Origin of the sequence: Alloyangia mangrovi, assembly GCF_002300555.2 — a bacterium.
Lineage (GTDB): Bacteria > Pseudomonadota > Alphaproteobacteria > Rhodobacterales > Rhodobacteraceae > Salipiger > Salipiger mangrovi.
The window spans coordinates 1-45,450 of sequence record NZ_NTHN02000046.1; the positions used below are offsets into that span (position 1 = coordinate 1).

A 45,450-nucleotide genomic window follows, 5' to 3' on the forward strand; every position below is an offset into this window, starting at 1 on the left:
CGCCGGCCCCCCGCGGCAACACCCGCAGCCGCCAAGCCCGCGGCGCCCGCGAAACCCGCGCCGACGCAGGCTTCCTCGCTGTCGCGCCCCTACGTGCAGATCGGCATCTTCAGCGTCGAGAAGAACGCCGAGAACACCGCCACCGCGATGCGACAGGCCGGCATGGTGCCGACCGTCAAGAAGCAAAGCAGCTCGGGCAAGACCTTCTGGCGGGTGCTGGTCGGCCCCGCCGCCGACAAGGCCGAGCTCGACGCGCTGCTGACCAAGATCAAGGGCACCGGTTTTTCGGATGCCTACGCCGTGAAGAACTGACCGGAGCCATAGAGAGGATCCGCCCATGCGCCGCCTGAAGAGCCCCCTTTCGAGCCTGTCCCTGCGCCGCCTTCTGGCCGGCGCAGCCACCGCGGCGCTGCTTGCCAGCGGTGCACAGGCCTTCGACACCAGCGCCCGCGCCGCCTTCGTGCTGGACTACACCACCGGTACCGTGCTCCTGGCCAAGGACGCCGACAAGTCGGTGCCGCCCGCCTCCATGTCCAAGCTGATGACGCTCTACATGGCCTTCGAGGCAATCCGCGACGGCCGCCTCAAGCTCGACGAGGAACTGCCCGTCTCCGAGCACGCCATGTCCTACGGCGGCTCGACCATGTTCCTCGACACCACCGACCGGGTGAAGGTCGAGGACCTGCTGCGCGGCATCATCGTGCTTTCGGGCAATGACGCCTGCGCGGTCATCGCCGAGGCGCTGTCGCCGAACGGCACCGAGGCCGGCTTCGCCGACCTGATGACCCGCCGCGCGCAGCAGCTCGGGATGACTGGCTCGAGCTTCGCAAACGCCTCCGGCTGGCCGGCGCAGGGCCACGTGATGTCGATGCGCGATCTCGTGCTGCTGGCGCGCCATATCATCGAGGACTTTCCCGAGTTCTACCCGATCTTCTCGGAGAAACAGTTCGCCTTTGACGGTCGCGCACCGCAGAACGTGCGCAACCGCAACCCGCTGCTGCGCCTCGATATCGGCGCAGACGGCCTGAAGACCGGCCACACCGCGGAAGCGGGCTACGGCCTCGTCGGCTCGGCCAAGCAGGGCGACCGACGGGTGATCTTTGCCATCTCCGGGCTTGAAAGCGAGCGCGCCCGCGCCGAGGAGAGCGAGTCCATCGTCAACTGGGCCTTCCGCCAGTTCGCCGAGCGCAAGCTCGTGGAGAAGGGCAAGGAAGTGGCCCGCGCGCAGGTCTTCCTCGGCAACGAGGAAACCGTGGGCCTCGTGGCGCGCGATGACATCGAGATGCTGATCCCGGTGACCCCGGGCACCGAGCTTGGTGCCGAGGTTGTCTACACCGGCCCGCTGCAGGCCCCGATCACCGCCGGGCAGCAGCTTGCCGAGCTGATCATCACCCCCGAAGGCCTGCCCGAGCACCGCGTGCCGCTCTTCGCCGCCGAGGACGTGCCCTCGGGCGGCTTCGTCAAGCGCATGATGGTGGTCAGCACCAACCTGATCGGGCGCCTGCAGACCCCCGCCGCCTCGCCGGAGGCCATGTGACCAAGCCAGGAGGCCAGGCGCAGCCGAAGGGCCTTTTCATCAGCTTCGAAGGCATCGATGGCTCCGGCAAGTCCACCCAGGCGCGGCGGCTCCACGCCGAGCTGCTCGCCGAGGGACGGCAGGCGGTGCTCACCCGTGAGCCCGGCGGCTCGCCGGGCGCCGAGGAAATTCGCGCGCTGGTCCTGCAGGGCGAGCCCGACCGCTGGTCCGCCGAGACCGAGCTGCTGCTCTTCACCGCCGCCCGCCGCGACCACCTCGAGCGGCTGATCCGCCCCGCGCTCGCTCAGGGCAAGATGGTGATCTGCGACCGCTTCGCCGACAGCAGCCGTATGTACCAGGGCCTGTCGCGCGGTGACCTGAGGGGCAAGGTCGACGCGCTGCACAAGCTGATGATCGGCACCGAGCCCGACCTCACCTTCCTCATCGACATGGACCCGGCGGCGGGCCTCGCCCGCGCCAAGGCCCGCGCCACCGAAGAAGAGCGGTTCGAGGATTTCGGCGTGGCGCTGCAAGAGCGCATGCGCGCCGGCTACCTTGCACTGGCCAAGGAATTCCCCGAGCGTTTCATCGTGATCGACGGCAACCGCCCGCAGGACGAGGTGGCCGCCGACATCCGCGCCCGGCTGAACGCGCGGTGCCCCGCATGAGCTCCGAGGAGGAGATCCCCGAGGCCGACCGGATCGAGGGCGCCCCGCACCCGCGCGAGACTTTCACACTCTATGGCCAGGACCGCGCGCAGGAGGATTTCCTCTCGGCCTTCAATTCCGGCCGCCTGCACCATGGCTGGCTGATCACCGGCCCGCGCGGCTCGGCAAGGCCACGCTGGCCTGGACCATCGCGCGCTTCCTGCTCGCCACCCCCGAGGACGACGGCGGGCTCTTCGGCGCGCCGCCCCCGCCCACCGACCTGCGCATCGATCCCGAGCATCCGGTGGCGCACCGCGTGCACGCGCTCTCCGAGCCGCGCCTGCACCTGCTGCGCCGGGGCTGGGACCCGAAGACCAAGAAACTGCGCTCCGTCATCACCGTGGAAGAGGTGCGCGCGCTGAAACGCTTCTTCTCGCTGTCCTCGGCTGACGGCGGGCGCCGCGTCGTGATCATCGACAGCGCCGACGAGATGAACCCCAACGCCGCAAACGCCATTCTCAAGCTGCTCGAGGAGCCACCGGCGAACACCGTGCTGTTGATGGTCAGCCACCAGCCCTCGCGCCTCTTGCCGACGATCCGCTCGCGCTGCCGCGAGCTGCGGCTCTCGCCGCTGGAGCCCGAGGCCATGGCCCGCGCGCTCGACCAAGCCGGGGCACAGGTGGCGCCGCAGGAAGCGGCGGCGCTGGCCGAGCTCTCCACCGGGTCGGTGGGCGAGGCGCTGCGGCTGCTCAATCTCGACGGGCTGAAGCTCTACGCCGATCTCGTGTCGCTGGCGGGTACCCTGCCCCGGCTCGACCGGCCGCGCGCCATCGCGCTTGGCGAAAGCACCGCCGGACGCGGCCAGGAAGCGCGGCTTGACCTGATGCTGACGCTGGCCGACCGGCTGATGGCGCGCCTCGCGCGGGCCGGAGTCACCGGCATGGCGCCGCGCGCCGAGGCTGCTCCGAAGGAGGCCGAGGTGCTGAAGCGCCTCGCCCCTCATCCCGTCGCCGGGCGGGCCTGGGCGCAACTGGCGCTGGACGCCGGGGAACGCGCCCGCCACGCCCGTGCGGTGAATGTCGATCCGGCAGCGCTGGTGCTCGACCTGCTCCTGCAGTTTCGCAAGGCAGGCTGAGGTCTTCGGAGTGGGGGGCTCTGCCCCCGCCGCGGCTGCGCCGCGCCTCCCCCGGGATATTTTTACCCAGAAGAAAACGCGGGCTGCGGGTCAGATGGTGCCCTTTCCAATGAGGTCCTGCGCGAGTTTCTGGTAGGCCTGCGCCATCACGCCGTCACCCAGCGCCACCGGCGCCCCGCTGTCGCCGGCGAGGCGGGTGTCGAGGTCGATCGGCAGCTGCGCCAGAACCGGCAGGTTCAGCCGCTCGGCCTCGGCCGCGACGCCGCCATGGCCGAAGATGTGGCTCTCGAGGCCGCAGCCCGGGCAGACGAAGACCGACATGTTCTCGATCATCCCCAGCACCGGCACGTTCAGAGTGGCAAAGGCGTCAAGCGCCTTCTTGGCGTCGATCAGCGCCACGTCCTGCGGCGTCGAGACCACGATGGCGCCATCGAGCTCGGACTTCTGGCCGAGCGAGAGCTGCACGTCGCCGGTACCCGGCGGCAGGTCGATGAGAAGCACGTCAAGCTCGCCCCACTCGACCTGCATCAGCATCTGCTGCAGCGCCCCCATCAACATCGGGCCGCGCCAGACCACGGCCTTGTCCTCGGGCAGCATGAAGCCGATCGACATCAGCGTGACCCCATGCGCCTCGAGCGGGATGATGGTCTTGCCATCCGGGCTGGCGGGACGCTTGGAGATGCCGAACATGCGCGGCTGCGACGGGCCGTGGATGTCGGCATCGAGCAGGCCGACCGTCTTGCCCGCGCGCGCCAGTGCCACCGCGAGGTTCGAGGAGACCGTGGATTTTCCCACCCCGCCCTTGCCCGAGCCGATGGCGATGAGCTTCTTCACCCCCGGCGGGATCATCCGCCCCTGCTGCGGCTTGGCGTGTCCGCCGAGCTTCAGCGAGGGGGCCTTCGGTGCCTGGGTCGGCGCCGAGAGCACGACCGAGACGCTCTCGACACCGGGCAGCTCGGCGATGCGCGCCTCGATCACGGCGCGGAAGCCCTCCATCTGCCGGGCGATCTCGGGGCTCGGCGCCTCGATCACGAAGGCCACCTTCCCCCCCCTGCACACGCATCGCTCGAATCATGTCGCGCGAGATCAGGGTGCCTCCGCCGGGCAAATCGAAGCTTTCCAGCAGCTCGGTGATAGCGTCGGACAATTGGGTCATGGTCACTTCCTTTCCCTGGGCGCATGGCGCCCTTGCGTCATCTTGCGCCAGGCGCAAACCGCAGACATAGCCCGCCCAATTCTTGTGCGCGAGCCCGCATGGTTGCGCAATCCAAAGCGCTTTGCCCCATGCGTTCCGCGCATAGCGGCATTGAAGCCTCCCGGGATTGTGCAACTGCAGCAACTGGCCCATCTATGGGTCAACGAAAGACAGACGCAACCATCCAGCCACACGGGCACAGACGCATATGGCATACGCAACCGACACCACCCGCATCGCAGGCCGCTCCGAAGGTATCGTCGAGCGCCTCCGCAACGCCCTCGCTCGCCGCCGCCTGTACAAGCAGACCTTCAGCGAGCTGGCATCGCTGAGCAACCGTGAACTGAGCGATCTCGGGCTGCACCGCTCGATGATCCGCCGGGTCGCCTATCAGGCTGCCTACGAGGCATAAGAATTAGAACACGTCCCGGCTCTCTCCTCCTCCCTGAGCCGGTTCGTCACGGCGGTGACCTCTCTCCTCCTCCCTGAGGTCACCGCCACAAGAATACGGGCCGAAAGGTCCAGATATCGACAGCCCCTCTCCTCCTCCCTGGGGCATCGATACAGCGGCGATCTCTCTCCTCCTCCCTGAGATCGCCGCACCAGATACCGGGGCTGGCTCCAAGAGCTCGCCCCACAGTTTCGGAGCCCCTCTCCTCCTCCCTGGGGCAACGATGCAGCGGCGATCTCTCTCCTCCTCCCTGAGACCGCCGCACCAGATAACGGGGCGCCTCATAAAGGCCGCTCCAGAAGCTTCGGAGCCCCTCTCCTCCTCCCTGGGGCGTCGATGCAGCGGCGATCTCTCTCCTCCTCCCTGAGATCGCCGCATCCTACATAGGGCCTCCCTCGGGCCCGACAGGATCGGAAGCCCCTCTTCTCCTCCTCCTCGGGCTTTCGTGACACGGAACGGCGGTGCCTCTCCTCCTCCCTGGCGCCGCCGTTTTCCGTTTCCAGCCTCCCGCAACGCTACCCCGTCCCGCAAAGCCCGCGCCGCAAGGCCTTCGCGGCGCAAGCGGCGCTTTCCCTTTGCCGAGCCTTTCGGTAGGAGGGTCCGGACAACAGCACAAAGCAGGCATGGGAACGCAGCCATGGCGATGGAAAAGACCTTCAACGCGGCCGAGGCCGAGGCGCGCATCTACAAGGCGTGGGAAGACAGCGGAGCCTTCAAGGCCGGGGCCAATGCCTCGCGCGACGAGAGCTTCTGCATCATGATCCCGCCGCCGAACGTGACCGGCTCGCTGCACATGGGCCACGCGTTCAACAACACGCTGCAGGACATCCTCGTGCGCTGGCACCGGATGCGCGGCTTCGACACGCTCTGGCAGCCGGGACAGGACCACGCCGGTATCGCCACGCAGATGGTCGTCGAGCGCGAACTGGCCAAGGACAAGAACAACGCCACCCGCCGCGAGATGGGCCGCGAGGCCTTCCTCGAGAAGGTCTGGGAGTGGAAGCAGCAGTCCGGCGGCACGATCATCAACCAATTGAAGCGCCTCGGCGCCTCCTGCGACTGGTCGCGCAACGCCTTCACCATGTCCGGCGCCGAAGGCGCCCCGGCAGGCGAGGAAGGCAACTTCCACGACGCGGTGATCAAGGTCTTCGTCGACATGTACGAAAAAGGCCTGATCTACCGCGGCAAGCGGCTGGTGAACTGGGACCCGCATTTCGAAACCGCGATCTCCGACCTCGAGGTCGAGAACATCGAGGTGCCGGGCCACATGTGGCACTTCAAGTACCCGCTGGCCGGCGGCGAGACCTACACCTACGTCGAGAAGGACGAGGACGGGAACGTGCTCTTCTCCGAGGAGCGGGACTACATCTCCATCGCCACCACCCGCCCCGAGACCATGCTCGGCGACGGGGCAGTCGCGGTGCACCCCTCGGATGAGCGCTACGCGGCCATCGTCGGCAAGCTCTGCGAGATCCCCGTGGGTCCGAAAGAGCACCGCCGCCTGATCCCGATCATCACCGACGAATACCCCGATCCCACCTTCGGCTCGGGCGCGGTGAAGATCACCGGTGCGCATGACTTCAACGATTACGGCGTCGCCAAGCGCGGCGGCATCCCCTGCTACCGCCTGATGGACACGCGGGCGCAGATGCGCGCCGACGGCCACCCCTACGCGGAAGCCGCCGAGATCGCCCAGAAGGTCGCCCGCGGCGAGCTTGAGCTCGACGAGCACGAGGCCGACAAGCTCAACCTCGTGCCCGACCACCTGCGCGGCCTCGACCGTTTCGCGGCGCGTGAAGCGGTGATCGCCGAGATCACCGCCGAGGGTCTCGCGGTGATGACCGAACCGACCGATCCCCGCCTTGGCAAGGCCGCGGGCAAGGCGCCGCTCGCCCCCGAGGAAGGCGGCGAGGCGCTGGACGAGCCCGCACAATGGGTGCCGCTGGTCGAGGCCAAGCCGATCATGCAGCCCTTCGGCGACCGCTCGAAAGTGGTGATCGAGCCGATGCTCACCGACCAGTGGTTCGTCGACACCGCCCAGATCGTCGGCCCGGCGCTGGATGCCGTGCGCTCGGGCCGCGTGCGGATCATGCCCGAGAGCGGCGAGAAGACCTATTACCACTGGCTCGAGAACATCGAGCCCTGGTGCATCTCGCGCCAGCTCTGGTGGGGCCACCAGATCCCGGTCTGGCACACCCCTGGCATGGGCGACGAGTGGCGCTCCTTCTGCGCCGCCTCGGAAGATGAGGCGATCGAGCAGATGAAGGCGGTCTTCGGCGAGGACGCCGAGTTCCTGATCGTCGAGGATGCCGCCGCCGCCGAGGACCATCTCGCCGACCTGCTGTCGCAGGGCACTGATTTCAGCGGCGTCGACCAGCGCCGCCGGCCGCAGGCGATCCCGGTCTTCCGCGACCCCGACGTGCTCGACACCTGGTTCTCCTCCGGCCTCTGGCCGATCGGCACGCTGGGCTGGCCCGAAGAGACGCCGGAGCTGAAGAAATACTTCCCGACCGACGTGCTGGTCACCGGGCAGGACATCCTCTTCTTCTGGGTCGCCCGGATGATGATGATGCAGCTCGCCGTGGTGAACGAGATCCCCTTCAAGGACGTCTACCTGCATGGCCTCGTGCGCGACGCCAAGGGCAAGAAGATGTCGAAGTCGCTCGGCAACGTCGTCGACCCGCTGGAAATCATCGACGAGTACGGCGCCGACGCGCTGCGCTTCACCAATGCCGCCATGGCCTCGCTCGGCGGCGTGCTGAAGCTCGACATGCAACGCATCGCCGGCTACCGCAACTTCGGCACCAAGCTGTGGAACGCCGCCTCCTACGCGCAGATGAACGGCGTGTTCGAGCTGGCCCATAGCGATGCCGTGCCCGAGACCACCCTGCCCCTCAACCGCTGGATCAAGGGCGAGGTCGCCAAGACCCGCGAGGCGGTGGACGCGGCGCTGGCCGACTACCGCTTCAACGACGCGGCGCAGGCGCTTTATGCCTTCGTCTGGGGCACCTTCTGCGACTGGTACCTCGAGTTCACCAAGCCGGTGTTCCACGGCGAGGACGAGGCCGCCAAGGCCGAGACCCGCGCCACCTACGCCTGGGCCTTCGACCAGTGCCTCATCCTGCTGCACCCGATCATGCCCTTCGTCACCGAAGAGCTCTGGGCGCAGCGCGAACGGCCGAAGATGCTGATCCACGCCGACTGGCCGGAGTATACCGCAGCCGAGATGGTCGACGCGCAGGCCGACGCCGAGCTGAACTGGGTGATCCGGATGATCGAGGCGATCCGTTCGGCCCGTGCGCAGATGCACGTGCCCGCCGGCGCCTACGTGCCCTGCGTGGTCCGAGACCTGACCCCCGAGGCACGCGCCGCCTATGCCACCAACGAGGCCTTCGTGAAGCGCTACGCGCGGATCGAGGACCTGACCGAGGTCACCGAGATGCCCAAGGGCACCGCGACACTGGCGCTGAGCGGCGGCACCTTCGGCCTGCCGCTCGCGGGGATCATCGACGTCGAGGAGGAGAAATCCCGCCTCGAGAAAGCGCTGCAGAAGCTGGCCAAGGAACTCGGTGGCCTGCGCGGTCGCCTGAAGAACCCCAAGTTCGCCGAAAGCGCGCCGGAAGAGGTGGTGCAGGAAACCCGCGACAACCTCGCCGCCCGCGAGGAGGAAGAGGCGAAGCTGAAGGAAGCGCTCGCGCGGCTCGCAGAGCTGGGCTGACCTTCGGGATACGAGCAATGAAAGGCCCGCCCGGGACGCTCCGGGCGGGCCTTTTTCATGGCCGACCCGCCACCCCGGTGCAGCGCAGCTGGCACGGACACGGCCATGCGTATTTGAAAAGAGAAGAAGCACGCAGACGCGCGAGAGGGGGAAAAGCGCGCCGCGCCTCCCCTTCTTCTCTTTAAAAATACGCAAAATTCGGCGTCGCCGCCGGCGCCTCAGCCGACCAGAAGCGCCCGCGCTGCCGCCCGCGCCTCAGGCGTGACCGTGTCACCCGCCAGCATCCGCGCGATCTCGTCCTCGCGCTCGCCCGCGCCGAGCGGGGTGACCGACGACAGGGTGACATCATTCTCGACCCGCTTCGCCACACGCCAGTGATGCGCGCCGAGCGCGGCCACCTGCGGCGAGTGGGTGACGACCAGCACCTGCCCGCCCTCGGCCAGCGCCGCGAGGCGGCGGCCCACGGCGGCGGCGGTCGCACCACCGACGCCCCGGTCGATCTCGTCGAAGATCATCGTGACCTCGCCACCCTGCTCTTCCGACAGGCACACCTTGAGCGCCAGCAAGAAGCGCGAAAGCTCGCCACCCGAGGCGATCTTGTTGAGCGGGCCGGAGGGCGCACCGGGGTTGGTGGCAACGGTGAAGGCCACGGCGTCGCGCCCGTCGGGGCCTTCGGGTGCCCCGGCGATCTCGGTTTGAAAGACCGCGCGCTCCATCTTCAGTGGCGCGAGTTCCCCGGCCACCGCGGTATCGAGACGCGCAGCGGCCTCGCTGCGCGCCACGGTGAGCGCGGCGGCGGCGGCGTCATAGGCCTTTTCGGTGCGGCGCACTTCGGCGCTCAGTGCCTCAAGTTCCTCGGCGGAATGGTCAAGCGCGGAAAGCCGCGCCGAGAGCGTTTCGCGCAGCCCGGCCAACTCGTCAGGCAGCACGCCATGCTTGCGGGCGAGGCCGCGGATGGCGAAGAGCCGCTCCTCGGTGTCCTCGAGCGCGCGGGGGTCGAAGTCGAGCGCCTCGAGCGTGTCCTCGACCTCGCGCGCCGCTTCGTCGAGCTCGGCCATGGCGCGGGTGAGCGCCGAGATCGCCGTGTCGAGCCGTCCTTCGGCGCCGTCCGAGGCACCCTCCAGCCAGCGCAGCGCGTCGGACATGGCGCCTTCGGCGCCAGCGTTGCCGAGCGCCTGGCCGGCGCGGGCAATGTCCTCGCGGATGCGCTCGGCGGCCTGCATCATCCGGCGGCGCGCGTCGAGCTCGGCCTCTTCCCCGGCCTCGGGGGCAAGCTTGTCAAGCTCAGCGACGGCGTGGCGCAGGAAGTCTTCCTCAGCGCGCACCGCCTCCAGCGCCGTCTCGGCCTCGGCAAGGCGCTTGCGGGCGGCGCGCTGCTCGGCCCAGGCGGCGCGGGAGGTCGAAAGCTCGGTGGTGAGTGCGGCGTAGGTATCGAGGATGTCGCGGTGACCCGAGGGGTTCAGCAAGCCCCGGTCGTCGTGCTGTCCGTGCAGTTCGACAAGCGTTTCCGACAGGCGCCGCAGCACCTCGCCGCTGGCGCGGCGGTCATTGATCCAGGCTGTCTTGCGGCCGTCGGCGCTGTTCACCCGCCGCAGGATCAGCTCGTCCGAGACCGGCAACCCGACTTCGGCGAGAACTGCGCGCGCGGCATGGCCGGGCGACAGTTCGAAGACGGCGGTCACCTCGCCCTGGTCGGCACCGGCGCGCACCAGCTCGGCGCGACCGCGCCAGCCGAGCACGAAGCCGAGGCTGTCGAGAAGGATAGACTTGCCCGCCCCGGTCTCGCCGGTGAGGACGTTGAGGCCCGGCTGGAAGTTCAGGTCCAGCCGGTCGATGATCAGCAGATCTCGGATTTCAAGCGCTCGGAGCATCCATTCAGGCGGGCGAGCCGCTCTCCCTCAGATCCACTGGCCCTTGATCATCTGGCGGTACACCTGGGCCAGCCAGCTGTCGCCCGCGGCCTCAAGTTCCAGCCCGCGACCGGTGAGCAGCTTGTAGCTGTCCTCGTACCACTGGGTGCCCCGGTAATTGTACCCAAGGATCGCCCCGGCGCTTTGCGCCTCTTCGACCAGCCCCAGCGAGAGATAGGCCTCGACCAGCCGGTGCAGCGCCTCGGCGGTATGGGTGGTGGTCTGGAAATCCTCGACCACGACGCGGAAGCGGCTGATCGCGGCGCCGTAGTTCTCGCGCTTGAGGTAATAGCGCCCGATCTCCATTTCCTTCGCCGCGAGGTGGTCGAAGGCGAGGTCGAACTTCAGGATCGAGCTGCGCGCGTATTCGCTGTCCGGGTAGCGCTCAATCACCGTGCGCAGCGCCTGCAGCGCCTGGAAGGTCAGCCCCTGGTCGCGACCGACTTCCTCGATCTGGTCATAGTAGGAGAGCGCCAGAAGATACTGCGCGTAGGCGGCATCCTCGTCGCTGGGGTAGAAATCGATGTAGCGCTGTGCCGCCGAGCGGGAATTCTCGTAATCCTTGGCCCGGTGGTAGCTGTAGGCCTGCATGATCAGCGCCCGCTTTGCCCAGTCCGAATAGGGATAGAGCCGCTCGACCTCGCCGAAGTAATAGGCAGCGCGCTCGGCGTCGCTGCGCTCCATCTCGAACTCACCACGCTCGAAGATCTGCTCGGCGGTGTAGTTCTCGATCGGAACTCCGCCGGGGCCGGTTCCGGGCTGCTCCTGCGCAGAGCAGCCCACCAGGAGAATCGCGGAGAAAGCCGCCCCGATCACCGCATTTCGCGACCTGCCGCCTGCCATGCCCGACTTACCTCACATTCCTTGCCAAGCCCCCTACGGGGCCTTGGCTCGGTCCTAGCACAGAAATTTCCGGGGCAAAACGCCTTAACGGCGATTTGAGCGCGCCGCCGCTGTCACGCAACCGCGGGGATCTCGTCACGCTCTACACCGGCGCCCGGCAGGCGCGCGGACATCTGCGCGTCGCACACCGTCAGGCGGAAGGCGCCTTCGGTCGAGAAGAGCGCGTGCAGCAGCTTGTTGGTGATCGCGTGCCCAGCCTTGAAGCCGGTGTAATGGCCGATGATCGGCGCACCGGCGGTGTAGAGATCGCCAAGCGCGTCGAGCATCTTGTGGCGCACGGCCTCGTCCGCGTGGCGCAGGCCACCCGGCGAGAGGACCTTGTCACCATCGACCACCACGGCGTTCTCGTAGGTGCCGCCGAGCGCCAGGCCATTGGCCTGCATCGCGTCGACATCGGCCTGACGGCAGAAGGTGCGGCTGTCGCAGAGCTCGCGCACGAAGCTGCCGTTGGCGAGGTTGATCGCCTTGTCCTGTGTGCCGATGGCGGCGTCGGCGAAATCGATGTGGAAGTCCATCGTGGTGCCCTGCCCCGGCGAGAGGCGCGCCCAGCCACCGGGGGTCTGCACCTCGACGGTCTTGAGGATCTCGATGGCGCGGACGGGCGCGCGCAGCTCGCGCACTCCGCGGGCGAGGATCGCACGGACGAAGGGCGCGGCCGAGCCGTCGACGATCGGAACCTCGGGGCCGTCGATCTCGATCAGCGCATTGTGAATGCCGCAGCCGGCGAGCGCGGCCATCACGTGTTCGATGGTCGAGACAGAGACACCTGCGCGGTTCTTGATGAGGGTGCAGAGCGGCGAGATCTCGACCGCGTCGAAGCGGGCGGGAACGAGGGCATCGCCGATTTCGATGTCCGTGCGCTTGAACCAGATACCGTGCTCGGCGGCGGCCGGGCGAATGGTCATCCGGACAGGCGCGCCGGAATGGAGGCCCACGCCCTGGAAGCTCACTGCACTGCGGATCGTCGTTTGCACTTTGGTCACCTTTGTCTGGAGCGCCCCCTCCCCAGCGGCGCGCACCTTTGCTGTGAGGGAGATACTCACAGGGCGACAAGTTCTCAAATCAAGTATTGCAACGAAGTGAAACATGCGGGTTTCCTAATGGGCGGATGCGTGCCGGGCCTTCGCGGAGCTTTGCCAAATACATGGTTTACAACGAAAAACACCCTCTCTTGCGAGAGGGTGTTCCGGCGCGATCCGCGCAGATCGTGCACCCGCGCGTGGCCGCGCGGGTGAAATATGTCAGTTTGCCTGGCGGCGCAGGAAGGCCGGGATTTCAATCCGATCCTGCTCGGGAGCCTCTTCCGGAGCCGGTGCGGGGGCCGGACGCTGGGCCTGCATCGGCGGCTGGCGGCGGGCCTGCGGCTGCGGCGCCGCAGGGGCTGCCGGTTGGGCCTGCTGCTCGTGGGCGTGGTGGCCGGTCATGCGGTTGATCAGCGAATTGATCCCGAAGCGGGGCTTCTCGGCCTCCGGCGCGCGCTGCGGCTCGGACTGCTGCGGACGCGCCGCGGCAGGCTGGCCAGGGCGGTTGTTGCGGGCCGCCGCGGCATGCAGGCGCTTCATCGTGTCGGCCGAAGGCTGACCCGGCGCGCGCGGTGCCACAAAGCTGTCGGGCGCGACGTCGAGCGGAGCGGGCTCGGGCTGACGTTGGACCGGCTGCGGACGGTAGGCGGGCGGCGGCAGACCGTCATCGGTCTCGACCACCTCCTGCTGACCACCAGGCATCTCGCCGAAGAGGGACGGCTCGTCCTCTTCGTAGGCCTGCTGGGCGGCGACCGGTGCGTGCTGCGGCGCGGCCTGTGCGGCCACTGGCTGCGGAGCGACGGGCTGCTGCGGCGCCGGAGCGGCGGCAACGGCCTCCTCTGCCGGCTGGGCGAGCGGCTGCGACAGCGGGCGGCGCGGCACGGGCATTTCGCCATGCGAGGCCGAGGCGTCGATGCCGGTCGCGACGACCGAAACCCGCATGCGGCCTTCCATCGTGTCGTCGAGGGTCGAACCGACGATGATGTTCGCGTCCGCGTCCACTTCCTCGCGGATGCGGTTTGCCGCCTCGTCGAGTTCGAACAGGGTGAGATCGTGACCACCGGTGATGTTGATGAGCACGCCCTTGGCGCCCTTGAGGCTGATCTCGTCGAGCAGCGGGTTGGCGATGGCCTTCTCGGCGGCCTGGATGGCGCGATCTTCGCCGTCCGCCTCGCCGGTGCCCATCATCGCCTTGCCCATCTCGTCCATGACAGCGCGCACGTCGGCGAAGTCGAGGTTGATGAGGCCCGGGCGGACCATCAGGTCGGTCACGCCCTTGACGCCCTGGTAGAGCACGTCGTCAGCGAGGCTGAAGGCCTCGGTGAAGGTGGTCTTCTCGTTGGCCAGGCGGAACAGGTTCTGGTTCGGGATGATGATCAGCGTGTCGACCACCTTCTGCAGGTGCTCGACGCCCTCTTCCGCCTGGCGCATGCGCTTGGCGCCTTCGAACTGGAAGGGCTTGGTCACCACGCCGACAGTCAGCACGCCGAGCTCACGCGCGGCCTGCGCGATGATCGGGGCCGCGCCGGTGCCGGTGCCGCCGCCCATGCCGGCGGTGATGAAGCACATGTGCGCGCCCGCGAGGTGATCAACGATCTGCTCGATGCTCTCCTCGGCGGCTGCCGAGCCCACCGACGGGCGGGCGCCCGCGCCGAGGCCCTCGGTCACCTTCACGCCAAGCTGGACCTTGGCGGTCGACAGGCTCTGCTGGAGCGCCTGCGCGTCGGTGTTGGCAACCACGAAGTCCACGCCTTCGAGCTGCTTGGTGATCATGTTGTTGACTGCGTTGCCACCAGCGCCGCCGACGCCGAATACGGTGATCCGGGGCTTCAGCTCTTCCTGGCCGGGCATCGAGAGATTGAGTGCCATTTGATGTTCCGCCTGTCGTTTATGACTTGTTCCGCGCCTGTCCTGCGCCTTGGGTTAATTATTACCGGGATACTAGCGCTGGGTCACGTAAAAAAACACAGATCCACCACGAAATATGGCTTCCGGATTGACTATCCGCGCGAGATTTCGCCCGTTTCTACCAAGTCTTGCGTATGCTGCTTATCGCAACACAAATACCCTAGGGGCACCCCCTGCTCCGCAGAAGGCGCGACCGAATCTCTTTGTCTGTGTCGGAGATGCCTGCTCGCCTCTCCCTGCCCGCGTCTTCCGCGCGGATCAGCCTTCACATTACGCGGTTTCGCTGGCCGCCGTCACCCCGAACTCTTCGTGAACAGAGATTTTTCTGCGGCCGGGACTACCCTTACCAGTTGTCGCGGAACCACTTCACCGCCTTCAGGATCGACCGCGAGGAGTAGCGCTCGATCGGGATCTCGAAGTCCCACCATTCGTCCTGCGGATGCGCCGCGAAGAGACACATGCCCACCGCCGAGGCAAAGCCCGGCCCCGTGACCGCCTGCGGCAGCCCGTGCACCCGCATCGGCCGGCCAAGCCGCACCTGGCTGCCGAGGATGCGGCTCGCCAGCCCGTCGAGGCCGGGGATCTGGCTCGCCGCGCCGGTCAGCACGATCTGCTGGCTCGGCAGATGCTCGAAGCCCGCCGCGTCGAGGCAGGCGCGCACCTCTTCGAGGATTTCCTCGACGCGCGGGCGCATGATGCCGATCAGCTCGGCACGGCTCACCTGCCGGCGGTCGTGGTGCCAGTCGCCAGTGTCGCCCGAGATCTCGATCATCTCGCGGTCGTCCATACCGGTGGCATGCACGCCGCCGTAGAAGGTCTTGATCCGCTCGGCCATGGCCATGGGGATTTGCAGCCCCATCGAGATGTCGCCGGTGACGTGATCGCCGCCCATGGGCACCGCGTCGCCGTAGATCATGTGCTTCTTCATGAAGATCGACACGCCGGTCGCGCCGCCCCCCCATGTCGATGCAGGCCGCGCCCAGTTCCTGCTCGTCCTCGACCAGCGCCGCCACGCCCGACACATAGGCCGAGCTGGCGATGCCAGCGAGCTCGAGGTCGCAGCGCTTGACGCAGTGAGCAAGGTTCTGGATTGCCTGGGCGTTCACCGTCAGCATGTGCATGTCGCAAGTCAGCTCGCGGCCGATCTGCCCGCGCGGGTCGCTGAGGCCGGAGCGGTGGTCGAGCGCGAAGTTCACCGGCTGCGCGTGCAGCACCTCGCGGCCATGGCCCACGTCGGGCACGTCGCAGGCCGAGAGCACCCGCGCCACGTCCTGCTCGGTCACCGTGCTGCCGTCGATGCTCACCTTGCCGTCGAGCCCGTAGCTGCGCGGCTCGGCACCCGAGAAGCAGGCGATCACGTGGTCGACCCGGATCCCCGCCATCTTCTGCGCCGCCTGCACCGCGGTACGGATCGCGCGCTCGGTCTCGCTCATCGCGGCGATCTCGCCGAAGCGCACGCCTCGCGAGCGGGTGGTGGCCGCACCGATCACCCGGAAGCCCGCCTGCCCTGCGAGCGAGCCGACGCCGCTGTCGGTGCCGCGCTCGGTGCCGTCGAAGCGGAGCACCAGGCAGGCGATCTTCGAGCTGCCCACATCCAGCACCGCAACGACACCGCGCTGCATCGCCGCCTTGCGCATGTTGCGCATCGCGCGCTGGGACTCGTAAAGCTCGAACATTATCGTTTTTCCCCGGTCTCGATGGACTTGATCCGCCAGTATTCCTGTGCCGCGGCATCGTGCAGCCGCAGCGTCGGGCGCTGCGCCAGCCGCAGGTCCACCGCCGCGATGTCGCGTGAAAGCATGTCGACGGCGCCGTCCATCGCCATCGCCCGTTCGAGTGCCTGCACGGCGCCCTCTTCGGGCAGCAGGACGCGCTGCCCCTCGTCAAGAACCAGATCCCAGCGCCGGTTGCCGATACGCTCCAGCCCGCGCAGGCGACCTGCGAGCGGCGCCGCTGCGGCGAAGAGTTCCAGCGCCTCGGGCACGTCGGTCTCGGCCCCGGCGCCGGCGATCACCGGCAATTCCGAATGCGCGGAGCGCGTCCCTGCCGGACCGACGAGGATGCCGGTCTCGTCCAGAAGCTCGAGCCCGCGCAGACCGCGCCAGAGCACCACCGGCACCCGCTCGACGATGGAAACCTCGAGCACCCCGCCCTGCTTGATCCGCAGGCTCGCCGCTTTCACCGCGTCAAGCCCGGTGACGATGCCGTGCATCTCGTCGAGGTCGAGGTCGAAGGAGCTGAGCGGGAAGTCCAGCGAGAGGATCTCGCGCACGTCGGCGGCAACGCTCTCGCTGGCACCATCGATGGCCATGAGGTCGACGCGGAACTCAGGACGGCCCTCGATCTGGTCACGCACCGACTGCACCGCGCCGACAAAGGCCTCGCGGTTGCTTTCGATCGAGAAATACCAGCTCGCACCTCCGAGCCCGACAAGGAAGGGCAGACCGAAGCGCAGCGTGAAGCGGAAGAGCGGCGTCAGCATGAGCCGTTCCAGCCGGTACTTCAGCCGCGACGGCGCGGGATCGGAGCGGAAGACCTGCGGGCGGCCGGATTGGGCCTGCTGCGCGCGGACGGGCGCGGCTCCTACCTGTCGCATGAGGCATCCTCCACCATCCAGCGGCAGAGCGCGCCGAAGGACATGCCGCAGGCCTGCGCCTGCTCGGGGGCCAGAGAGGTGGGCGTCATGCCCGGCTGGGTGTTGGTTTCGAGCAGCACCAGCCCCTCGAGGCCGCGGCTCTCATCCCAGCGGAAATCGGTCCGGCTGAGACCCCGGCAGCCGAGCGCCTTGTGGGCGCGCAGCGCGTAGTTGAGGCAGGCATCGAAGATCTCCTGCGGGATCTCGGCGGGCACCACGTGGCGCGAGCCGCCGGCCTTGTACTTGGCGTCGTAGTCGTACCAGCCCTCGGTAATGATGTCGGTCACCGTCAGCGCGCGATCGCCGAGCACCGTGGTGGTCAGCTCGCGGCCCGGCGCATAGGTCTCGACCATCACCGTTTCGGGCATCTCGTCAGAGAGCTGCGGCGGCTGGTTGGCTCCCTCCATCACCAGGTAAACGCCGACCGAGCTGCCCTCGTTGTAGGGCTTCACCACGTAGGGCGGCGGCAGCAGGTGGCTGGCGACAACCTCGGCCTTGGAGGCCAGCAGGCTGTCGACCACCGGCAGGCCCACATCGCGGTACACCTGCTTGGAGCGTTCCTTGTCCATGGCCACGGCCGAGGCCAGCACACCGGAATGGGTGTAGGGAAGCCGCATCCACTCGAGCAGGCCCTGCACGCAGCCATCCTCGCCCCAGCGGCCATGAAGTGCGTTGAAAACGACGTCGGGAGACAGGTCCGCAAGCCGCACGGCCAGGTCCGGCCCCGCGTCCAGTTCGATCACCTCAAATCCCTCATTCCGCAAAGCGGCGGCACATTCCCGACCGGAACTCAGCGAGACCTCGCGCTCAGCCGAAGGTCCGCCCATCAATACCGCCACTTTGGGAGCTGCCCTGCTCGACATCCCCAAAACCGCCTCGTTGTGCGGGGCTTTGCCCCGTCATGTCTGCCGCCGGGGTTGGCCCCGGTCAGCCGCCCGCGTGCCGCTCAATTCGGCGCGCGAACCTGATTCACCACGGCGTGCGACCCTGAGTTGATTCTGGGAAGACTGCCGCCTCGTTCACCGCACCCTGCCTGGGGGTGCTGCTTTTATCATTGGGGCGCGTAACGCCCTCAGTTTTCAAGCGGATCACCGACCCGCATGATTTCCCACTGTAGCTGCAAACCACTGTGTTGGAAAACCCTTTTTCGAACTTCCTCACCCAGACCCTCGAGATCGGCGGCACTTGCCTCGCCGGTGTTCACCAGGAAGTTGGAATGCATCGGGCTCATCTGCGCCCCGCCCCGCGTGGCGCCGCGCATCCCGGCCTCGTCGATCACCTTCCAGGCCTTCATCTCATGGGTGTCATCCTCGCGCCCGGTCGAGCTGAAGCCCGCCGGGTTGCGGAAGGTCGAGCCGGCGGTGCGGTCCTTGGTCGGCTGGGTCTCGTCGCGCTTTTTCAGCTGCGCCTCCATGCGGGCTTCGAGCGCTTCGGGCTCGCCCTGCGGCCCCTCGAAGACCGCCTCGACCACCACCGCGCCCTCGGGCAGCTCGGACTGGCGGTATTGCAGCTTCAGGTCGGCGGCGGGAAGGTTCACCAGCGCGCCGTCACGGGTCACGGCGCGAATCTCGACGAGATGGTCGGCGACATAGGTGCCGTAGCAGCCCGCGTTCATCCGCACCGCCCCGCCGATCGAGCCGGGGATGGTGCGCAGGAAGGTCAGATCCACCCCCGCCTGCGCCGCGCGCTTTGCCACATGCGCATCAAGCGCCGCCGCGCCCGCGGTGACGCGGTTGCCCTCGGTCTCGATGCCGTTGAAGCCCCGCCCCAGCCGGATCACCACGCCGCGCATGCCGCCGTCACGCACGATGAGGTTCGAGCCGACCCCCATCGGGAAGACCGGCACCGCGGCGGGCAGCGCGGCAAGGAAGTCCTGCAGGTCCTGCAGATCGGCGGGCTGGAACAGCACTTCGGCGGGTCCGCCGACGCGCAGCCAGGTGAGTTCAGAGAGCGGGCGGCCCTCGGTGAGGCGGCCACGGACGGGGGGGAAGCTGGTCAATCATGGCAGCGTTTTGCCGCGTTCCGTGGCGCGGGTAAAGGCCCCGCGCAGTTCAGGAGACCCGGGCGCGCAGCCAGCGCCAAAGGTAGAGCACCGGCCAACGCAGCACGCTCACCCCGGCCAGCAGCACCAGCAGCGCCACCCAGGGCCCGTTCTGCCACCAGACCCAGCCAAGCAGCGGCAGGCCAAGCGCGATCAGCACGTAGGCCCGCGTCCAGTGGTTGTCGCGCGAGGGCAGCACGCCAAGCACATTGGCCAGCACCAGCCAGGCGCAGGCGAGGAAGAGCGATAGTGTCATGCGGCATCTCCGGCGGCTGGGGCCAGAGTGGCGCAGGTTCGAGAAGCTCGCAATAGCCGGGCGGAAGTGCCTTCGCCTCAGACCAGCATCCCCGTGAGGAAGCGCCGCACCGGCCAGGCCACCAACAACCCTCCCCCGGTGCTGGCCAGCAAGGCGGCACTGCCGGTGGGGTCGTGGTGGATCTGCAGCGCCAGCCCCGCGAAGAAGGCCAGCGCGAAGAAAAAGACGAGGCGGCGCAGGATCCCCAGCACCGCCACCGCGGAGAGGAGCACGATCACCCCCGCGATGGCCCAGAGCACGCTCATGGCCGGCCCCGGCTCACTTCTCCAGCCGCGCGGGCAGGTTGTTGGCCCAGGACGAGATCGTCCCCGCACCAAGGCAGACCACCATGTCACCCGGACGCGCCTGTTCGCGCACCAGCCGCTCGAGGTCATCCTCGGAGAGGATCGCGCGGGCGTGGCGGTGGCCATGGCGGATCAGCCCGGCCACGAGGTCATCGCGCGAGGCTCCGGGGATCGGGTCCTCGCCGGCGGCATAGACCTCGGCAATGGCGACCACGTCGGCCTCGTTGAAGCAGGTGCAGAAATCGTCGAAGAGCGAGTGCAGGCGCGAGTAGCGGTGCGGCTGGTGGACGGCGATGACCCGGCCCTCCGAGGCCTGGCGCGCGGCCTTGAGCACGGCGGCGATCTCGACCGGGTGGTGGCCGTAGTCGTCGATGATCGTCACCCCGTTCACCTCGCCGACGCGGGTGAAACGGCGATTGACGCCGCCGAAGCTTGCCAGCGCCGAGCGGATCTCGTCGGCGGTCATGCCCAGATGCCGCGCCACGGCCACCGCGGAAAGAGCGTTCGACACGTTGTGGTCACCCGGCATCGGCAGGGTGCAGCCCTCGATCACGAGACCCTCGGCCTGCAGCGCCACGTCGAAATGCGCCACACCCTTTTCGTAGCGCAGGTTGATCGCGCGCACGTCGGCCTGGGCGTTGAACCCGTAGGTGATCACCCTGCGATCCGACACCCGGCCCACCAGCGCCTGCACCTCGGGGTGATCGGTGCAGCACACCGCCAGCCCGTAGAAGGGGATGTTCGAGACGAACTGGTAGAAGCCGTCACGCAGCTTCTCGATCGAGCCCCAGTGCTCCATGTGCTCGGGGTCGATGTTGGTGACGATGGCGATGGTCGCCGGAAGCCGGTTGAAGGTGCCGTCGCTCTCGTCGGCCTCGACCACCATCCACTCACCGAGCCCGACGCGGGCGTTCGAGCCGTAGGCGTGGATGATGCCGCCATTGATCACGGTGGGGTCAAGATCGCCGGCATCGAGCAGAGTCGCGACCATGGTGGTGGTCGTGGTCTTGCCGTGGGTGCCCGCCACCGCGATGTTCGACTTGAGCCGCATCAGCTCGGCCAGCATCTCGGCCCGGCGCACCACCGGCAGTCCGCGCCGCCGCGCCTCGTCGAGCTCGGGGTTGCCCGGCTTGATTGCCGAAGAGATCACCACCACCTGCGCGTTCTCGAGGTTCTCGGCGCGCTGGCCCTCGAAGACCACGGCCCCCAGCGAGACAAGCCGCTCGGTGATCTTGGAGCACTTGAGGTCCGAGCCCTGCACCGCGTAGCCGTGGTTCAGCAGCACCTCCGCGATGCCCGACATGCCGATGCCGCCGATGCCGACGAAATGGATCGGGCCAACATCGCCCGGAAGCTTGGTTGCCGGGCTCATGCGCGCGCCTTCCTCGGTGAATTTCTCATGTTTCATCTCTGCCCCGTCTCCTGCTCATACGCCTGCTCTTCTTCGCCGGGGTCATAGGCCTCCGGCTCTGCGTCGTATGTATCCTCGGATCCGAATCCTGCCAGTTCCTCGACCATCTGCGCCAGCCCCAGCGCTGCGTCAGGGTGCGAGACCGACAGCGCGGCACGCGACATCTGAGCGGCGCCCTGGGGGTTGCAGAGCACGGCCATCATCGCCTCGGTCATCGCCTCGACCGAGAGCTTGCTCTCCGGGATGCGGATCGCGGCGCCGGCATCGACGAGCCCCTGCGCGTTGACCGTCTGGTGATCCGCAAGCGCAGCCGCATAGGGGATGAGGATCGAGGGGCGCCCGATCACCGAAATGTCGGCCACGGAAGACGCCCCCGAGCGCGAGATCACCAATTGCGCCTCGGACATGCGCGCGGGCACGTCGTTGAAGAAGGGCTGCACCTCGGCGTCAATGCCGTGCTCGTAGTAGAATTTCGCGACCCGCTCACCATCCTCGTCGCGGGCCTGGTGGCTGATGCGCAGGTGGCGCAGCAGCTCCATCGGCAGCCGCTCGATGGCAGGGGGCACGACGTCCGACAGGATACGCGCGCCCTGCGATCCGCCGATCACCAGCAGCGACATCGGGTAGTCGCCCGGCGGGATGTAGCCCGCCCCGGCGCGCTCGCGCACGGCGTTGCGCACCGGGTTGCCGACGGGGATGCCCTCGACCCCCTCGGGAAGCCGCGTCGGCCAGGTGCCGCAGGCGACGGCGTCGACCTTGCGGGCGAACTTCTCGTTCACCTTGCCGAGCACGCCGTTCTGCTCGTGGATCATCGCGGGCAGCTTCAGCAGCCGCGCCGCGCCGAGCGCCGGGATCGACGGGTAGCCGCCGAAGCCCACCACCACGTTCGGCCGGTCGCGGCGGAAGCGCCGGGCCATGGACAGCACGCCCTTCACGATGCGCAGCGGCACCATCGCCTTGGAGACGATGCCGCCCCGCGCGAAGGTGGCCGAGGAGACCTCCTCGATCTCGGTGGAATGGGGAAAACCGCCGGTATAGCGCGCGCCGCGCGCATCGGTCGAGAGCTTCACCCGCCAGCCGCGGCGCAGCATGATCTCGGCCAGCGCCTGTGCCGGGAACATGTGCCCACCGGTGCCGCCCGCCGCGATAACCAGAAGGGGCTGCCTGCCTTGGTCCGGCCCGCCGTGTTGCGCCATGTGCTCGACCTCGTTCCTGCGCGGGGTCTTGTGCCCCGCTGCCTCAATTCATCACCGCACCGACTCGTCTCGTGACCCGGGCGCGCTGACACGGTTTCGCGCCCGTCTAACGCAGCCGGGCACGGCGCGAAAGCGCCGCATCCCGGGCCCCGGATCAGCGCATCCTTGCGCGCAGGATCTCGCCGATCTCGCCCTGCGGGCGGGTGCGGGTGAAGGCCAGCAGCATGCCGACGGCGATGCCGCCCGCGATCAGCGACGAGCCGCCGTAGCTGACGAAGGGCAGCGTCATGCCCTTGGCGGGCAGCAGGCGCACGGCGACGCCCATGTTGATCATCGCCTGCACGCCGAACATCGCGGCAAGGCCGGTGCCCGCAAGGCGGATGAACGGATCGCGCTCGCGCATCAGCCGCAGCATCGAGCGCACCACCACGGTGGCGTAGAGCGCGATGATCACCATGACCAGCACCAGCCCGTATTCCTCGGCGGCGACGGCGATGATGAAGTCGGTATGGGCGTCCGGCAGCGACCATTTCACCTGCCCCTCGCCCACGCCAACGCCAAAGAAGCCGCCCTCGCGGATGGCGTTGGTGGCATAGCCGAGCTGGGTCGTCGGATCGACGTCGGGCGTCAGGAAGCCGTCGATCCGGCGGGCGAAGTGTTCCGAGTTGTTGTAGGCAAAGGTCCCGCCCAGCACCACGAGCCCGGCAAGGCCGAGCAGCAGGAACATCGGCGCGCCGCCGACAAACCACATCACGCCCCAACCGAAGAGCACCAGGCAGGCCTGCCCGAAGTCGGGCTGCAGCGCGAGAGTGATGACGATGGTGCAGGTCAGGGCAAAGGACCAGCTCTTGCCCGGCGGGCCGCCGATCTCCTGGCTCGCGGCCATCAGCCAGGCGGCGACCACGGCAAAGACCGGCTTGAGGAACTCCGAGGGCTGCACCGAGGCAAAGCCCAGCGAGTACCAGCGCACCGCGCCCTTGCCGAAGTCGGTGCCCAGAACCGGCAGCGCCAGCAGTGACACGAAGGCGAAGGCAAAGCCGATCACCGCCGCGCGGCGCACCATCACCGGGGTCATCAGCGAGGTGAAGAACATCGCGGTCAGCGCCAGCCCGCCAAAGAAGGCCTGCCGCTGCACGTAGTGGAAGGGCGCGAAGCCGTTGCGCTCGGCCAGCGGCGGCGAGGCCGCGAGCCCCAGCAGGATGCCGACCCCGAAGAGCATCAGCACGCAGGACAGCGACCATCTGTCCACCGTCCGCCACCACTTGGGCAGGACAGGTTCGCCATCGCGCACGGAGACCGCGCCGTAGACCATTTCCGTCATGGGAATACCGCTCAATTTGCCTGATCGTCCGGGTTTTCCCGGATCTTGCGGCGAGGCTAGCACCTGCGCTGCCCTTTGGGAAGAGCGCGGGGCGCCGCCGCCCGGGCGACGTGCCGCATCCGCCCGCTCTTGCGGCGCGGCGCGATCCGGTGTTTCAGGGCGCCATGCAGATCAAGACGCTCATCCTCGGCGCCGGCGCGGCCGGCCTCATGTGCGCGGCCCATGCGGGACCGGGCACGCTGGTCATCGACCATGCCCGCGCGCCGGGCGAGAAGATCCGCATCTCGGGCGGCGGGCGCTGCAACTTCACCAATCTCGGCACCGAGCCGGCCCGCTTCCTGTCGCAGAACCCGCATTTCTGCAAATCGGCACTGGCGCGCTACACGCAGTGGGACTTCATCGAGCTGGTCTCGCGCCACGGCATCGCCTGGCACGAAAAGACCCTCGGGCAGCTGTTCTGCGACGGCAAGGCGACGCAGATCGTCGCCATGCTGCTGCGCGAGATGGAAGCGGCGGGGGCCGAACTCTGGCTGCAGACCGCGCTGCGCGAGCTGACCCATGCCGACGGTACCTATACCGCCCGCCTCGAGCGCGACGGGCGCGAGACGGTGGTCCAGGCGCAGAACCTCGTGGTGGCCACCGGCGGGCGCTCGATCCCCAAGATGGGCGCCACAGGGCTTGCCTATGACATCGCCGGGCAGTTCGGCCACGCGCTGGTCGCGCCCCGCCCCGGCCTCGTGCCGCTGACTTTCCCCGAGGGGCGCTTCGCCGATCTCGCCGGGGTCTCGCTGCCCGCCCGGGTCACCGCGAATGGCACCAGCTTCGACGAGGCGCTGCTCTTCACCCACCGCGGGCTCTCGGGGCCGTCGATCCTTCAGGCGTCGAGCTACTGGCACGAGGGCGAGGAGATCACCGTCAACCTCTCCCCTGCCCTCGATCCCGCCGCCCATCTGCGCGCCGCGCGCAAGGGCGCGGGCAAGCGCTCGCTGACCACCGAGCTGAGACAGATCCTGCCCGAGCGCCTGGTCGGCCATCTCGCCGATCACCTCGACCTCTCGGGCAATCTCGCGGACCTCTCGGACAAGCGCGCCGAGACGCTCTCTGAATCGCTGCGGAACTGGACCCTGCGCCCCTCCGGCTCCGAAGGCTGGCGCACTGCCGAAGTGACGCTCGGCGGGGTCAATACAGACGGGCTGAACAGCAAGACCATGGCCTCCAAGACCGTGCCCGGGCTGCACTTCATCGGCGAGGCGGTGGACGTGACCGGCTGGCTCGGCGGCTACAACTTCCAGTGGGCCTGGGCCTCGGGTGCAGCGGCCGGGCGGAGCCTTGCCGCGGGCTGATCCCGGCCTCTTGAATTTGTCATCCGTCCGTTACATTTTGTCATGCGATTGTCACATCAGGCAGCCTCATGGCGTTCACCGACCACCCGACCCTCTACCCCAGCAACTGGCTCCGGGACCTGCACGCGCAGGTGCCGCGCAAGGTCGTGCGGGATTTCTGGAACCGCCTGCGCTACGGCGAAGGGGCGCCTCTGTCGGACGAGCTGATCCGGGTCGATGCGCGCGACGTGAACTACACCTATGCCGGCAAGCCGAAGCTGCGTCGCCAGCAGAGCGGCATGATCCTTGGCGGGGACTGGGACCTGCCGCGGCAGTCGGTCGAGGACAGTCGCAAGCTGCTGAGCTGCCGCCTGCACTTCGAGGGCGGCACCCCCTGGCGCGACACCCCGCTGTTCCAGAAGCTGCTGACCGAGATCGCCGCCGGCAAGACCCCCGATGATTGCGCCACGGAAGAGGAACTGGTGGCCCGCTACCAGCGCCTCGACGCGGTGTTCGAGGAGACGCGCCGCCGGGGCCGCCTGCTCTCGCGCGCCGAGCTGCCCGAATACTTCCGCCGCGAGCACGGCGGCATCCTGCTGCACGTTGGGCGCGACGGCACCCTGCTACGCGCCGGCGGCGGGGCACACCGGTTTGCCATCGCGCGGATCCTCGGCCTCAAGAAGATCCCCGCGCAGCTTGGCGTGGTACACCCGCAGGCCTTCTACGGCGGGCTGCTGGCAGGGCTGCGCGAGACCTGAAGCCCCGCGCGCCCGCTGCGGTCAGAGTGCCGCATGCACCTTCGCCGCGAAATCCTCGCCGCGCTTCTCGAAACTGTCGTACTGGTCGAAGCTGGCCGCAGCCGGCGCCAGAAGCACCACGTCGCCCGGCTGCGCCTCGGCGCGGGCCTTGGCCACGGCGGTCGCCATGTCGGTGCAGATCTCGGCCTCCACCCCCGGCAGGCCAAGCGCAAAGGTCGCCGCCTCGCGTCCGATCACATAGGCCTTGGTGACATTGGGCAGCCCCGGCGCGAGCCCGGCGAGCCCGCCCTCCTTCATCAGCCCGCCGCAGATCCAGCGGATGTTCTTGAACGCCAGCAGCGCCTTGACCGCCGCGTCGACGTTGGTGGCCTTGCTGTCGTTGACGTAGCTCACGCCCTCTGCCTCGGCCACGATCTGGCTGCGGTGCGGCAGCCCCTCGAAGCTGTGGAAGGCCGCCTCGATCTGCCGCGGCGCGACGCCGAGCGCCCGGCAGGCCGCATAGGCGGCGCAGGCGTTCTGGTGGTTGTGTGCGCCCGGCAGGCCCTTGACCGGGCGCAGGTCGATCGAGGCCACCTGCCGCCCCTTGCGCCACTCGGTGAGAAAGCCCTTGCGCGCGTAGACCAGCCAGCCCGGCCCGCCCAGCTTGGTGCCCGAGGAGACGCGGATCACCCGGTCATCGGTTGCCGCCTCGGAGAGCTGGTTGGCGAGGTAAAGCCCCTCCTTCTCGTCCACGCCGATGACGCAGCGGTCCGGCCCGCCCTCGGCGAAGAGCCGGCGCTTGGCGGCGAAATAGCCGCCCATGCCGGCGTGCCGGTCGAGATGGTCGGGCGAGAGATTGGTGAAGACCGCCACATCCGGGGTCAGCGCGCGGGCAAGGTCGGTCTGGTAGCTCGACAGCTCCAGCACGACGATGCCTCCGTCCTCGGGCGGATCGATGTCGAGCACGCCGCGGCCGATGTTGCCGGCCAGCTGGCTCTCGCGCCCGGAGCTCTGCAGGATGTGGTGGATCAGCGCCGAGGTGGTGGACTTGCCATTCGAGCCTGTCACCGCGACGACGCGCGGCGGCATGTCGTACATGTCCCAGTCGGAACCGGCGCCTGAAAGCGCGCGAAAGAAGAGACCGATATCATTGTCCACCGGCACGCCCGCCGCCCAGGCGGCAGCAATCACCGGGTTCGGCTCGGGGTAGAGATGCGGGATACCGGGGGAGACCACCAGCCAGTCGACCCCGTCGAAGCCACCCTCCCGGGCCAGCTCGCGGCTCTCGAAACCCTCGGCCTCGGCCATCTCGCGCGCAGAGGCATTGTCGTCCCAGACCAGCACCGAGGCGCCGCCCTCGCGCAGTGCCCGCGCTGCCGAAAGGCCCGAGCGGCCAAGCCCCAGCACCGCGACGGTGCGCTCCTCAAAGCCGGATACCGGAATCATGCCACTGCCCTCTTGCCTGCGATTGCCCTTGCCTCACGGCTAGCGCATCGGCGCGGCGCGCACCAGAGCGCGGCAAATCTCGTCGGAGAGATTTGCAGCCTCCTTCGAAGGAGGCTGCATCCCCGCCTCAGCGCAGCTTCAGCGTGGCAAGGCCGATCAGCGCCAGGATCAGCGAGATGATCCAGAAGCGGATGACGATCTGCGGCTCGGCCCAGCCCTTCTTCTCGTAGTGGTGGTGGATCGGCGCCATAAGGAACACCCGCTTGCCGGTGCGCTTGAAGTAGAGCACCTGGATGATCACCGAGAGCGCCTCGACTACGAAGAGCCCGCCGACGATGGCCAGCACGATCTCGTGTTTGGTCGCCACGGCGATGGCGCCGAGTGCGCCGCCGAGCGCGAGCGAGCCGGTGTCCCCCATGAAGACCGCCGCGGGCGGGGCGTTGTACCACAGGAAGCCGAGCCCGCCGCCGATCAGCGCGGCGGTGAAGATCAGGATTTCACCGGTGCCGGGCACGTAGTGCACGTCGAGATACTCGGTGAAGTCGGTGCGGCCCACGGCATAGGCGATGATCCCCAGCGTGCCTCCGGCGATCATCACCGGCATGATGGCGAGCCCGTCGAGACCGTCGGTCAGGTTCACCGCGTTGGCGGCGCCGACGATGACGATCATCGCGAAGGGCACGAAGACCCAGCCCAGATCCAGCAGCGCGTTCTTGAACACCGGGAAGGCCAACTGCCCGGTAAGATCGGCAGGGTGCAGCCAGGCCGCCCAGGTCGCCGCGATGGCAGCGATGGCAAAGCCGATGGCCAGGCGCACCTTGCCCGAAACCCCGTCGGTGTTCTGCTTCTTCACCTTGGCATAGTCGTCGGCAAAGCCGATCGCCGCGTAGCCCATGGTGACGAAAAGCACCATCCACACGAAGCCGTTGTCGAGCCGCGCCCAGAGCAGGGTCGAGGTCAGCAGCGCGCCGACGATGAGCAGCCCGCCCATGGTCGGCGTGCCGGCCTTGACGAAATGCCCTTCGGGGCCGTCGGTGCGGATCGGCTGGCCCTTGCCCTGCCGCTTGCGCAGCACGTCGATCAGCGGCCGTCCGAAGAGAAAGCCGAAGATCAGCGCGGTCAGAAACGCACCGCCCGCCCGGAAGGTGATGTAGCGGAAGAGGTTGAAGACATCGCCGCCATCACTCAGTCCAGTCAGCCAATAGAGCATGAGCCCCGGTCCTTCTTGTCAGATCGTGGCGGGCGCATGACCCATTTTGTGGATCGCGTCAACCACGCGCGCCAGCGCCATCGACAGCGACCCCTTCACCAGCACCACGTCGCCGGCATCGAGGTCGTGGCGCACGCGCTCGGCCATGGCGGCGCTGGTCTCGGCCCAATGCCCGCGCTTGCGCTCGGGCAGCGCTTCCCAGAGGTCACGCATCAGCGGACCCACGCAATGCACGATGTCAATCTTCGCCATTGCCGGATGCTCGGCCAGCGCCGCATGCAGCGCGTGTTCCTGCGCCCCGAGCTCCTTCATGTCGCCGAGATAGGCGATGCGGCGGCCATGATCGACCCGCCCGATGCCGTCCTTGGGCTTTGCCCCGGCCAGAACCTCGAGCGAGGCGCCGAGCGAGGCCGGGTTGGCGTTATAGGCGTCGTCGATAAGCTCGAGCGTCATGTGCGTCTCGACCGGATCAAGGGTGATGACCTCGCGCAGCCCCCGGCCCGCCCCGGCTTCCCATTGCCCGAGCGCGGTGATCGCCATGGCGCGGTCGAGTCCCAGCGCGTGCACCACCGCCAGAACGCCCATTGCGTTGACGGCAAAGTGACGGCCCGGCACCGCGACCTTGTAGAGCACATGCGTCCGCCAGGCGCGGCCCTGCGCCACGGTAGCGGCGTCGCAGATGGTGACCTGCTCGACGCGGTGGTGGTTGCCCGCCGCCTCGCCGAACGTGATGACCTGCTCGGCCTTGGCCTCGGCCAGCTCGATGAGCAGCGGCGAGACCTCGAGATCGCCATTGACCACGGCGATGCCGCCGGGCTCCAGACCCTCGAAGATCGCCGCCTTCTCGCGGGCGATGCCCTCGAGGCTCTCGAAGGCTGCAAGGTGCGCCGGCGCGACGATGGTGATCATTGCCACATGCGGGCGCGCCATGCGCGACAGCGGCGCGATCTCGCCGGGGTGGTTCATGCCGATCTCGATGACGGCAAAATCCACGTCGGCGGGCATGCGCGCCAGCGTCAGCGGCACGCCCCAGTGGTTGTTGTAGCTCTTCTCGGCCGCATGCACCGTGCCCTGCGCATCGAGAACCGTACGCAGCATCTCCTTGGTCGAGGTCTTGCCGACCGAGCCGGTCACCGCCACCACCTGCGCCCGGGTGCGGGCACGCGCCGCGCGCCCCAGCGCCTCGAGGCCCGGCAGCACGTCGTCCACCAGCAACAGCGGCGCATCCTCGGGAAGCCCCTCGGGAATGCGGCTCACGAGCGCCGCGGCGGCGCCCTTCTCCAGCGCCTGCGCGACGAACTCATGGCCATCCCGCGCCGCTTGCAGCGCGACGAAGAGGTCACCCTCCTGAATCGTCCGCGTATCGATCGACACGCCGCTGACAGTCCAATTTCCGATGGCGCGCCCGCCGGTGGCACGCGCCGCGTCTTCTGCCGTCCAGAGGGTCACAGGCCTCTCCCGTCCAGTGCCGCCACGGCGACACTCGCCTGCTCGACATCGTCAAAGGGGTAAATGGTGTCGCCGACGATCTGGCCGGTCTCGTGGCCCTTGCCAAGGATCATCAGCGCGTCGCCGGGCTGCAGCATGTCGACGCCGCGCAGGATCGCCTCGGCGCGGTCGCCGACCTCCAGCGCGCTGGGTGCACCGCCCAGCACCTGCGCGCGGATCGAGGCGGGCTCCTCGGAGCGCGGATTGTCGTCCGACACGATCACCATGTCGGCATGTTTTGTGGCTGCCGCCCCCATCAGCGGGCGCTTGCCCGGGTCGCGGTCGCCGCCGGCGCCGACGATGGCGATGAGCCGGCCCATGACGTGCGGACGCAGCGCCTGCAGCGCGGTCGAGACCGCATCCGGCGTATGGGCAAAGTCGACATAGACCGCCGCACCATTGTCGCGGGTCGCGGCAAGCTGCATCCGCCCGCGCACCGTCTCCAGCCGCTCCAGCGCCGGGAAGACCTGCTCGGGCTCGGCGCCGCAGGCGAGGGCAAGCCCGGCGGCCAGCGCCGCGTTCTGGCCCTGGAAGCCGCCGATGAGGCCAAGCCGCAGCTGCTGCACGGCGCCGCGCCAGTCGAGCCGCAGGTCCTGACCCGTGGCATGGAAGCGCTGACCGAGAATGCGCAGGTCGCAGCCCGTGGCTTCGCCGACCGAGATCACTTCCTGGCCGCGGGCGCGGGCGATGGCCATCATGTCGACGCCGCGCGGGTCGTCGATATTGATAACCGCGACACCGTCATCGGGCAACACGCGCGCGAAGAGACCGGCCTTGGCCGCGAAATACTCTTCGAAATCCGCGTGATAATCGAGGTGATCCTGGGTGAAATTGGTGAAGCCCGCAGCCTTCAATTGCACGCCGTCGAGACGGCGCTGGTCGAGCCCGTGGCTTGAGGCCTCCATGGCGCAGTGATCGACCCCCGCCTCGGCGGCACCGGCAAGCGCGCGGTGCAGGGTGATCGGCTCGGGCGTGGTGTGCTTGAGCGGCGCCTGCCAGTCGCCCTCGACCCCGGTGGTGCCGAGGTTGATGGCGCGAAAGCCCATGTCCTGCCAGATGTGGCGCAGAAAGGTCGCAACTGAGGTCTTGCCGTTGGTGCCGGTCACCGCGACGGTGACCTCGGGCTGCCCGCCGAACCAGAGCGCGGCGGCATAGGCCAGCGCCTGCCGCGGGTCGGCGGCGACCACCAGCGCGGCCTCGGAGCCCGCGAGCGCCTCGGCGGCCAGAGCCGCGCCTTCGGCATCGGTGAGAATGGCAGAAGCACCCTGTTCGAGTGCCGTGGGGATGAAGGCCGCGCCGTGCACCTTGGTGCCCGGGAGCGCGGCAAAAAGATGTCCCGAGGTCACCTCGCGACTGTCGACCGACAGTCCCGTCACCCGCGCCTCGCGACCGCCCCGTGCGGTCAAACCCAGCTCGCTGAGGCTTTTGCCCTCTCCAATGACGGCGCCCATGACGGCCCTTTCATCTTTGTATTTCAGATATGCACGGCCCCGAAAAACGGGCCGGAGGCCAGCGCCGGATCAGTTGCGAACCAGCGTGACCTCCTCCTCTTCTGGCACATCGTAGTCCGGACGCAAGCCCAGAAGCGGCGCGATCCTGCCGATCATCTCGGCCCCCACCGGCACCGAGGTCCAGCCGGCGGTGCGGCGCGGACGGCTGCCCGAGGTTTCGACCGGCTCGTCGAGCGTGACGATCAGCACGTAGCGCGGGGCCTCTGCCGGGAACATGGTGGCAAAGGTGGTGATCGTCTTGTCCTTGTAATAGCCGCCGCCCCGCTCCTTGGGCTTGTCTGCGGTGCCGGTCTTGCCGGCCACGTGATAGCCGGGCACGTCGCCGAAGCTGGCGGTGCCCTCGGTCACCACCGCGCGCAGCATGTGGCGAGCGTTGGCGGCGTTCTTTTCCGACAGCACCCGGGGCCCGTAATGCGGGCCGTCCTGCTTGATCAGCGTCGGCTGCACCTTGTGGCCGCCGTTGGCGATGGCCGCATAGCCCGCCGCGAGGTGCAGCGGCGAGGCCGAGAGGCCGTGGCCATAGGAAATGGTCACCGTGCTGAGCTCGGTCCAGCGCTGCGGCAAGAGCGGCTTGCCGGTCTGCGCCTCGGAGATCTCAACCCCGGTCGGGTCGAAGAAGCCGAGCGATTTCAGGAACTCCTGCTGGCGCTCGGGGCCGATCGCCAGGGCGATCTTGCCGGTGCCGCGGTTCGAGCTGTGGGTGATAATCCCCTCGACCGTCTGCTTGCCGTAGTTGTGGCCCTCGAACTCGCCGATGCGGAAGCCCCCGACCTTGAAGGGCGGCGAGGTGTCGATCACCGTGCCGGGGTTGACCAGCCCCAGCTCCATCGCCTGAGCGGCGGCGAAAATCTTGAAGGTCGAGCCCAACTCGTAGACCCCCTGCACCGCGTGGTTGAAGAGCGGGCTGTCGGACGGGCGGCCCGAGACCGGCGGGTTCGGGCGGTCGTTGGGATCGAAATCGGGCAAGGAGGCCATGGCGAGGATCTCGCCGGTGTGCACGTCCATCAGCACCGAGGCTGCGCCCCTGGCATTCATCAGCTTCATGCCCGAGTAGAGCACGCGCTCGGTGGCGGCCTGCACGGAAAGATCGATCGACAGCTCAAGCGGCGCACCGCCCCGGGCCGGATCGCGCAGTTCCTCGTCGTAGAAGCGCTCGATCCCCGCGGTGCCGATCACCTCGGCCGAGGCCACGCCCTCGCGGCCGAAGCTGGCACCGCCAAGGATGTGCGAGGCCAGCTTGCCGTTGGGATAGAGCCGCATCTCGCGCGGGCCGAACAGCAGGCCCGGCTCTCCGATGTCATGCACCGCCTGCATCTGCTCGGGGCTGATCTTCTTCTTGACCCACATGAACTTGCGCTTGGGGTTGGTGAAGTCCTTCACCAGCCGCTCGCGGTCGAGATCGGGGAAGATCTTCATCAGCTCGTCCGCCGCGCGCACCGGCTCGATCATCTGGTGCGGGTGGGCGTAGAGCGAATGGGTCTCCATGTTGGTTGCCAGGATCCGGCCATGGCGGTCGACGATGTCGGCGCGCGAGGCGATGATCGAGGCGCCGGAGGCTGCCGCGCGGGGCTCCTCGGCCTGGGACTGGGCGAGCATGCCCATGCGCAGGCCGATCACCACGAAGGCGCAGAAGAAGACAAGGCCGAGCACCAGCAGCCGGCCCTCGGCCCGCGTGCGTGCCTTGTCGCGCATCTGTTCATGCCGGATGCGGAGATTTTCGCGTTCGATCGCATCCGGGTTCTCGCCGCGGCGCCGGGCGTCGAGGACGCGCGCCAGCGGGCGAAGCGGGATGCGGCCGTTCATTGCAGCGCCCCCGCCTGCGCTCCGGCGCTGGTCACATCAACAAGGTCGTTGAACACCAGCGCGCGGTTGTCGGGGTAGTTCACCTGGTCGATCCGGCCGAACTGCTCGGGGCGCATCGGCAAAAGGCCAAGCCGCTCGAAGTTCAGCTCGGCGAGATCGCGCAGCCGATCGGGGCGGTTGAGATAGGCCCATTCGGCGCGGAGGATCGACAGCCGGGCGCGGGCATCGCCGATGTCGCGCTGCAACTGGCGCACGTGGTCCAGCGAGGCCTGGGTCTTGTAGTTCTCATGATAGGCCCAGAAGGCGAGGCCGATCATCGCCATGAAGGTGGTGACGTAGAGAAGCGTTCGCATCAGCTCTTTCCTCTCAGTTGGGGCATGGAAAGCACCCCCGACTCGATATCTCCGGCCTCGGCCGTGGTCCGACGTCCGACGCGCAGCCGGGCCGAGCGCGACCGCGGGTTCTGCGCCAGTTCCTCGTCGTCCGGCCCCACCGCCTTGCGGGTGACCAGCTCGAAGCGGGGCTGTTCGGTCTCGACCTCGGGCTCGTAGCGGCTGACCGAGGACAGCCGGCCCGAGCGCGCCTGCAGGAAGCGCTTGACCATGCGGTCTTCGACCGAATGGAAGGTCACGACGGCAAGCAGCCCGCCCGATTTCAGCGCCCGCTCGGCGGCCATGAGGCCGCGCCAGAGCGCGCCGTACTCGTCGTTGACCGCGATGCGCAGCGCCTGGAAGGATCGGGTCGCGGGGTGGGATTGGCCGGGCTTGGGACGCGGCAGGCAGGCCTCGACGATCGACGAGAGCCGCGCCGTGGTCTCGATCGGCTCCTGCGCGCGAGCCTTGACGATGGCCTTGGCGATGCGGCGCGAGGCGCGCTCCTCGCCGAAGGTATAAAGCACGTCCGCCAGCGTGGTCTCGTCGAGACGCTTCACCAGGTCCGCCGCGGTCTCGCCCGACTGCTCCATGCGCATGTCGAGCGGCCCGTCCTTCTGGAAGGAAAAGCCGCGCTCGGCCCGGTCGAGCTGCATCGACGACACGCCCAGATCGAGCACCACGCCGTCGACGTTCTGCGCATGGGCGTCCATGTTGGCGAAATTGTCCTCGACCAACTCGAGCCGGTCGCCATACTCGCCGATCCAGCTTGCCGCCATCTGGTGTGCCAGCGGATCGCGATCGATGCCGATCACCTTGTCGGCGCCCGCCTCGAGCAAACCGCGCGAATAGCCCCCTGCCCCGAAGGTCCCGTCGATCCAGGTGCCGTGCACCGGGGCCACGGCCTCCAGCAGCGGCCGCAGCAGGACAGGGACGTGCGGAGCGGCGTTGGGGTCTTTGGGCGCCGCCATGGCTCAGGCCTCCTCGGTTTCGTCGTCTTCGTCGAGCAACTCGAGCGGATCGAAGTCCGCTGGCATCTCGTCGAGGAATTCTGCGGTGCCGCCAAGTTCGATCTCTTCGAAGGTCTCGGGCTTCCAGATCTGGAAGGTGTCGACGTTGGAGGCGAAATACGCCCAGTCCTCGAGACCGATCTTATCACGCAGCTTGGCCGGAAGCACGATGCGTCCGGTCTCATCAACGCTGGTGGTGACGGATTGGGTCGAGAAGAGACGCTCCAGAAGGCGGCGCTTCTGCGAGCCGCGCTTCATCGCCGAGATGCGATCCTCGACGGCCTCCATCTCCTCGATCGTGTAGCATTCGAGATATTGGCGGCGGTGATCGCCGTAGACGATCACGAAGTTCGGGTTGTTCCCGGCAGACCAGTCAGGATCACCAGCTTCGAGCACACGGCGAAACGAGGCCGGGATCGACACCCGCCCCTTGCTGTCCACCTTGTTGCGGCTCTCGCCTCTGAACCTAAGCCTGCGGCCCACTGTCCCTACTCTCGCCCCCTAGAACGAAATACGGCGGGTTGATCTGCTGCCACCGATCAACCCGCCGCCTTGACCCGTGTTACGGGCTGGTCCAGCTACGCATGCCACCTGGGGGGGATGTCTGCTCGCTCACGCGCTGGATTCTTCATGTCAACGAAGGGCGGGTGCCTGTATGAACCTGCTCGTTTTATATTTCTGGGATGTTCGCCGGGGTCGTTTGCTGCCCCTTATCCCGTCCCTTCGTCGTGATTAACGGTATGTCATGGGAAATCATGGGAAGCAATAGAAATCTGCGGGAGAATCCCCCTGCATGTTGTCCTGCAGCCCCCTGCAGAACAACATATTGAGGCGGTTTCGCCCCGTAATCACGAATATGTGGTAAGCGGGAACCTACCCATCACAAGATGTGGTAACGCTGCCGTGACAGAAAAAAACTTCCACGAAATCCCAAAAAAAAATTCTACGACAGACGGAATCGCGGGTTCGTGAGCATGTGTCATGGCGAAGGGGGTGCTTCAACCCTTGAATCCGCCGTGGATTGCTTGCCGTAACGACCTGCGCCCCCGCGGTCACAAGCCTCTCGCCCAGTCCCGTCCCACGATTTCCCATGCCGCCCATGAAATCCCATCCGGCGGTGCCCCATGTTTCCGCAAGGCGCCGCGCGTCCGGGCGCCACCCGGGCACAGTGCCACCCACGCGGGCGCTGACAGGATCGTGTAGCGGCGGGGCGAGTTCGCCTCTGGCCTTTGCAGACGCCGCATGATCTCTCGGCAACATGGATCGCATTTCGCTTCTCACCCTCGCCCTCGTGCTCGGCATGGCCGCGCTGGTCACGACCCTCACCGTGGGGCCGCGCCTGCCGCTGGCCGATGCGCTGATGGACGACAAGATGCAGCACGCGCTCGGCTTCGGCGCAATCATCGCGCCCGCCGCCTTCTTGCGGCCGCGCTGGCTCTGGGTGCTTGCCCCGGCGGCGATCGCCTTCGGCGGGCTGATCGAGGTCGTGCAGGCCTATGTCGGGCGCGATGCCGAGCTCAGCGACTGGGCCGCCGACATCCTCGGGGTCATGGCTGCCTCGACGCTGGCCATCGCCCTGCGCGCCCAACTGCACCGTCGCGGGCTGATGCGCGGGCTCTGAGCGCCCGCCCTGACCTCAGGCCGCCTCGAACTCTTCGAACAGCCCCGCATAATAGGCATAGGCCCCGGGGTCGAGCCGCCAGAGGTTGCGGTATTGCGGAATGAACCGCTCCCCGCCCCCGGCCACCAGCGCGCGGATGTTCTCCGGCTTCGGCCCGTGGAAATGCACGATGGAGACGTCACGCCCGAGCCCCCAGTAGGGCTTCCAGTTCATCCCGTGCGGCAGCCGCGCGTGGCGCCAGCGGAAGAAGCTGTTGTAGCTCACCTGGTCGTGCCCCGGCGGCGACCAGGGCTCGCGGAAGCGCCGGGCGATCGACTCGGCAAAGGGCTCGGCCAGCGCCCGCAGCTTCGGCACGTTCATCAGCAGCACGCCACTGTTGAAATGCGGGTAGCGCCAGCGGTAGCGCTCCGGCGCCGCAGCGAGCGGCTTGCGCAGCCGCGGCGGCGCGGGATGGGCGAGAAACATGACGTCGACGTCGGTGTAGAGGACAAGATCGTCCTCCTGCTCGAGCGCGGGGATGTCGATCCGAAGCCAGTGCCCCGAGAAGGTGTCATAGGCCGAGCCATAAGCCCGGCGCAGCAGCGGTTCGAGCGAGCTGCGGTGCGCAACGACCTCGACCCCGAGCCCGCGCAGCCGCGCCACATGCGCCTCGGAGCTGCCGTTGTAGAGGCAGACCGGCCGCAGCCGGGTCCTTGCCAGACAGGAGGCGACGGCGACGCGCACCTGCCCCCAGACCTGCTCGAAGCCCTTCTCGTTCAGGCAGAAATACCACTTCCGAAGTTCCGTCGTCATTCCGCCCACGCATCCAGTCCCTAGGGCGCCGTTAAAATCCATGGCCGGGCGGTCATCAACCCCCTTCCCCTGGGACACGCCACATCCCTGCCCGCGCATCCGGCAACCGTGGCCCGCGGGCCATGCGCGGGGCCGCCCCCTCCTTGACCCTGCCCCGCGCATGTCTGATACCTGCGCGCAAAGGACGCATTCATGACCACTCCCCTGATCACCGACAGCCACTGCCACCTCGACTTTCCCGATTTCGACGACGAGCGCCCCGAGGTCATCGCCCGGGCGCTCGAGGCCGGGGTGCACCGCATGGTCACCATCTGCACGCGGATCGCGAACGAGCCCAAGGTGCGCGCCATCGCCGAGGCGAACGACCCGGTGTTCTACACCTTCGGCGTCCACCCGATGAGCGCCGCCGAAGAGCCTGCCACCACGGTCGACGAGCTGATCACCCTGTCGCAGCACCCAAAGTTCGTCGGCATCGGCGAAACCGGGCTCGACTACCATTACACCGCCGAGAGCGCCGAGGTGCAGAAGGTCTCGCTGGGCATCCACATCGAGGCTGCGCAGGAGACCGGCCTGCCGCTGATCATCCATGCCCGCGCCGCCGATGACGACATGGCCCGCATCCTGACCGAGGCCCACAGGCGCAAGCCCTACAACTGCGTCATGCATTGCTTCAGCTCCTCGGCCGAGCTGGCCCGTGCGGCGCTCGACTGCGGCTTCTACCTGTCGATGTCCGGCATCGCCGCCTTCCCCAAGTCGCAGGAGCTGCGCGACATCTTCGCCGCCGCCCCGCTCGAGCGCATTCTCGTCGAGACCGACAGCCCCTACCTCGCGCCGCCGCCCTACCGCGGCAAGCGCAACGAGCCGGGCTACACGGTGCACACCGCCAAGGTCGGCGCCGAGACCTTCGGCCTCGGCTTCGAGGAGTTCGCCGCCGCCACCGAGGCCAACTTCGAGCGCCTCTTCGCCAAGGCCGCGGCCTGGTCCCCCGCGACGGGCGGCACCGCATGAAGGGCGAGCTGCGCTTCACCATCCTCGGCTGCGGATCCTCGGGCGGCGTGCCGCGACTCGGCGGCAAATGGGGCGATTGCGACCCCTCGAACCCCAAGAACACCCGCCGCCGCTGCTCGATGCTTGTCGAGCGCGAAACCCGTGACGGCACCACACGTGTGCTGATCGACACCTCGCCCGACATGCGCGCGCAACTGCTCGACGCCGGCATCGGCCATCTCGACGCCGCCGTCTGGACCCATGGCCACGCCGACCACACCAACGGGCTCGACGACCTGCGGCAGATCGTCTTCAACCGCGGCTCGCGGCTGCCGGTCTGGGCCGATGGCGACACCCAGAACGACCTGATCTCGCGCTTCGGCTATGCCTTCGTGCAGCCCGAGGGCAGCCCCTACCCGCCGATCTTCGACCTGCACTCCATCCAGGGCCCCTTCAGCATCGAGGGCGCCGGCGGCGCGATTGCGCTGACCCCGATCAAGGTCGATCACGGCAGCATCGACGCGCTCGGCTTCCGCATCGGGGGGGCTGGTCTACATGCCCGACGTGGTGCGCCTCCCCGAGAAAGCCTGGGCCCACCTGCAGGACCTCGACTGCTTCGTCGTCGACGCGCTGCGCCGCACCCCGCATCCGACCCATGCGCATCTCGACCTGGCGCTGGAATGGATCGCTCGGGCTCAACCGCGCGAGGCCGTGCTCACCAACATGCACATCGATCTCGACTACGAGACCCTGGCGGCGGAAACCGCCGAACACATCCACCCGGCCTATGACGGGATGGTCCTGCGTTATGCGCTCTGAGGAGAAGCGCCGCGCAATCCGTCCCGCCGCCCCGCGGCACCTGGCCCCCTCGTCCATTTCCAAGTCCGCCCGCCGGAGGCCGCCCGCCGCCCGCCGCGCAATGTGAAAGCTCTCGGTCCATGCAAGCCCTCCTCGACGTCATCCTCCCGGTCTTCATCGTCATCGGCGCGGGCTACCTTGCCAGCTGGCGCAAGCTGCTGACCGACAATGCGATCGACGGGCTGATGGGCTTTGCCCAGACCATCGCCGTGCCCTGTCTGCTGTTCCGCGCCATGTGGCAGCTCGACCTCGGCGAGTATTTCCGCTTTGATCTGCTCTTCTCCTTCTACGCCGGCGCGATCACCTGCTTCATTGTCGGCCTGTTCGGCGCGCGGCTCATCTTCGGCCGCGACTGGGAAGACAGCGTGGTCATCGGCTTCTGCGCGCTCTTCTCCAACTCGCTGCTGATCGGCCTGCCGATCACCGAGCAGGCGTTTGGCGAGGACGCGCTGAATGGCAATTACGCGATCATCGCCCTGCACTCGCCGCTCTGCTATGCCATCGGCATCACCACAATGGAACTCGCCCGCGCCCGCGGCACCGAGCTGCGCCGCCTGCCGCTGACCATCCTGCGCTCGCTGTTCCGCACGCCGATGGTCATCGGCATCAGCATCGGCATAATCTTCAACCTCGCGAAGGTCGAGCTGCCGCACCCGGTGACCGAAGCGCTGGGGCTGGTCACCCGCACCGCGCTGCCCTGCGCGCTCTTCGCGCTCGGCGGCGTGCTCTTCCGCTACCGACCCGAGGGCGACCTGCGCACCATCCTCTTCGTCTGCGCGCTCTCGCTCGGGCTGCACCCGCTGATCACCTACACGCTCGGCACCGCCTTCGCCCTGCCCACCGACGCGTTCCGCTCGGCGGTGGTCACCGCCTCGGTGGCGCCCGGCGTGAACGCCTATGTCTTCGCCAACCTCTACGGTCGCGCCAAGCGCGTCGCCGCCTCCTCGGTGTTGCTGGCGACCGGCCTGTGCATCCTCACCACCTGGGCCTGGCTGCACCTGCTGCCCTGAGCCCCGTCGGCACCGCATTCTTCTAGGCGAAATATCCCGGGGGTGAGGCGCGCAGCGCCGAGGGGGCAGCGCCCCCTCCTTGGGCCGAATTCTTTCGAGCCGCGCCCGACAATCGCCAATTTGATGGTTCCCACCGCCCGCGCGCGGATCTATACGGAGCCCGTTTGAACCGCCGGCAAAAGGACAGGTGAGCAATGGCTAACGTGGTCGTCGTGGGCGCCCAGTGGGGCGACGAAGGCAAGGGCAAGATCGTGGACTGGCTCTCGGAGCGGGCCGACGTGGTTGCGCGTTTCCAGGGGGGCCACAATGCAGGCCATACGCTCGTCATCGACGGCAAGGTGTTCAAGCTGAACGCCCTGCCTTCCGGCGTCGTGCGCGGCGGCAAGCTGTCGGTGATCGGCAACGGCGTGGTGCTCGACCCGTGGCACCTGGTGAAGGAGATCGCCGCGATCCGCGCGCAGGGCGTCGAGATCACCCCCGAGACGCTGATGATCGCCGAGAACACCCCGCTGATCCTGCCGATCCACGGCGAGCTCGACCGCGCCCGCGAGGAAGCGGCCACCAAGGGCACCAAGATCGGCACCACCGGCCGCGGCATCGGCCCGGCCTATGAGGACAAGGTGGGCCGCCGCTCGGTCCGCGTCGCCGACCTTGCTGACCCGGCGACGCTGGAGACCCGCGTCGACCGCGCCCTGCTGCACCACGACGCGCTGCGCCGCGGCCTCGGGCTGGAGCCGGTCGACCGCGCCGCGCTGCTCGCCGCGCTGAACGAGATCGCGCCGCAGATTCTCGAGTATGCCGGCCCCGTCTGGAAGGTGCTCAACGAGAAGCGCCGCGCCGGCAAGCGCATCCTCTTCGAGGGCGCCCAGGGCGCGCTGCTCGACATCGACTTCGGCACCTATCCCTTCGTGACCTCGTCGAACGTCATCGCCGGCCAGGCGGCCACCGGCACCGGCATCGGCCCGGGCGCGATCGACTTCGTGCTGGGCATCGTCAAGGCCTACACCACCCGCGTCGGCGAAGGCCCCTTCCCGACCGAACTGGATGACGAGGACGGCAACCGCCTCGGCACCCGTGGCCGCGAGTTCGGCACCGTCACCGGCCGCAAGCGCCGCTGCGGCTGGTTCGATGCGGTGCTGGTGCGCCAGACCTGTGTGACCTCGGGCGTCAACGGCATCTCGCTGACCAAGCTCGACGTGCTGGACGGCTTCGAGACCATCAAGATCTGCACCGGCTACGAGCTCGACGGCCAGATGCTCGACCACCTGCCCATCGCCACCGAGGAGCAGCAGCGCTGCGTTCCGGTCTACGAAGAAATGGAAGGCTGGTCCGAGTCGACCGAGGGTGCGCGCAGCTGGAACGACCTGCCCGGTGCTGCGGTGAAATACGTCCGCCGCATCGAGGAACTGATCGGCTGCCCGGTGGCGCTGCTCTCGACCTCGCCCGAGCGCGACGACACCATCCTTGTCACCGACCCCTTCGCGGACTGAGCCCGGTATGGCCCTCAGCTACAAATCCCGCCGCCGCTGGTCGCTGGTGATCCTGCTGGTGGGCCTGCCGCTCTACATCGTCGCGGCGGTCAGCGTGGTCAACGCGCTTAACCGCCCGCCGATCTGGCTGGAATTCGCGGTCTACGTCTTCCTCGGGTTCCTGTGGATGCTGCCCTTCAAGTTCGTCTTCAAGGGCGTCGGCAAGGCCGATCCGGATGCGGAGCCCCCCCAAGGGCGAGTAAGCGCGCCCGGCGCGAGAGACACGAAAGGGCGCAGCCGCCAAGGCTGCGCCCTTCTTCTTCGGCCCGGAGCGCTGCTTCGCTCGGCGCCCCCAAATGCTCCAACGAAAAAGGGCGCCGGAAGCCCGGCGCCCTTCTCCGATCCGTCAGGCGATCCGCCTCAGACCTTGCCCTTGCCGCTGGCGAAGATGCAGAGCAACGTGACCGCCGCTGCCGCCAGCACGTAGTATCCCACGTAGGCAAGACCGTAGGTCGACTGCAGCCAGGTCGCTATATAGGGCGCGAGCGAGGCGCCGAAGATGCCGGCGAAGTTGAAGGTGATCGACGAGCCGGTGTAGCGCACGCGGGTCGGGAAAGGTGCCGCCAGCGCGGTGCCGATGAGGCCGTAGGTCATCCCCATGAGCGCCATGCCCAGCGTCACGAAGCCCATGATCCGCGCCTCGTTCGCCACCATCAGCACCGGCACGAGGAAGCTGAAGAGGCCGATCAGCACCGTGGTCAGAGTCAGGATCTCGCGGCGGCCGAAGCGCTCGGCCAGCAGGCCGGCCAGCGGGATGAAGGCGCCGAAAACCACCGAGCCCCAGATCTGGATCGCCAGCGCGTCGGTGAAGGGGATCTTCACGACCTTGACGTTGTAGCTCAGCAGGTAGGCGGTGCAGATGTAGAAGAGCACGAAGGTCGCCAGCGCCACGAAGGTGCCGAGCACGATCGAGACCTTGTGGTTCTTGAAGAGCTCCACGGCAGGCACGGCGACGCGCTCCTCGTTGTCGATGGCCTTCTGGAAGTCCGGCGTCTCGGTGATCGACAGGCGCACCCAGAGGCCCACGGCGATCAGCAGCAGCGACGAGACGAAGGGAATCCGCCAGCCCCAGCTCAGCAGCGCCTCTTCACTCATGAAGTGCAGCAGGATCCAGAACAGGCCCGACGACAGGAACAGGCCCACCGGCGCACCGAGCTGCGGGAACATGCCGTACCAGTTCTTCTTGCCCTCAGGCGCGTTCTCGGTGGCCATGAGCACCGCTCCGCCCCATTCGCCGCCAAGGCCGAAGCCCTGGCCGAAGCGGCAGAGTGCCAGCAGCAGGGGGGGCGATGACGCCGATGCTCTCGTAGCTCGGCAGGAAGCCGATCACCACGGTCGAGATGCCCATGGTCAGCAGCGCCGCGACCAGCGTCGCCTTGCGGCCGATGCGGTCGCCGAAGTGGCCGAAGACCAGCGCGCCGAAGGGGCGTGCGAAGAAGGCGATGGAGAAGGTGGCGAAGCTGGCCAGCAGCGCGGTCATCGGATCGCTGCTCGGGAAGAACAGCGCCGGGAAGACCAGCACGGCGGCGGTCGCGTAGACATAGAAGTCGAAGAATTCGATGGTCGTGCCGACGAGGCTCGCGGTCAGGACCTTGGCCGGAGAGTTGAGCGCCGGCGTGGCCCCGGCGCGCGAGCCACTGTAGGCTGCGTCTGAGAGGGACATTTTATTTCGTCTTTCATTGCGTCGGGAACAGTTTTGTTCCGGAATGGGTCCGGTTAACGCAATCAGTGGATGGGCGGAAGTCGTGTGCCTGACTGTTTTCATCAGGCCCGCCATGCGCCGGGCGCATAGCTTCCCTAAGGGTTACCTGCATCCCGCGTTGGCGCTGCGAAAAAGACCCCGCCTGTCAGGGACTTCCACGGCGGAGCCTGCACGCGCAGCAAAAAGCCCGGAACCAGCGGTCCCGGGCCCGGCCCTCTCGTCAGGTGAAGAGGCGCCTCACTCCTTGTCGGCGTCGAGCGCGTAGCGCTTGAAGAGCCCGCTCTGCGTCATGAAGAAGACAAAGACCGCCGCGGTCAGCCCGAAGGTCTTGAAATAGACCCAGCTCTCGGTGCTCATCGTGCGCCAGACGATCTCGTTGAGCACCGCCAGCCCGAAGAAGAAGGCACAGATCCGCTTGGTAAGGATCATCCACCCCTCCTCCTGCAGCGGCATCAGCCCTTCCATGACCTTGCGCAGGTAGCTCTCGCCGCGCAGGATCCCGGCCAGCAGCGCGAAGCCGAAAAGCAGGTAGATCAGCGTCGGCTTCATCTTGAAGAAGCGCTCGTCATTGAGCCAGACCGAGAGCCCGCCGAAGACCACGATCAGCACCGCGGTCACCACCTGCATGGCCGAGAGGTGCCCGGTCAGCTTCCACAGGATGCCGGTGCAGAGCAGCATCAGCGGGATAAACCCGGCGGTGACCACCACGAAGCCCTGATACTCGCGCCCGCCGATGACGTAGGTGTTGTCCTTCAGCAGCAGGTAGGCCGCGAAGAAGGCCAGCACCGGTCCGAATTCGAGCGCCGACTTGAGGAAGGGGTTGATCTGCTTCGTGGCCATGCGGGTCTCCTTGTGCGAGAGCAGAGATAACCTCGCGGCGACGGCTTCTCAATGGCGGAACTGCCTCGCCCGCCGTCTCGTTGATCACCGACCAGCGGAGGAGACGTGATGATCGAGGACATCGTGAACGAATTCCGGGGCACCTTCTCGGTGATCCCCGCGGCGAGCGCCTTCGCCCGGCTGCTCGCGGCAATCGTGCTGGCGGGGCTGATCGGTCTCGAACGCGAATGGCGCGGCAAGCCCGCCGGCCTGCGCACGCATATCCTCGTGTCGGTCGCCGCCTGTCTCTTCGTGCTGCTGGGCCTCGAACTCGCCGCCATGGACTTCGGCGGCTCCTCGGAACAGCGCAACGACCCGCTGCGGATGATCGAGGCGGTGACCGCCGGCGTGGCGTTCCTGGCGGCCGGGCTGATCTTCACCTCTGGCGGCAAGGTCCGCAATATCACCACCGGCGCCTCGCTCTGGCTCGCGGGCGCCGTGGGACTGGGCTGCGGCGCGGGGCAGATGCCGCTCGCCGCCATGACAACCGTGATCGTGCTCGTGGTGCTGACGCTGCTGCGCTTCGTCGAGGGCAAGATGGGCTGGAGCGAGGAGTAGGCCCGCCCCTCCCGGGCTCAGCCCTTCTCGAGCCCGGTGAGCGCCGCGGCGAATTCCTCGGGATCGAAGGGCTGCAGGTCGTCGATCTGCTCGCCGACACCGATGGCATGGATCGGCAGGCCGAACTTGTCGGCCAGCGCCACCAGCACACCGCCGCGCGCGGTGCCGTCGAGCTTCGTCATCACCAGCCCCGAGACATCCGCCACCTGCTGGAAGATCTCCACCTGCCGCAGCGCATTCTGCCCGGTGGTCGCATCGAGCACCAAGAGCGTGTTGTGCGGCGCATCGGGGTCCTTCTTGCGGATGACGCGAACGATCTTGGCCAGCTCCTCCATCAGGTCCGAGCGGTTCTGCAGGCGGCCCGCGGTGTCGATCATCAGCAGATCGGCCCCCTCGGCCTGCGCCTTGGTCATTGCGTCAAAGGCAAGGCTGGCCGGATCCGAACCCTCGGGCGCGGTCAGCACCGGCACCCCGGCGCGGTCGCCCCAGATCTGCAGCTGCTCGACCGCGGCGGCGCGGAAGGTGTCGCCGGCGGCGATCACCACCGATTTGCCCGCGGCGCGGAACTGGCTGGCGAGCTTGCCGATGGTCGTGGTCTTGCCCGAGCCGTTGACGCCCACCACCAGCACCACCTGCGGTTTCTTGGCATAGAGCGGCAGCGGCTTGGCGACGGGGTCCATGATCCTCGCGACCTCGGCCGAGAGCAGCTCCTTGATCTCCTGCGTCGAGACCCGCTTGCCATAGCGCCCCTCGGCGATGTTGGAGGTGACGCGAAGCGCGGTATCCACGCCCATGTCAGAGGCGATGAGCAGCTCCTCGAGGCTCTCGATCATCTCGTCGTCAAGCGCCCGGCGCACCACCGGCGCGGCGGGCTGGGACTTGCCGAAGAGCCGCCCGATGAGACCGCCGCCGCGCTGCATCTGCGGCACTTCCGGGTCCTGCAGCGGCGCCGGGATCTCCAGCGGCGCGGGCATGGGCGACGGGTCGGCGGGGGGGCCTCACCGGCG

Annotated in this window: 36 protein-coding genes and 6 pseudogenes; 15 read left to right on the top strand and 27 right to left on the bottom strand. The window is 68.0% G+C overall.

Going from position 1 to position 45,450, the window contains the following annotated elements:
• The 4 genes and pseudogenes from CLG85_RS20180 to CLG85_RS20195 form a co-directional block, all read left to right on the top strand.
• Window positions 1–312, top strand: a 312-nt coding sequence (locus CLG85_RS20180; RefSeq protein WP_260349914.1) for an SPOR domain-containing protein, incomplete at its 5' end; no start/stop codon positions are given.
• Between the two features lie 25 nt (window positions 313–337).
• A complete protein-coding gene (locus CLG85_RS20185; RefSeq protein ID WP_095884106.1) occupies window positions 338–1,537 on the top strand; it encodes a D-alanyl-D-alanine carboxypeptidase family protein in 1,200 nt (399 codons plus the stop codon).
• Window positions 1,534–2,184 carry a dTMP kinase gene (gene tmk, locus CLG85_RS20190; RefSeq protein ID WP_095884105.1) on the top strand — a complete coding sequence of 217 codons (651 nt, stop codon included), beginning with the start codon at window positions 1,534–1,536 and terminating at the stop codon, window positions 2,182–2,184. The genes CLG85_RS20185 and tmk overlap by 4 nt, the downstream gene beginning before the upstream one ends.
• A pseudogene (locus CLG85_RS20195) lies at window positions 2,181–3,298 on the top strand (DNA polymerase III subunit delta'). The gene tmk and the pseudogene CLG85_RS20195 overlap by 4 nt, the downstream one beginning before the upstream one ends.
• Before the next feature lie 90 nt (window positions 3,299–3,388).
• Here CLG85_RS20195 and CLG85_RS20200 read toward each other — a convergent pair.
• A pseudogene (locus CLG85_RS20200) lies at window positions 3,389–4,454 on the bottom strand (Mrp/NBP35 family ATP-binding protein).
• 247 nt (window positions 4,455–4,701) lie between these two features.
• On the opposite strand from CLG85_RS20200, the gene CLG85_RS20205 reads away from it, so the two are divergent.
• Together CLG85_RS20205 and CLG85_RS20210 are read left to right on the top strand one after the other, a co-directional pair.
• A complete protein-coding gene (locus tag CLG85_RS20205) occupies window positions 4,702–4,905 on the top strand; it encodes a DUF1127 domain-containing protein (RefSeq protein ID WP_095883932.1) in 204 nt (67 codons plus the stop codon).
• A 676-nt stretch (window positions 4,906–5,581) separates the two neighbouring features.
• Window positions 5,582–8,662 carry a valine--tRNA ligase gene (locus tag CLG85_RS20210; protein ID WP_095883931.1) on the top strand — a complete coding sequence of 1,027 codons (3,081 nt, stop codon included), beginning with the start codon at window positions 5,582–5,584 and terminating at the stop codon, window positions 8,660–8,662.
• 218 nt (window positions 8,663–8,880) lie between these two features.
• On the opposite strand, the gene recN is transcribed toward CLG85_RS20210, so the two are convergent.
• From recN to CLG85_RS20275, 13 genes and pseudogenes are all read right to left on the bottom strand, one after another.
• A complete protein-coding gene (gene recN, locus CLG85_RS20215; RefSeq protein ID WP_260349915.1) occupies window positions 8,881–10,533 on the bottom strand; it encodes a DNA repair protein RecN in 1,653 nt (550 codons plus the stop codon).
• A 27-nt stretch (window positions 10,534–10,560) separates the two neighbouring features.
• Entirely contained in the window at window positions 10,561–11,415 is an 855-nt protein-coding gene (locus CLG85_RS20220; RefSeq protein WP_095884011.1) for an outer membrane protein assembly factor BamD, read from the bottom strand.
• 113 nt (window positions 11,416–11,528) lie between these two features.
• The gene (gene lpxC / locus CLG85_RS20225) at window positions 11,529–12,449 is read right to left on the bottom strand and encodes a UDP-3-O-acyl-N-acetylglucosamine deacetylase (RefSeq protein WP_095884012.1); all 921 of its coding nucleotides are present in this window, start codon (window positions 12,447–12,449) and stop codon (window positions 11,529–11,531) included.
• Between the two features lie 267 nt (window positions 12,450–12,716).
• Window positions 12,717–14,366 (bottom strand): cell division protein FtsZ, encoded by a 1,650-nt coding sequence (gene ftsZ / locus CLG85_RS20230; protein ID WP_260349916.1) that lies wholly within the window; start codon window positions 14,364–14,366, stop codon window positions 12,717–12,719.
• Between the two features lie 382 nt (window positions 14,367–14,748).
• A pseudogene (ftsA, locus tag CLG85_RS20235) lies at window positions 14,749–16,081 on the bottom strand (cell division protein FtsA).
• The gene (locus CLG85_RS20240; protein WP_095883491.1) at window positions 16,081–17,001 is read right to left on the bottom strand and encodes a cell division protein FtsQ/DivIB; all 921 of its coding nucleotides are present in this window, start codon (window positions 16,999–17,001) and stop codon (window positions 16,081–16,083) included. The pseudogene ftsA and the gene CLG85_RS20240 overlap by 1 nt, the downstream one beginning before the upstream one ends.
• On the bottom strand, window positions 16,989–17,903 hold the full coding sequence (locus CLG85_RS20245; protein ID WP_176476672.1) for a D-alanine--D-alanine ligase: 915 nt from the start codon (window positions 17,901–17,903) through the stop codon (window positions 16,989–16,991). Before CLG85_RS20245 ends, CLG85_RS20240 begins: the two co-directional genes overlap by 13 nt.
• Window positions 17,904–18,112: 209 nt before the next feature.
• Complete coding sequence (gene murB, locus CLG85_RS20250) at window positions 18,113–19,039, bottom strand: UDP-N-acetylmuramate dehydrogenase (protein ID WP_260349917.1); 927 nt, start codon at window positions 19,037–19,039, stop codon at window positions 18,113–18,115.
• Between the two features lie 52 nt (window positions 19,040–19,091).
• On the bottom strand, window positions 19,092–19,337 hold the full coding sequence (locus CLG85_RS20255; protein ID WP_095883494.1) for a DUF2484 family protein: 246 nt from the start codon (window positions 19,335–19,337) through the stop codon (window positions 19,092–19,094).
• Window positions 19,338–19,414: 77 nt separating this feature from the next.
• Entirely contained in the window at window positions 19,415–19,642 is a 228-nt protein-coding gene (locus CLG85_RS20260; protein ID WP_095883495.1) for a hypothetical protein, read from the bottom strand.
• Window positions 19,643–19,655: 13 nt separating this feature from the next.
• On the bottom strand, window positions 19,656–21,053 hold the full coding sequence (murC, locus tag CLG85_RS20265) for a UDP-N-acetylmuramate--L-alanine ligase (RefSeq protein WP_095883503.1): 1,398 nt from the start codon (window positions 21,051–21,053) through the stop codon (window positions 19,656–19,658).
• Between the two features lie 32 nt (window positions 21,054–21,085).
• A complete protein-coding gene (locus CLG85_RS20270; RefSeq protein ID WP_095883496.1) occupies window positions 21,086–22,288 on the bottom strand; it encodes a UDP-N-acetylglucosamine--N-acetylmuramyl-(pentapeptide) pyrophosphoryl-undecaprenol N-acetylglucosamine transferase in 1,203 nt (400 codons plus the stop codon).
• A gap of 154 nt (window positions 22,289–22,442) precedes the next feature.
• Window positions 22,443–23,609: a peptidoglycan glycosyltransferase FtsW gene (locus CLG85_RS20275; protein WP_095883497.1), complete on the bottom strand. Its 1,167-nt coding sequence runs from the start codon at window positions 23,607–23,609 to the stop codon at window positions 22,443–22,445.
• Between the two features lie 164 nt (window positions 23,610–23,773).
• Here CLG85_RS20275 and CLG85_RS20280 point away from each other — a divergent pair, with 164 nt between their 5' ends.
• Entirely contained in the window at window positions 23,774–24,952 is a 1,179-nt protein-coding gene (locus CLG85_RS20280) for a BaiN/RdsA family NAD(P)/FAD-dependent oxidoreductase (RefSeq protein ID WP_095883504.1), read from the top strand.
• Window positions 24,953–25,020: 68 nt separating this feature from the next.
• Window positions 25,021–25,689 carry a hypothetical protein gene (locus tag CLG85_RS20285; protein ID WP_095883498.1) on the top strand — a complete coding sequence of 223 codons (669 nt, stop codon included), beginning with the start codon at window positions 25,021–25,023 and terminating at the stop codon, window positions 25,687–25,689.
• A 21-nt stretch (window positions 25,690–25,710) separates the two neighbouring features.
• On the opposite strand, the gene murD is transcribed toward CLG85_RS20285, so the two are convergent.
• The 8 genes from murD to mraZ all read right to left on the bottom strand — a co-directional run bounded on the left by murD (window position 25,711) and on the right by mraZ (window position 34,990).
• Entirely contained in the window at window positions 25,711–27,114 is a 1,404-nt protein-coding gene (murD, locus tag CLG85_RS20290) for a UDP-N-acetylmuramoyl-L-alanine--D-glutamate ligase (RefSeq protein WP_095883499.1), read from the bottom strand.
• Between the two features lie 127 nt (window positions 27,115–27,241).
• Window positions 27,242–28,324 (bottom strand): phospho-N-acetylmuramoyl-pentapeptide-transferase, encoded by a 1,083-nt coding sequence (gene mraY / locus CLG85_RS20295; RefSeq protein WP_095883500.1) that lies wholly within the window; start codon window positions 28,322–28,324, stop codon window positions 27,242–27,244.
• 18 nt (window positions 28,325–28,342) lie between these two features.
• Window positions 28,343–29,773 carry a UDP-N-acetylmuramoyl-tripeptide--D-alanyl-D-alanine ligase gene (locus CLG85_RS20300; RefSeq protein WP_095883501.1) on the bottom strand — a complete coding sequence of 477 codons (1,431 nt, stop codon included), beginning with the start codon at window positions 29,771–29,773 and terminating at the stop codon, window positions 28,343–28,345.
• On the bottom strand, window positions 29,770–31,263 hold the full coding sequence (locus CLG85_RS20305; protein WP_260349918.1) for a UDP-N-acetylmuramoyl-L-alanyl-D-glutamate--2,6-diaminopimelate ligase: 1,494 nt from the start codon (window positions 31,261–31,263) through the stop codon (window positions 29,770–29,772). The genes CLG85_RS20300 and CLG85_RS20305 overlap by 4 nt, the downstream gene beginning before the upstream one ends.
• Before the next feature lie 69 nt (window positions 31,264–31,332).
• Complete coding sequence (locus tag CLG85_RS20310; RefSeq protein ID WP_095880992.1) at window positions 31,333–33,126, bottom strand: peptidoglycan D,D-transpeptidase FtsI family protein; 1,794 nt, start codon at window positions 33,124–33,126, stop codon at window positions 31,333–31,335.
• Window positions 33,123–33,479, bottom strand: a complete 357-nt coding sequence (gene ftsL / locus CLG85_RS20315; protein WP_095880993.1) for a cell division protein FtsL — start codon at window positions 33,477–33,479, stop codon at window positions 33,123–33,125. Before ftsL ends, CLG85_RS20310 begins: the two co-directional genes overlap by 4 nt.
• Window positions 33,479–34,468 carry a 16S rRNA (cytosine(1402)-N(4))-methyltransferase RsmH gene (rsmH, locus tag CLG85_RS20320; protein WP_095880994.1) on the bottom strand — a complete coding sequence of 330 codons (990 nt, stop codon included), beginning with the start codon at window positions 34,466–34,468 and terminating at the stop codon, window positions 33,479–33,481. Before rsmH ends, ftsL begins: the two co-directional genes overlap by 1 nt.
• A 3-nt stretch (window positions 34,469–34,471) precedes the next feature.
• On the bottom strand, window positions 34,472–34,990 hold the full coding sequence (gene mraZ / locus CLG85_RS20325; RefSeq protein WP_095880995.1) for a division/cell wall cluster transcriptional repressor MraZ: 519 nt from the start codon (window positions 34,988–34,990) through the stop codon (window positions 34,472–34,474).
• Between the two features lie 775 nt (window positions 34,991–35,765).
• Here mraZ and CLG85_RS20330 point away from each other — a divergent pair.
• Window positions 35,766–36,128: a VanZ family protein gene (locus CLG85_RS20330; protein WP_095880996.1), complete on the top strand. Its 363-nt coding sequence runs from the start codon at window positions 35,766–35,768 to the stop codon at window positions 36,126–36,128.
• A gap of 15 nt (window positions 36,129–36,143) precedes the next feature.
• Here CLG85_RS20330 and CLG85_RS20335 read toward each other — a convergent pair whose 3' ends face one another.
• Complete coding sequence (locus tag CLG85_RS20335) at window positions 36,144–36,920, bottom strand: glycosyltransferase family protein (protein ID WP_095880997.1); 777 nt, start codon at window positions 36,918–36,920, stop codon at window positions 36,144–36,146.
• A 192-nt stretch (window positions 36,921–37,112) separates the two neighbouring features.
• On the opposite strand from CLG85_RS20335, the gene CLG85_RS20340 reads away from it, so the two are divergent.
• The 5 genes and pseudogenes from CLG85_RS20340 to CLG85_RS20360 form a co-directional block, all read left to right on the top strand.
• Window positions 37,113–37,928, top strand: coding sequence for a TatD family hydrolase (locus tag CLG85_RS20340; protein ID WP_095880998.1), 816 nt, complete (start codon window positions 37,113–37,115; stop codon window positions 37,926–37,928).
• Window positions 37,925–38,726, top strand: a pseudogene (locus CLG85_RS20345) (MBL fold metallo-hydrolase). The gene CLG85_RS20340 and the pseudogene CLG85_RS20345 overlap by 4 nt, the downstream one beginning before the upstream one ends.
• Window positions 38,727–38,845: 119 nt before the next feature.
• Window positions 38,846–39,775 carry an AEC family transporter gene (locus CLG85_RS20350; protein WP_095881000.1) on the top strand — a complete coding sequence of 310 codons (930 nt, stop codon included), beginning with the start codon at window positions 38,846–38,848 and terminating at the stop codon, window positions 39,773–39,775.
• A 194-nt stretch (window positions 39,776–39,969) separates the two neighbouring features.
• The gene (locus tag CLG85_RS20355) at window positions 39,970–41,265 is read left to right on the top strand and encodes an adenylosuccinate synthase (RefSeq protein WP_224844689.1); all 1,296 of its coding nucleotides are present in this window, start codon (window positions 39,970–39,972) and stop codon (window positions 41,263–41,265) included.
• 7 nt (window positions 41,266–41,272) lie between these two features.
• A pseudogene (locus CLG85_RS20360) lies at window positions 41,273–41,488 on the top strand (DUF2842 domain-containing protein); the annotation flags it as partial.
• Between the two features lie 176 nt (window positions 41,489–41,664).
• Here CLG85_RS20360 and CLG85_RS20365 read toward each other — a convergent pair.
• The 3 genes from CLG85_RS20365 to CLG85_RS20375 all read right to left on the bottom strand — a co-directional run bounded on the left by CLG85_RS20365 (window position 41,665) and on the right by CLG85_RS20375 (window position 43,846).
• Window positions 41,665–42,585 carry an MFS transporter gene (locus CLG85_RS20365; protein ID WP_311735016.1) on the bottom strand — a complete coding sequence of 307 codons (921 nt, stop codon included), beginning with the start codon at window positions 42,583–42,585 and terminating at the stop codon, window positions 41,665–41,667.
• Window positions 42,494–42,967 carry an MFS transporter gene (locus CLG85_RS20370; protein ID WP_260349919.1) on the bottom strand — a complete coding sequence of 158 codons (474 nt, stop codon included), beginning with the start codon at window positions 42,965–42,967 and terminating at the stop codon, window positions 42,494–42,496. The genes CLG85_RS20365 and CLG85_RS20370 overlap by 92 nt, the downstream gene beginning before the upstream one ends.
• 276 nt (window positions 42,968–43,243) lie before the next feature.
• Window positions 43,244–43,846 carry an inner membrane-spanning protein YciB gene (locus tag CLG85_RS20375; protein ID WP_095883033.1) on the bottom strand — a complete coding sequence of 201 codons (603 nt, stop codon included), beginning with the start codon at window positions 43,844–43,846 and terminating at the stop codon, window positions 43,244–43,246.
• Between the two features lie 108 nt (window positions 43,847–43,954).
• On the opposite strand from CLG85_RS20375, the gene CLG85_RS20380 reads away from it, so the two are divergent.
• Window positions 43,955–44,443, top strand: coding sequence for an MgtC/SapB family protein (locus CLG85_RS20380; RefSeq protein ID WP_095883034.1), 489 nt, complete (start codon window positions 43,955–43,957; stop codon window positions 44,441–44,443).
• Between the two features lie 17 nt (window positions 44,444–44,460).
• Here CLG85_RS20380 and ftsY read toward each other — a convergent pair.
• Window positions 44,461–45,435 (bottom strand): annotated as a pseudogene (gene ftsY, locus CLG85_RS20385) (signal recognition particle-docking protein FtsY); the annotation flags it as partial.
• Window positions 45,436–45,450: the final 15 nt, after the last annotated feature.

Excerpts from the sequence above, each read along its gene's own strand:
- CLG85_RS20240 (WP_095883491.1), bottom strand. The coding sequence starts at position 17,001 with ATGCGACAGGTAGGAGCCGCGCCCGTCCGCGCGCAGCAGGCCCAATCC.
- CLG85_RS20245 (WP_176476672.1), bottom strand. The coding sequence starts at position 17,903 with ATGTCGAGCAGGGCAGCTCCCAAAGTGGCGGTATTGATGGGCGGACCT.
- CLG85_RS20205 (WP_095883932.1), top strand. The coding sequence starts at position 4,702 with ATGGCATACGCAACCGACACCACCCGCATCGCAGGCCGCTCCGAAGGT.
- ftsL (WP_095880993.1), bottom strand. The coding sequence starts at position 33,479 with ATGCGAACGCTTCTCTACGTCACCACCTTCATGGCGATGATCGGCCTC.
- CLG85_RS20220 (WP_095884011.1), bottom strand. The coding sequence starts at position 11,415 with ATGGCAGGCGGCAGGTCGCGAAATGCGGTGATCGGGGCGGCTTTCTCC.
- murD (WP_095883499.1), bottom strand. The coding sequence starts at position 27,114 with ATGATTCCGGTATCCGGCTTTGAGGAGCGCACCGTCGCGGTGCTGGGG.
- CLG85_RS20310 (WP_095880992.1), bottom strand. The coding sequence starts at position 33,126 with ATGAACGGCCGCATCCCGCTTCGCCCGCTGGCGCGCGTCCTCGACGCC.
- mraY (WP_095883500.1), bottom strand. The coding sequence starts at position 28,324 with ATGCTCTATTGGCTGACTGGACTGAGTGATGGCGGCGATGTCTTCAAC.
- CLG85_RS20340 (WP_095880998.1), top strand. The coding sequence starts at position 37,113 with ATGACCACTCCCCTGATCACCGACAGCCACTGCCACCTCGACTTTCCC.
- recN (WP_260349915.1), bottom strand. The coding sequence starts at position 10,533 with ATGCTCCGAGCGCTTGAAATCCGAGATCTGCTGATCATCGACCGGCTG.
- CLG85_RS20185 (WP_095884106.1), top strand. The coding sequence starts at position 338 with ATGCGCCGCCTGAAGAGCCCCCTTTCGAGCCTGTCCCTGCGCCGCCTT.
- CLG85_RS20370 (WP_260349919.1), bottom strand. The coding sequence starts at position 42,967 with ATGTCCCTCTCAGACGCAGCCTACAGTGGCTCGCGCGCCGGGGCCACG.
- CLG85_RS20210 (WP_095883931.1), top strand. The coding sequence starts at position 5,582 with ATGGCGATGGAAAAGACCTTCAACGCGGCCGAGGCCGAGGCGCGCATC.
- CLG85_RS20380 (WP_095883034.1), top strand. The coding sequence starts at position 43,955 with ATGATCGAGGACATCGTGAACGAATTCCGGGGCACCTTCTCGGTGATC.
- CLG85_RS20350 (WP_095881000.1), top strand. The coding sequence starts at position 38,846 with ATGCAAGCCCTCCTCGACGTCATCCTCCCGGTCTTCATCGTCATCGGC.
- CLG85_RS20330 (WP_095880996.1), top strand. The coding sequence starts at position 35,766 with ATGGATCGCATTTCGCTTCTCACCCTCGCCCTCGTGCTCGGCATGGCC.
- CLG85_RS20335 (WP_095880997.1), bottom strand. The coding sequence starts at position 36,920 with ATGACGACGGAACTTCGGAAGTGGTATTTCTGCCTGAACGAGAAGGGC.
- CLG85_RS20355 (WP_224844689.1), top strand. The coding sequence starts at position 39,970 with ATGGCTAACGTGGTCGTCGTGGGCGCCCAGTGGGGCGACGAAGGCAAG.
- CLG85_RS20270 (WP_095883496.1), bottom strand. The coding sequence starts at position 22,288 with ATGGCGCAACACGGCGGGCCGGACCAAGGCAGGCAGCCCCTTCTGGTT.
- murC (WP_095883503.1), bottom strand. The coding sequence starts at position 21,053 with ATGAGCCCGGCAACCAAGCTTCCGGGCGATGTTGGCCCGATCCATTTC.
- CLG85_RS20285 (WP_095883498.1), top strand. The coding sequence starts at position 25,021 with ATGGCGTTCACCGACCACCCGACCCTCTACCCCAGCAACTGGCTCCGG.
- CLG85_RS20255 (WP_095883494.1), bottom strand. The coding sequence starts at position 19,337 with ATGACACTATCGCTCTTCCTCGCCTGCGCCTGGCTGGTGCTGGCCAAT.
- CLG85_RS20260 (WP_095883495.1), bottom strand. The coding sequence starts at position 19,642 with ATGAGCGTGCTCTGGGCCATCGCGGGGGTGATCGTGCTCCTCTCCGCG.
- CLG85_RS20305 (WP_260349918.1), bottom strand. The coding sequence starts at position 31,263 with ATGGGCGCCGTCATTGGAGAGGGCAAAAGCCTCAGCGAGCTGGGTTTG.
- rsmH (WP_095880994.1), bottom strand. The coding sequence starts at position 34,468 with ATGGCGGCGCCCAAAGACCCCAACGCCGCTCCGCACGTCCCTGTCCTG.
- CLG85_RS20275 (WP_095883497.1), bottom strand. The coding sequence starts at position 23,609 with ATGACGGAAATGGTCTACGGCGCGGTCTCCGTGCGCGATGGCGAACCT.
- CLG85_RS20280 (WP_095883504.1), top strand. The coding sequence starts at position 23,774 with ATGCAGATCAAGACGCTCATCCTCGGCGCCGGCGCGGCCGGCCTCATG.
- CLG85_RS20375 (WP_095883033.1), bottom strand. The coding sequence starts at position 43,846 with ATGGCCACGAAGCAGATCAACCCCTTCCTCAAGTCGGCGCTCGAATTC.
- ftsZ (WP_260349916.1), bottom strand. The coding sequence starts at position 14,366 with ATGGCACTCAATCTCTCGATGCCCGGCCAGGAAGAGCTGAAGCCCCGG.